The sequence below is a fragment of the Vibrio clamense genome (genome assembly GCF_050337905.1).
Taxonomy (GTDB): domain Bacteria; phylum Pseudomonadota; class Gammaproteobacteria; order Enterobacterales; family Vibrionaceae; genus Vibrio; species Vibrio cortegadensis.
This window is the reverse complement of the sequence record NZ_JAKJTJ010000023.1, coordinates 57,672-115,342: the sequence shown is the minus strand read 5'-3', so window position 1 is coordinate 115,342 and position 57,671 is coordinate 57,672. Positions and strand designations below refer to the sequence as shown.

The 57,671-nt window shown below is 41.7% G+C and carries 46 protein-coding genes and 1 pseudogene (1 of these 47 only partly in view); 23 read left to right on the top strand and 24 right to left on the bottom strand.

Translation table 11 applies throughout. From position 1 onward, the window contains the following. Nucleotides 1-156 precede the first annotated feature (156 nt). Nucleotides 157-1,638 carry a peptide MFS transporter gene (locus L4C39_RS11490; protein WP_017052940.1) on the bottom strand — a complete coding sequence of 494 codons (1,482 nt, stop codon included), beginning with the start codon at nt 1,636-1,638 and terminating at the stop codon, nt 157-159. A gap of 501 nt (nt 1,639-2,139) precedes the next feature. Then, nucleotides 2,140-3,306, bottom strand: a complete 1,167-nt coding sequence (locus L4C39_RS11485) for a helix-turn-helix transcriptional regulator (RefSeq protein WP_429746000.1) — start codon at nt 3,304-3,306, stop codon at nt 2,140-2,142. Between the two features lie 281 nt (nt 3,307-3,587). Between L4C39_RS11485 and L4C39_RS11480 the strand changes: the two genes are divergently transcribed. After that, complete coding sequence (locus L4C39_RS11480; RefSeq protein ID WP_261889920.1) at nt 3,588-5,021, top strand: MSCRAMM family adhesin SdrC; 1,434 nt, start codon at nt 3,588-3,590, stop codon at nt 5,019-5,021. Between the two features lie 20 nt (nt 5,022-5,041). Beyond that, nucleotides 5,042-6,157 (top strand): hypothetical protein, encoded by a 1,116-nt coding sequence (locus tag L4C39_RS11475; RefSeq protein WP_261889919.1) that lies wholly within the window; start codon nt 5,042-5,044, stop codon nt 6,155-6,157. 139 nt (nt 6,158-6,296) lie between these two features. On the opposite strand, the gene L4C39_RS11470 is transcribed toward L4C39_RS11475, so the two are convergent. After that, nucleotides 6,297-7,667, bottom strand: coding sequence for an L-serine ammonia-lyase (locus tag L4C39_RS11470; RefSeq protein ID WP_171755485.1), 1,371 nt, complete (start codon nt 7,665-7,667; stop codon nt 6,297-6,299). Between the two features lie 253 nt (nt 7,668-7,920). Between L4C39_RS11470 and L4C39_RS11465 the strand changes: the two genes are divergently transcribed. Next, entirely contained in the window at nt 7,921-8,802 is an 882-nt protein-coding gene (locus L4C39_RS11465) for a YdcF family protein (protein WP_261889918.1), read from the top strand. On the opposite strand, the gene L4C39_RS11460 is transcribed toward L4C39_RS11465, so the two are convergent. The 5 genes from L4C39_RS11460 to L4C39_RS11440 form a co-directional block, all read right to left on the bottom strand. After that, complete coding sequence (locus tag L4C39_RS11460; protein WP_113798340.1) at nt 8,780-9,478, bottom strand: hypothetical protein; 699 nt, start codon at nt 9,476-9,478, stop codon at nt 8,780-8,782. The genes L4C39_RS11465 and L4C39_RS11460 overlap by 23 nt on opposite strands. 176 nt (nt 9,479-9,654) lie before the next feature. Continuing rightward, nucleotides 9,655-11,166 carry an efflux transporter outer membrane subunit gene (locus L4C39_RS11455; RefSeq protein WP_429745997.1) on the bottom strand — a complete coding sequence of 504 codons (1,512 nt, stop codon included), beginning with the start codon at nt 11,164-11,166 and terminating at the stop codon, nt 9,655-9,657. 1 nt (nt 11,167) lies between these two features. Next, nucleotides 11,168-14,227 (bottom strand): efflux RND transporter permease subunit, encoded by a 3,060-nt coding sequence (locus tag L4C39_RS11450; protein ID WP_429745995.1) that lies wholly within the window; start codon nt 14,225-14,227, stop codon nt 11,168-11,170. A 9-nt stretch (nt 14,228-14,236) separates the two neighbouring features. Continuing rightward, complete coding sequence (locus tag L4C39_RS11445; RefSeq protein ID WP_113798334.1) at nt 14,237-15,364, bottom strand: efflux RND transporter periplasmic adaptor subunit; 1,128 nt, start codon at nt 15,362-15,364, stop codon at nt 14,237-14,239. 93 nt (nt 15,365-15,457) lie between these two features. Beyond that, nucleotides 15,458-16,339 (bottom strand): LysR family transcriptional regulator, encoded by an 882-nt coding sequence (locus L4C39_RS11440; protein WP_113798332.1) that lies wholly within the window; start codon nt 16,337-16,339, stop codon nt 15,458-15,460. Between the two features lie 369 nt (nt 16,340-16,708). On the opposite strand from L4C39_RS11440, the gene L4C39_RS11435 reads away from it, so the two are divergent. Both L4C39_RS11435 and L4C39_RS11430 read left to right on the top strand, forming a co-directional pair. Next, entirely contained in the window at nt 16,709-17,641 is a 933-nt protein-coding gene (locus L4C39_RS11435) for an exopolyphosphatase (protein WP_429745993.1), read from the top strand. Between the two features lie 123 nt (nt 17,642-17,764). Then, nucleotides 17,765-18,283 carry an NUDIX hydrolase gene (locus L4C39_RS11430; protein ID WP_136995131.1) on the top strand — a complete coding sequence of 173 codons (519 nt, stop codon included), beginning with the start codon at nt 17,765-17,767 and terminating at the stop codon, nt 18,281-18,283. A 220-nt stretch (nt 18,284-18,503) separates the two neighbouring features. Here the strand turns inward: L4C39_RS11430 and L4C39_RS11425 are convergent, their stop codons facing one another. Then, complete coding sequence (locus L4C39_RS11425; RefSeq protein WP_429745990.1) at nt 18,504-18,824, bottom strand: heavy metal-binding domain-containing protein; 321 nt, start codon at nt 18,822-18,824, stop codon at nt 18,504-18,506. Nucleotides 18,825-18,984: 160 nt separating this feature from the next. Next, complete coding sequence (locus tag L4C39_RS11420; protein ID WP_113798328.1) at nt 18,985-19,878, bottom strand: LysR substrate-binding domain-containing protein; 894 nt, start codon at nt 19,876-19,878, stop codon at nt 18,985-18,987. Between the two features lie 143 nt (nt 19,879-20,021). On the opposite strand from L4C39_RS11420, the gene L4C39_RS11415 reads away from it, so the two are divergent. Continuing rightward, the gene (locus L4C39_RS11415; protein WP_429745988.1) at nt 20,022-21,053 is read left to right on the top strand and encodes a DMT family transporter; all 1,032 of its coding nucleotides are present in this window, start codon (nt 20,022-20,024) and stop codon (nt 21,051-21,053) included. Here the strand turns inward: L4C39_RS11415 and L4C39_RS11410 are convergent. After that, the gene (locus L4C39_RS11410) at nt 21,042-23,918 is read right to left on the bottom strand and encodes an HD domain-containing phosphohydrolase (protein WP_429745986.1); all 2,877 of its coding nucleotides are present in this window, start codon (nt 23,916-23,918) and stop codon (nt 21,042-21,044) included. The genes L4C39_RS11415 and L4C39_RS11410 overlap by 12 nt on opposite strands. A 240-nt stretch (nt 23,919-24,158) precedes the next feature. On the opposite strand from L4C39_RS11410, the gene L4C39_RS11405 reads away from it, so the two are divergent. From L4C39_RS11405 to L4C39_RS11390, 4 genes are all read left to right on the top strand, one after another. Beyond that, nucleotides 24,159-24,914 carry a phosphatase gene (locus tag L4C39_RS11405; protein WP_017052928.1) on the top strand — a complete coding sequence of 252 codons (756 nt, stop codon included), beginning with the start codon at nt 24,159-24,161 and terminating at the stop codon, nt 24,912-24,914. A 180-nt stretch (nt 24,915-25,094) separates the two neighbouring features. Next, complete coding sequence (locus L4C39_RS11400) at nt 25,095-25,481, top strand: cytochrome b562 (RefSeq protein ID WP_017052927.1); 387 nt, start codon at nt 25,095-25,097, stop codon at nt 25,479-25,481. A 226-nt stretch (nt 25,482-25,707) separates the two neighbouring features. After that, nucleotides 25,708-26,061: a hypothetical protein gene (locus tag L4C39_RS11395; protein ID WP_017052926.1), complete on the top strand. Its 354-nt coding sequence runs from the start codon at nt 25,708-25,710 to the stop codon at nt 26,059-26,061. 139 nt (nt 26,062-26,200) lie between these two features. Beyond that, nucleotides 26,201-27,649: a PepSY-associated TM helix domain-containing protein gene (locus L4C39_RS11390; protein WP_429745983.1), complete on the top strand. Its 1,449-nt coding sequence runs from the start codon at nt 26,201-26,203 to the stop codon at nt 27,647-27,649. 84 nt (nt 27,650-27,733) lie between these two features. On the opposite strand, the gene L4C39_RS11385 is transcribed toward L4C39_RS11390, so the two are convergent. Then, the gene (locus L4C39_RS11385; RefSeq protein WP_429745981.1) at nt 27,734-28,666 is read right to left on the bottom strand and encodes a LysR family transcriptional regulator; all 933 of its coding nucleotides are present in this window, start codon (nt 28,664-28,666) and stop codon (nt 27,734-27,736) included. Between the two features lie 446 nt (nt 28,667-29,112). Here L4C39_RS11385 and L4C39_RS11380 point away from each other — a divergent pair, with 446 nt between their 5' ends. The 4 genes from L4C39_RS11380 (at nt 29,113) to tdh (ending at nt 34,684) form a co-directional block, all read left to right on the top strand. Then, nucleotides 29,113-30,357, top strand: coding sequence for an MDR family MFS transporter (locus L4C39_RS11380; protein WP_113798318.1), 1,245 nt, complete (start codon nt 29,113-29,115; stop codon nt 30,355-30,357). Nucleotides 30,358-30,796: 439 nt separating this feature from the next. Next, nucleotides 30,797-32,044 (top strand): SGNH/GDSL hydrolase family protein, encoded by a 1,248-nt coding sequence (locus L4C39_RS11375; protein WP_429745979.1) that lies wholly within the window; start codon nt 30,797-30,799, stop codon nt 32,042-32,044. Nucleotides 32,045-32,436: 392 nt separating this feature from the next. Continuing rightward, nucleotides 32,437-33,633: a glycine C-acetyltransferase gene (locus L4C39_RS11370; RefSeq protein ID WP_113798314.1), complete on the top strand. Its 1,197-nt coding sequence runs from the start codon at nt 32,437-32,439 to the stop codon at nt 33,631-33,633. 19 nt (nt 33,634-33,652) lie between these two features. Continuing rightward, entirely contained in the window at nt 33,653-34,684 is a 1,032-nt protein-coding gene (gene tdh / locus L4C39_RS11365; protein ID WP_429745977.1) for an L-threonine 3-dehydrogenase, read from the top strand. Nucleotides 34,685-34,951: 267 nt separating this feature from the next. Here tdh and L4C39_RS11360 read toward each other — a convergent pair. Beyond that, nucleotides 34,952-35,238 (bottom strand): annotated as a pseudogene (locus tag L4C39_RS11360) (integrase core domain-containing protein); the annotation flags it as partial. A gap of 298 nt (nt 35,239-35,536) precedes the next feature. On the opposite strand from L4C39_RS11360, the gene L4C39_RS11355 reads away from it, so the two are divergent. Continuing rightward, nucleotides 35,537-36,085 (top strand): carboxymuconolactone decarboxylase family protein, encoded by a 549-nt coding sequence (locus L4C39_RS11355; protein ID WP_113798298.1) that lies wholly within the window; start codon nt 35,537-35,539, stop codon nt 36,083-36,085. A 219-nt stretch (nt 36,086-36,304) separates the two neighbouring features. Here the strand turns inward: L4C39_RS11355 and L4C39_RS11350 are convergent, their stop codons facing one another. After that, nucleotides 36,305-36,895 carry a TetR/AcrR family transcriptional regulator gene (locus L4C39_RS11350; RefSeq protein ID WP_113798296.1) on the bottom strand — a complete coding sequence of 197 codons (591 nt, stop codon included), beginning with the start codon at nt 36,893-36,895 and terminating at the stop codon, nt 36,305-36,307. Nucleotides 36,896-36,960: 65 nt separating this feature from the next. Beyond that, nucleotides 36,961-37,611: a DsbA family oxidoreductase gene (locus tag L4C39_RS11345; RefSeq protein WP_113798294.1), complete on the bottom strand. Its 651-nt coding sequence runs from the start codon at nt 37,609-37,611 to the stop codon at nt 36,961-36,963. Between the two features lie 277 nt (nt 37,612-37,888). On the opposite strand from L4C39_RS11345, the gene L4C39_RS11340 reads away from it, so the two are divergent. The 3 genes from L4C39_RS11340 (at nt 37,889) to L4C39_RS11330 (ending at nt 40,603) form a co-directional block, all read left to right on the top strand. Then, nucleotides 37,889-38,284, top strand: coding sequence for a hypothetical protein (locus L4C39_RS11340; protein ID WP_429745974.1), 396 nt, complete (start codon nt 37,889-37,891; stop codon nt 38,282-38,284). Between the two features lie 17 nt (nt 38,285-38,301). Next, the gene (locus L4C39_RS11335; protein WP_429745972.1) at nt 38,302-38,775 is read left to right on the top strand and encodes a PP2C family protein-serine/threonine phosphatase; all 474 of its coding nucleotides are present in this window, start codon (nt 38,302-38,304) and stop codon (nt 38,773-38,775) included. Nucleotides 38,776-38,974: 199 nt separating this feature from the next. Further along, nucleotides 38,975-40,603, top strand: a complete 1,629-nt coding sequence (locus L4C39_RS11330; RefSeq protein WP_429745970.1) for an NAD(P)/FAD-dependent oxidoreductase — start codon at nt 38,975-38,977, stop codon at nt 40,601-40,603. Between the two features lie 117 nt (nt 40,604-40,720). Here L4C39_RS11330 and L4C39_RS11325 read toward each other — a convergent pair whose 3' ends face one another. The 4 genes from L4C39_RS11325 to arfB form a co-directional block, all read right to left on the bottom strand. After that, complete coding sequence (locus L4C39_RS11325; RefSeq protein WP_429745968.1) at nt 40,721-43,702, bottom strand: ligand-binding sensor domain-containing protein; 2,982 nt, start codon at nt 43,700-43,702, stop codon at nt 40,721-40,723. Between the two features lie 467 nt (nt 43,703-44,169). Next, nucleotides 44,170-44,619, bottom strand: a complete 450-nt coding sequence (locus L4C39_RS11320; RefSeq protein WP_017053469.1) for a dCMP deaminase family protein — start codon at nt 44,617-44,619, stop codon at nt 44,170-44,172. A gap of 162 nt (nt 44,620-44,781) precedes the next feature. Then, nucleotides 44,782-46,548 (bottom strand): methyl-accepting chemotaxis protein, encoded by a 1,767-nt coding sequence (locus L4C39_RS11315; protein ID WP_429746153.1) that lies wholly within the window; start codon nt 46,546-46,548, stop codon nt 44,782-44,784. 165 nt (nt 46,549-46,713) lie between these two features. Beyond that, complete coding sequence (gene arfB, locus L4C39_RS11310) at nt 46,714-47,124, bottom strand: alternative ribosome rescue aminoacyl-tRNA hydrolase ArfB (protein WP_017053467.1); 411 nt, start codon at nt 47,122-47,124, stop codon at nt 46,714-46,716. An 86-nt stretch (nt 47,125-47,210) separates the two neighbouring features. Between arfB and L4C39_RS11305 the strand changes: the two genes are divergently transcribed. The 3 genes from L4C39_RS11305 to L4C39_RS11295 all read left to right on the top strand — a co-directional run bounded on the left by L4C39_RS11305 (nt 47,211) and on the right by L4C39_RS11295 (nt 49,439). Then, nucleotides 47,211-47,822, top strand: a complete 612-nt coding sequence (locus tag L4C39_RS11305) for a beta-phosphoglucomutase family hydrolase (RefSeq protein ID WP_113798280.1) — start codon at nt 47,211-47,213, stop codon at nt 47,820-47,822. Between the two features lie 73 nt (nt 47,823-47,895). Continuing rightward, complete coding sequence (locus tag L4C39_RS11300; protein WP_136995147.1) at nt 47,896-48,771, top strand: DMT family transporter; 876 nt, start codon at nt 47,896-47,898, stop codon at nt 48,769-48,771. Nucleotides 48,772-48,881: 110 nt separating this feature from the next. Further along, the gene (locus L4C39_RS11295) at nt 48,882-49,439 is read left to right on the top strand and encodes an outer membrane beta-barrel protein (RefSeq protein ID WP_429745965.1); all 558 of its coding nucleotides are present in this window, start codon (nt 48,882-48,884) and stop codon (nt 49,437-49,439) included. Nucleotides 49,440-49,565: 126 nt separating this feature from the next. On the opposite strand, the gene L4C39_RS11290 is transcribed toward L4C39_RS11295, so the two are convergent. From L4C39_RS11290 to L4C39_RS11280, 3 genes are read right to left on the bottom strand one after another with little or no spacing between them, the layout of a single operon-like run. Then, entirely contained in the window at nt 49,566-50,954 is a 1,389-nt protein-coding gene (locus L4C39_RS11290; RefSeq protein ID WP_429745963.1) for a vWA domain-containing protein, read from the bottom strand. 11 nt (nt 50,955-50,965) lie between these two features. Continuing rightward, nucleotides 50,966-51,520: a TadE/TadG family type IV pilus assembly protein gene (locus tag L4C39_RS11285; RefSeq protein WP_429745961.1), complete on the bottom strand. Its 555-nt coding sequence runs from the start codon at nt 51,518-51,520 to the stop codon at nt 50,966-50,968. Nucleotides 51,521-51,528: 8 nt separating this feature from the next. Then, complete coding sequence (locus L4C39_RS11280) at nt 51,529-51,972, bottom strand: TadE/TadG family type IV pilus assembly protein (RefSeq protein ID WP_040887258.1); 444 nt, start codon at nt 51,970-51,972, stop codon at nt 51,529-51,531. Nucleotides 51,973-52,704: 732 nt separating this feature from the next. Between L4C39_RS11280 and L4C39_RS11275 the strand changes: the two genes are divergently transcribed. Then, nucleotides 52,705-53,592: a DMT family transporter gene (locus L4C39_RS11275; protein ID WP_429745959.1), complete on the top strand. Its 888-nt coding sequence runs from the start codon at nt 52,705-52,707 to the stop codon at nt 53,590-53,592. A gap of 64 nt (nt 53,593-53,656) precedes the next feature. Here L4C39_RS11275 and L4C39_RS11270 read toward each other — a convergent pair whose 3' ends face one another. Next, entirely contained in the window at nt 53,657-54,022 is a 366-nt protein-coding gene (locus L4C39_RS11270) for a hypothetical protein (protein ID WP_017053460.1), read from the bottom strand. Nucleotides 54,023-54,581: 559 nt separating this feature from the next. On the opposite strand from L4C39_RS11270, the gene L4C39_RS11265 reads away from it, so the two are divergent. Further along, a complete protein-coding gene (locus L4C39_RS11265) occupies nt 54,582-56,567 on the top strand; it encodes a GGDEF domain-containing protein (RefSeq protein WP_429745957.1) in 1,986 nt (661 codons plus the stop codon). Nucleotides 56,568-56,691: 124 nt separating this feature from the next. Here the strand turns inward: L4C39_RS11265 and L4C39_RS11260 are convergent, their stop codons facing one another. After that, nucleotides 56,692-57,671, bottom strand: the 3' portion of a protein-coding gene (locus L4C39_RS11260; RefSeq protein WP_429745955.1) for a DEAD/DEAH box helicase. Its footprint extends 301 nt past the window's final position; the window shows 980 of its 1,281 coding nt (coding positions 302-1,281); its start codon lies beyond the right edge, outside the window — the gene reads right to left on this strand; it ends in the stop codon at nt 56,692-56,694.

The window sequence follows — 57,671 nt, the reverse complement described above, 5'->3', positions numbered from 1 at the left end:
TTCATTGAGGCTTCCATAATGGGAGCTTTTTTATTGGCTGTCGGTGCTAGAGATAATAAAAAGCCCTTATTGATTAACTCAGTAAGGGCTTTGTTTTATCGATGTTTAAAAACTATTGTATTGAACCTTGTTCTAAGCGAAAACTTAGAGTGAGGTTTAAGCTTCAGTTTTTGCTTCAACTAGTTCAGCTTCATCTTCCGCTTTTGCCGCTTCAAGCATCTTACGAACAACAACAGATGCACCAAGTGCAATCACAACCATAACTACCGCTAGGATAGTAAGAAGTTGGAAGTAGTCACCGTAAACTGTTTTAACGATTTCTTGAGTGATCTCTTGCCCTTTCTCTAGCGCGATAGAAGTAGAGAATACTGCACCAACAATACCACTTAGAGCGATAGCAACAGAGAATAGACTTACAGAGAAGTTCTCAATGTGCTTAGGCGCTACTGAAAGGATGAATGCCACTACTAGGCTACCTACGATTACTTCAGCAAATGCTTGGAAGAAGTGGATAGCGAGGAAGATTTCCGGACGGATGATAACGTCTTCGCCAATGTTCATCACTGCTAGAGTAAGGATACCAAATGCGATTGCTGTACAAACGAATGAGAAACCAACTTTAGTTGCAGTAGAGAAGTTAATGCCACGTTTTTCAAGAGAAGAGAACGTCATCGCAATAACAGGACCAGCAACGATACACCATAGTGGGTTCATCGCCATAGATGCTTCAGGAGCAATTGGGATAAGACCGAATAGATCGCCACGCATTGTGTTGATCGTAACCATAGTCATTGAAGTCATCATTTGACCGTAGTAAACGAAGAAACAAGTCGTCAGCAGTGTCATGATAAGGATCGTACCCATTTTTAGAGCGTCAGATTTCTTAGACTTAATCATCAAAGAGATGAAGTATAAGATTGCTGCAGCACCAATTGCGTAAACGATGTTTTGGCCGATATCCATGTTTGAGAACATGAAGAATACTAAGCCAACCATACCTAGAGAAAGCGCGAAGAACGCAGCCCAGTTTTTAGCACTTACTGGCTTCTGGTCAATTTCTGCACCAACAGATAGAAGTGGTTTGTGGAAAATGATCAGTGTAACGAAAGCCAGTGCAGCAAGAGCAGCAGATAGACCGAAACTACCATTGAAGCCGATTGCTAGTACGAACATTGGGAATAGGTATTGACCTAATAGTGCGCCAACGTTGTTCACTGAGTAGTTTACAGGGTAGCCGTTCTCAAAATCTTCTTCAGTAGCAAAAGTACGTTTATATAAACTTGGGTAAGAAGGAGACATTAGACCACGAGCGTAACTTGCTAACGCGATACCAACCAGTGCCATCGGAACGTTAGTTGCAGATGCGCCAAGTACAAGAAGTGCGTAACCCGTTGCAAAAGTGCCGTATGCAATAGTGAGTGAACGGTATGCACCTAAAAATTTGTCTGCAATGAAACCACCAGCAATAGCAAATAGTGGACCAATTGAAGAGAAAGCACCAACAACCATCATAGTGTCAGCTTCGCTATAACCCAGATCTTCTAAGAAGAAACGAGTCAGAATTACCATTACGCCGTAAAATGACAAGCCAAACATCATTTGGCAGAACATCATCGATTTATTCAGTTTATTCCACATTATATTAATCTCATAGTTGTGGGTGAGGTGTAGTTTAAAAACGCGATTATACTATCATTTTTAGATGGACATAAATTGAAACATTTATCGCAAAAATAAATCTTAAAGCAATACATTTTCTAATGTATCGGGATGGTAATTCTAATGGGTATAAAATGTAGCCAATGCAAATGATTGCGTGATTAAATAGTATGCAGTGTTTTTAGTTTGCTAGTTGTGGTCGGCAGTAAATGATGTGGATTCCCAGTGCTCCCAGAGTTTTTGTTAACAAACTAACTACATAGATTACTGGTTTTAGACGTGTTTTTAGAGCTGATGGATGTATAGATAATGAATTGACTGGTATGTAATCGCGTGCATATCTGTTAGAGGTTGCATTAGAAAAAATAACCCTTATTAATGTATTTTTAATCTTAATTGAGCATTTGTGCTGTCAAAATATGCTTATTCATATCAGTACTTTATTTGGATATTTAATAAAAAATTAACATTTAATAAACGCTAGTATTGAGGCATAGTTTGCGTATTGGAGTACGCGGGGCTGGTGATTATTTTTGCAACCAATTCATTCTGGCGACGAGTGTTTGTTTTTTTCATTGCTCGTTTGATATAGGTTCTAACAGTCTCGTACGATAGGTGGTGCATTTTTGCAATCTCTGCGGGGGAGTGTCCGTTGAGCAATTCACGGCATATCACTGCTTCTTTATCAGTCAGTCCAAACGCATGGCAAAGAGCGTTTAAGTTGACTTTGGCGGGCTGATCTAGTGAATAGATAAAAATGGCGACTCCACCTTCGATGCAAGGCCGGCTTGAGGCTGGTTCTTGAATTGAATTTTTACTATCGTAGTAACTATCTGATATTAATGGTGCGATCGTTATCGTATACCCAAAATGGTTTGGTTTTTCCAAAGATATGGTTTCGACAGTACGGTTATTTAAACAATTAGATAATGCTTGGCTGAATAGTAGTTTGTTATACGGAGGGCATAAATGAAGGCTCTGGTTCACTTGTCGAAATATTTTTCCGTTATCAAGCAATGCGAATCCTTGGGTATTTGCATGGCAGACCTGACCTTGCTCATTAATTAAAATGACAGGTAATTGGATTTGATTAAATAATAATTCGGTAAGGTGTGCTTGTTGCTGTTGCTTAAGCTGTTGATGATAAAGTTGCATTGCGTGTTGAATATGCGGGATTAACCGCTTTAGCAGTAGGCATTCTTGTTGATTGAATTCATGTTGATTTCTACTTCGATGAAAGAAAATCAAACTACGCCAGGTGCCGTCTTGGGATAAAACAGCGCCCGTCGCATAGTAGATATCCAGGTCATCATTAAGTTGAGAAAAAAACTCAGGATGCTGCACTCGCATCTTATCTGCATCAACATCCCCCATGGTAATTAGGCTCCCAGAAGGGCTGAGGTTTAATTGTGAGATCAATGGATCACTTTGGCTGTTGAGATCGATAAAAGCAGAGGCATCTTCAATATCGAGCCCGGCAGCCCATACCAAGCGTGACTTTTTGCTAATGTCATTCGTCATGACTACAGCGCCGGATAATAAGTTCAATTGCTTAACTAAAAGGTTTAAAAAAAAACTAAAGCCATCTTTAGACACTAAAGACTCATATAGAGATCGAATTAACGTATCAAGACAGTAATGGCTCATATTATGAAATCTCTTAATTATCTTTATTATTAATAACGGTAGCAGATCTATTTCCTTCTTTACTGTTTGATTTTATTTGGATTGACCTATATCAAATTTATAAAATAATTTCTTTTCATAGTGATTTATAGCTCTCAGTGTTGATATAAATCTTTTTATGCATCAATAAATATAAAATGTCCCCAATTGGGGATAGTTTAATACCTCCTTTTGATTAGTTTATGAAGTAGTAGTGCAAATGTACTAGATGCTCAGAATATGATTAATGAAAGGAGCTGTATATGAAACTTTCCCCTTTGGTAATAGCAATGAGTGCTATTGCCTTACCTTTATCGGGGTGTGGTGGAGACTCTTCAAATACGTCGAGTGATTCGTCGACCTATACGATAAAAGCCATTGATGGCTATCTGCGCGATGCTTTTGTGTGGTTAGACATTAACGGGAACTTCAAACATGACCAAGGAGAACCTTCTGCTATATCACTTAAAAATGGAGTGGCCAATTTAGATGTATCAAGCGTCGCTGATTATCTCGATCATGCGGTTATCGTAAAAGCGATTCCCCACGTAACTATTGATGAAGATACTCAATCGGAATCCAACCCAAATGGCGTTCCTATTCAATATGCATTCATGATGTCTGCCCCTGCAGGCGAAGCTATGGTCACCCCTCTTTCGACACTTGTTCACCTGAAGTTGGATGCTGGAAATATTGAGAAAGATGAAGCGGTTCAACAAGTATCGACTCAGCTTGGGATCGACCCTGAAGATGTACTGGGTGATTACAAGCAAGAGAGTAAAGAAGACATTTTAGCAAAGGCAAATGCGATTGTTGAACTTGAGCTGCTTCCGACAACAGAAGATGAGTTGGCGACGGCTTCTAAAGATACATCGATCTTGGATCAAGGATTAACTGCCTATAAAGATCTGATACAAAACCTGACTCCAGACCAACGAATTACTAAAGATGAATCTGGAGATTTTGTTGCGATAGAAAATGTTGATAAAGACGGTGATGGTGTCATCGATGGGCGAGACTCCTTTCCGGATGATGGAAAGGAGTGGTTGGACTATGACCAAGATGGAACGGGTAATAATGCCGACTTAGATGATGACGATGATGGGGTAGAAGACAGTAATGATGCTTTTCCATTTGATAAATCGGAGTCAGTTGATACCGATGGAGACGGTATTGGAAACGTAGCGGATACCGACGACGATGGGGATGGTTACCTTGATGCACAAGATGGTTTTCCGCTAGATAAAACCCGAGCAGGTGATCACGATAAAGATGGCTACGACAGCCTGAATGATGCCTATCCAAATGACGCAACAAAAGCAGGCGATCATGATGAGGATGGTGTTGATAGCATCGATGACCGATTCCCTAATGATAAAAGCGAATCTGTTGATACCGATAATGATGGGTATGGCGATAACTTAGCCGATAAGTTTCCAAACAATGGGGATGAGTGGGCGGATACCGATGGTGATGGCTACGGAGATAATAAAGCGGACCTTGTTCCAGATGATAAAGACCGTGCTGGAGATCATGATAACGACGGCATCGATACACTGATAGACAACTGCCCACATACGAGCAATGAGAACCAAGCTGATTCTGATAAGGATGGCATTGGTGATGCGTGCGATACCAGCGGTAGCATGAATGCTGTATGGAATACAACTAACTGGAATGACTCAAACTGGCAATAAATTCGCCTAAGGATTAGAACATGAATAAATATAATATGAGCTTACTTGCTAGCCTTATTACCGTTGGACTTACGGCAAATGCAGTCGCAGCAGACAGTTTGGTCGAGTTTACTGCAGGAACTCCGGCGAAGGCGGAAGAAGTTAATGGCAACTTTGCATATTTAGATTCGAAGATTGATGCGATAAAGGCGACCACATCCTTAGATATTGATTGCAGCAGTTCTCCTGAATCTTTGAAGACAACATTAGATGCCGCAACTTATGCAGGCCCGCTCACTTTGAATGTCACAGGGGCTTGTAATGGCCCAATTAATATCAAGAAAAATGATGTCATTATCAGCGGCGGTGAAATTACAGGGACGGAGGTCGATGGTGAATTAGAAGCGATGTTTGTTTCGGGTAGGACGAACATTAAGCTTGTTGATGTGAAGATCAATTCAGGTTCGGTGAGCATAGTAAGAGAATCGTATGTGCGTTTTGAGAACGTGACGTTACCAACGCCAACCCTTGAAGATGCGGATGATGGATGGTACGCCCCGAACGTATCCATGCGTTCATCATCATTGCGCATTAATTCGGGTAGCCTTGATAACTTATCATTGGCGAGTACATTTAACTCTTACGTACGGCTCAACAGCGGCTTAACTGGCAGTCCACAGCAAATCAATATTGATCTTAATTCATCGCTTCATAGTAAAGTAGCAAACCTCAATATAAAAGGTGTGCTATCCCTGTTTGGTAATGGTTCATTTATAGGTAAAAAAGTAAGTGCGGGTAGCTTTGAAATGGGCAATTCATCAGCATTTGAAGCGAGTGAATATACTTCAACAGGCTTTGTTGCATTAAATGAAGGTGCTGTTTTTGCTATTGAAAATAACGATGGCGTAACGACTCCTCTCTCAGTTCTGGCGATGGAATGTCATGCTGCAGATATATACGTTGATGGTGGCGTATCCTTCACTGGTACTCATGAGGAAGCGGGAAACACATCTTTTGAAGCGCATCATGGTTGTCGCGGTGAGATCAGTGGACAAGTTACTTTTCAAGGCACTGTCGACGATTGGACTAAAGCGAACTACAGCCACATAATGCTGTCTTATAAAGATGCAAACAATGAATTCCAATACCGTGATTAAGTATTGCTGATAATAATTCGATGTTAGAAATGAAGGCTAGATAGTTAAAGTGATCGCACTATATGCGATCACTTTTTTATCAGAGATTAGTGACTAGTAATTCGTGTCAGGCCACTCGTTTCAAGCTACTCGTTTCAAGTTATTCGCAAGGTGGTGCCATGTGTATCAGCGCAAGCCCGCCAAGAGAGGTTTCGCGATATTTGCGGTTCATATCTTTGCCGGTTTGATACATGGTATCGATAACCTTATCTAAAGAAATGAGGCATTTGCTGGTTCGTTTGAGCGCCATTCTTGAAGCATTAATTGCTTTCATGGAGCCCATCGCATTTCGCTCAATACAAGGGACTTGAACTAAGCCGCCAATCGGATCACAAGTCATGCCTAAAGAGTGCTCCATCGCAATTTCTGCTGCCATGCAGATCTGCTCGTTACTTCCACCTCGAAGGGCGGTTAAGCCTGCCGCCGCCATGGAGGAGGAGACGCCAACTTCTCCTTGGCAACCTACTTCGGCACCTGAAATGGATGCGTTTGTTTTATATAAAATGCCAATAGCTCCTGAGACAGCTAAAAAGTCTTTTAACTGCTTAGTGTCGAGCTCTTTAATGAAGCGGTGGTAATACATCAGCACTCCTGGAATCACGCCTGCCGCTCCGTTTGTAGGAGAAGTCACCACTTGGCCTCCTGCGGCATTTTCTTCACTCACCGCAAAAGCAAATAGGTTAATCCAATCCATGATCTCCATAGGATCGTTTTCAATGGATGCATTGGCTTCGAGCTTTTTGAGCAAAGCAGGGGCGCGACGAGTCACTTCAAGTCCCCCTTCTAAAATCCCTTCGGTTTCAAAACCTCTTTGCATGCACAGCGACATCACTTTCCAGATTTGGTCCGCTCGGCTATCAATGGTTTCCATCGATTGGAATGCTTGCTCATTTCTGAGGACAAGCCCACCCAAACTGAGGCCATTTTTGTCGGCAAGGTTGAGTAACTCTTCTGCCGATTTAAAAGGAAACTCGACCTGAGTATCGCTCTCGGCAATACCATTCTCTAATTGTGCCGCCGTAGCAATAAAGCCTCCGCCAATAGAGTAGTAGGTTTCAATGACGAGCTGTGTGCCCGTTGCATCAAACGCGGAGATCGTCATGCCATTTTCATGCAGGGGTAAATTGGAGGTGTGGAAAAGCATATCCGTTTCAGTATCGAAGCTAATCTCGTGGCTACCAGATAGGCTTAAACGTTTATCATCCACTGCTTTTTTCATCGCAGCATTAGCGCTGGAGATTTTAATCGTGTCAGGTTTATTGCCAAGCAAGCCTAAAATCGTAGCGCGGTCAGTGTGGTGGCCTTTACCAGTCAAAGATAAAGATCCGTAGAGATCAATCTGTACCCGTGTGACATTCTCTAGGTAGGGGGCGATTATCTGGGTAAAATTGTACCCGGCAATCATAGGTCCATTCGTATGTGAGCTAGAAGGGCCCACTCCAATTTTATATATGTCAAAGATAGACAGCATAGAAACTTCCTGTGAGGCTTTGGCTTGATAAAACAAGCTCTTGTCGTGTAGATCATTTCAGTGTATTGAATGTCATTCCAATTTTAAAATGGATGCTATAAATATAGTTCACACTGTCTCATACGCTTCTCTGCATTTGTGAGCATAAATGCGACGCATGTAGCCAGTGAGGTTTAGTAAAGCTACGGGTAACCGATATGATTGTATACAGAATTCACTATATCCCATTTCAAAAACGAGACTTGAGCAATAAATGAACAATAAACGCGTAGTGATTGTGCTAGGAAAGCGGCTAAATAAAAATACATTGACTGCTGAAGGTAAAAGCCGAGTTGAAGGTTTGGTGGAACATTTGGAGACATCCAGCCGCCAAAACATTGTGGTTACTTTCTGTGGGGGAATCACTTCTGGGCAGACGCGTTCTGAGGCGGAAGCCATGCATGAGTATTTTGCTTCGCTGCAAAGTAATGGGAGCATAGATTTATCAGGGCTAGATATTTTGCTTGAAAAAGAGTCAGTGAATACCATCGAAAATATTCAAAATGTGGCAAAGAAGATGGTTGATGAGAACATTCTATCCTCTGGTGAGTGCATAAAAGTAACGTTTGTTTCCAATGACTACCACTTAAAGCGGATTTTCGAAATTCAACAATTGATGGATGAGCAAGGCTTACTCAGAGTCTTAAAGCGACGCTGTTCTGAATTTGGGGCTGAATTAGATATTTCATATGAGCTTGACGATCATCTTGCGATCCCTTACCCGCACCGTAATATTCGAGGCCAATTGTTTTTGCTCATGGATGAGTTGACGACTTATCGAGTGTACCTAGAAGGGGTAGTCAGTGGTGTTTTTTTGAGAGACTTGAAACAAGTTCGAAAAGAACCCTATCGTATTGCCGCTAGTGCCTTGGTCGAAATTAAGCAGTTATTAGCGATTCAGACGGAAGAGTCATCGGTCAATGTACAATTGGTGAGTGAGCTGTTAGGGGTTTTAGAGTCAAGTGTGCAGAATACGGTCGTTGATTCGAGTGTAGAACAGGTAAGATCGTATTTAGCGTTGCTAGATACCAATCTTACCTTACTTAATCGCTATTTAGACCCAGAGCAAGAGATCACGTTTCGCTGGTGGCGCTAGCGTGTTTCTTCGTGAATCCTGACACCGTTTTAAGAGAAGCGAAGGCTATGAGTGAATAACATAAAAGCTCTGTGCCTTCTTCGGCAATAATTTTCACGTCTCGAATATAATTCTCAGCCATAATATTTTTCCAGAAACTTCCCATTCCATATAAACGTGAGAAAACAATGAGCAGCATGACGCCTGTAATCAATAGATTCATGTGAGGAGAGGATAAGATAGCAGCAAGCTGATCAAGTGTGCGCTTTCCATTATTAATTGCATATAGAAGCACGCTGCTCGCGATGATTATTGCAGGAACCGCCCAAAAACCATGCGTAATATAGTCAAATAAGAAATCCAATTCCCGTATAAATAACACGGAAAAGAAGGCGCTAATTAGCAGTGCTGCATGTTTAAGGCTTGGTTGTTTCTGTGCTAAATGCGCAAAGCTTAGCAAGCTAACTAGAAGTAAAATCTGCTGAAGAGCTTCAGTAACTGAAAACTCAGCCAGCGTGATATTTAATAGTACGAAATCAACCCGTAATGCTAAATTGACGACAATGCTAATAGCAAGCACGATGAGAGCGGTCTGACATTTTTTGAACAGAACGGTTGCCGTGGAATTAGACAGTGTGAATTCTGGTCTTTCGATGGATACCGTGCTTTTTGAGTTATGGTGAGTTGATGTTTTCATACAATGCTGACTTATTTGAAGTTAAGGTTTAGTTCGATGTATACCCTCACAATATGACATTCAAACCCATATTTCATGTCAGGGAAATGCAATAATGAACACTGTTCGATTGAGAGGGGAAGCTTAAAGGCCAACCAAATATCTTTCAATTAACCTTTAAGCTTTCTATTGAACGTTTACTGAGAGATTTCTTCAGAGCGAGAGGTCAAGTCCCAATCTCCACCTAGTGCTTTATATAATCCAACAGTGACTTGTGCCGTTTGTAGCTTGGCTGCTATTTGACGATCTTGCATCAGCTTCTGTTGCCTTTGAGCATCCAGTACAGCTAAATGATTGATGAGCCCCGCTCGATAGAGTGATTTTGCTTTCATGACTGCATTGTCAGTAGAGCGGTTCGCTTCATCAATACGCCGTTGGTTCTCTTGGCTACGACCATAAGTGAATAGCATTGAGTCAACTTCGGCAAAAGCACCATCAACAGTATGCTGGTAGCGCAAAGCTGCGGATTGAAAGCGAGATTCATTGATGTCGACCATCGCTTCTCCACGCCCCCCGTCAAACACATTCCAACTGATGCCTGCACTCCCTACCCAAGAGAAGGAATCACTGCTAAATAGATCACTAAAGTCACCTGCAACGAGACCCGGCGAGCCCGTCAAGAAAAACTTAGGGTAGCGGTTGGCAATGCTTACCCCTAATTCTTGGTTAATGGCCGCCATTTCACGCTCTGCGATACGAATATCAGGGCGACGAGTGAGCAAATCAGAAGGCAATCCGACAGGAATGATGCCTTCAACCTTTGGCAAACCGCCTTCACCTGATAAGCGTATATCCACCTTGGTGAGTGGTTCGCCAAGTAAAATGGCGAGTCGGTGTTTATGGACCTGCTTTGCAATGTCCAGTTGTGGGATGACAGATTCGGTGGCCGCAAGCATCGCTTCTGCTTGGGCAAGATCTAATTCTGAACCATAACCGCTGCTGACCATCTTTTCGACTAAATTTAATGTCTCTCTTTGATCTGCAATGTTGTCGAGGGCTAACTGAGTTCTCTCTTGAGCGCCTCGATATTGAAGGTAGTTATGAATGACATCTGCAGTGATCAGAGTATTCAAACCGCTTTGATAGATCTCAGCTTGAGTTTTGCGAATTTGTGCAGCGTTTGTTTGTTTGTCGATACGTCCAAAAAGATCAACTTCCCACGCTATTGTTGCGCCTAAGAATCCACCGCTTTGTTGCTTGTCGGCGATAGTGACGCTTTGTCCTAACATGGGTTGTGCGCCAACGGGTACTCCGATGGGAGACACTGCAGTGCCAAGGAATGGGTCATTCTGGCTGATCTGATAGTTGAAATAACCAGCCCCAAGATTAACCGTTGGCACTTTGAATGACTCAACCATATCTTGATAAGATTGTGCCATCTTGATTCGTTCAGAAGCGAGTTTTAGCGGTATATTTTGCTTCTGAGCATCATGGACTAATTGATTGAGTGTTTCATCATTCAGTTGAAGCCACCAGTATGGCGTTTGAGTCATGCTGATTTCTGTGTCGTGATCGACGGCATTCAAATAAACATCGGCCATGGCGGTTTGTGGTTCGTTGTAATCTGGGCCAATAGCACAGCCTCCTAGCAGCATCGTGGTAGCTAATACAATTGGAGTGAATGACGTAGATAGATTGAAAACGTTCATTTTAGACACCTTGTTCTGCTAGTGAATGATTTTCGCACTTGCTAATGCCTTTCTCGCGATAGAACAAACGATAGAGTGCTGGCATGACGAATAGAGATAAAACGGTTGCGGCAGCTAACCCGCCAATAATAGTGGCGGCCATTTGGTCAAATAGGAGATCGGTTAGAAGTGGAATCATTCCTAATGCTGTTGTTAGGGCCCCCATAGAAATCGCCATCGTGCGGTTAACGGTTGCTTCTTTTATCGCATCCGATAGCTCGCGACCATTTTTGCGTTCAAGCTCAATTTGATCCATAAGTACAATGCCATTTTTAATGATCATCCCAGTTAAGGTGATCGCACCTATCAGTGCCATGAACCCAAATGGTTTATCGAAAGCCAGCAAGCTGAATGTTGCGCCAGTAGCGGCTAACGGCAGGATAGTGAAAATGATGACTGGCTGTTTAAAGCCGTTGAACATGCCAACTAAAATAATAAGCATCAGTAGCATGGCTTTTGGAAGTTGTTTGAATATATCTGACACGGCTTTATGTTCGTCATAGTATTCACCTCCCCATTCCAAGGAATAACCTGCAGGTAATTGAATGGCTTCAATATCTTGTAGGGTTGCGTTTCTTACTGCTGCTGGAGTGGTATATCGGCCTACGCCTGCTTGCGCTGTGATGGTTTTGACTCGATCGCGTCGCCAGATCATGCTCTCTTCAGATTTGAGATCAAACCCATCTACAACTTGTCCTAGAGGTACGCTATGTGCGCCAAGCAAAGAGCGAACTGAAAGCGTCTCTAATGAAGCCATTGAGCGTTCGGTGCCACGTAATTGAATTGGAATCAGCTCATCATTCAGGTTCATTTGACCTAATGGCATACCTTCTGATGCTCTCTTCATTGCAAAAGCGATGTCTGCGCGGTTAATTCCTGCTTGTCTTGCTTTCTCTTGATTGATCATCGGTACCAGAGCTTTGCTTTGTTGACGCCAATCATCACGTACGTATTTTGTATCAGGGTGATCTTTGAATATGGCTTTTGCTTGGTTTGCTAAATCATGAAGTACTGCTTCATCTGGCCCTGAAAAACGAGCTTCGACGCTGTATTTATCCGATGTTGCGAGTTTCAAAGCTCTGAAACGAGGCTCTGCATTTGGAAACTCTTTTGCTAACCATTCGTCGCCTCGGGCGATAAGTGTCGTTATTGAAGGGTAATCGATAGCGTTAATCAGAATCTGACCATATGCAGGATCAATCGGTTCAGGTTCAACAGTGACAGAAAATCGAGGTGCACTGTTTCCAACGTAAGATGAAATATTCTTCACTTCAGGCTGTTTGAGTAGCCAAGCCTCAATTTTCTTCATATCTTGCGAGGTTTGCTCGATGGCCGCCCCATTTGGTAGCCAGTAATCTAGGAAGAAAATAGGTCTATCCGCTTGTGGGATAAAGTTAATCGCGACTTTAGGTACGGCAAACGAGGTCGCCAAAATTAATGGGATCAAACACAAAAGCGCTTTGATTGGATTGTCCACCGTCCAACAAACTGCTTTCTTGTATAATGAAATTTTTTCTTCGGCTTTTGTTTTGTTTGGTTTAATGAATAACCAGCACATCAATGCGGTTAACGTTACGGCAACTAACCAAGATAAAAGCAGGGATGCCGCGATAATTAAAAATACAGAGCTGGCAAATTCAGCCGCATCTGTTTTTGAGAAGATAACCGGACTTGCCCCCATAATGGCAATGACCGTCGCTCCAAATAAAGGTAACCCCGTCTCTTTTACGGATTCGATTGCGGCTTGTGTTCGTTCAACGCCTTTATTGAGTTTTACGATCATCATATCGGTAATAACAATGGCGTTATCGACTAGCATTCCTAATGCGAGAATAAAGGTGCCTAGAGACACACGGTGCAAATCAATGTCTGCAATATTCATGTAAATTAGCGTAAGAAGAATCGTAATGAGAAGGCTGCTGCCAACAATGCTGGCACTTTTAAAGCCCATAAACACAAGAAGCACGACGAATACGATAGCCACACTTTCTAAAAGGTTACTAACGAAGTTATCAATCGATTTTTGAACTTCTTCAGGTTGATAAGCAACAGTGGATACCTTGACGCCTAAAGGTAGCGAAGCTTCAAACTCGTCAATAACTCGACGAATGTCATCCCCTAAGGAAACAACATTAATACCACTGACTGGGCTAACAGCAAGAGTGACTGCTGGAATGCCGTTATAGCGATTTTCTGACATTGAAGGCTGTTGGTAGCCCATCGTCACATCGGCAATATCCCCTAATCGAATCAAACTGGTTCCAAACTTACTGATGCCACCTTTAATGACTAAATTTTTAATGTCATCCAAAGATTGAAGAGCACTGCTCTGCTCTACTCGAATGCGCTCTTGACCTGCAACGAATTTTCCTGCTTCAAAAGTCGTATTTTGAGTGGTGAGTTGATTCCAAACTTGGGCTACAGAAAGGCCATATTGAGCGAGCCTTTCATCTGGCATATCAATATAAACAGTGCGATGTTGCACTCCGTGTAGCTCGATTTTCTTAATACCATCAACGGTTTTTATTCTTCTTTGTAACTCTTCTGCATATTGCTTTAATTCAACAGGTTGGGCATCTTGGCTATGGATTGAAAATAGCATGCCATAGACCTCAGAGAATTCATCTTGAACGATACTGATTTGAGCCGTGCTTGGGAGCAGTAGCTTCATATCATCCACTTTTCGGCGTACTAGATCCCACTCTTGCGGCAATGCTTTTGAATTCAACGACTCTTTAAGATCAACGAATACCATGGATAAGCCGGGTTTTGAGAGTGAGCGTAAGCGGTTAAGTGAAGCCATCTCTTGCAACTTTGTTTCGACGGTATCTGTCACTTGTTTTTCCACTTCTTCAGCTGAAGCTCCGGGGTATAACGTAACGACAACTGCCGTTTTTACGGTGAAACTCGGGTCTTCTAGTTTGCCTAGATCAAAGTAAGAGACTAAGCCCGCAATGATGCTAATTATCGTAAAAAAGATAATGAAGGTACGTTGGCGTATGGCAAATTCAGCTAGATTCATTTTTAGGCCCTATAACGCTTTTACTTGAATTGAAGTGACGATGTCACCTTTTGTTAGATATGCGGCTCCACTGATAACAATCTGATCACCGGTATTCAAATCTCCAGAAACGCAGGCTTGTTCTGCATCCACTGAAATGAGCTCAACGGGAATCGTTGTGATCTGTTGAGTGTTTACTTTTAGAATATGTTGTGTCTCTTTTATCCCGACAAGAGAAGAATATGGAACACAATATTCTTGTTTTTTATCTGAAGAGTGGGTCGTTACTGTGACGGTTTTCCCCGGCAGCAACTGCTCATCGAAGCCATTGAGATAAAACGTTACGCTATAGGTCTGTTTTATGAGGTGAGGAACTGAGCTGATTTCTGATGCTTCTGCCGAGATGGCTTCATGAGAGCCATACCATTTTACTTGTGCTTTTTGTCCAATCTTAAACTCATGGATGAGATTTTCAGGGACATCAATTGTGACTTCCAATTGATCGGGTTTATGCAGGGTCACCACAGGGATTCCGGGCAATACTTGCTCATATTGGTCGATTTTAGTCGCGCCAATAACGCCATCAAAAGGAGCGACTAGCTTTGTATAACGTAGTGAGTCTTGTGAGCGTTGAATATTTTTCTCAACCACTTTTACCATAGCGGCACTGCGCTCATAGCCGCTAATTGCTCTATCTAAATTAACATCGGCGATTGCGTTGTCTTTCGTCGCTTGGGTTATACGTTTTAATTCTGATTGTGCAAGTTTATGTGCTGATTGAGCTTCAAGCAGTCGGGCCTCTAGCTCTTGGAGAGCCACTTGGTAATCGTGAGGATCAAGCTCTGCAATAACTTGTCCTTTCTTCACTAGTTCCCCCGTTTTTACAAGGATCGCATCAATGGTTCCAGGGACTCGGAAGGCTATCTCTGCCGTTTCTACCGATTGTAATTCGCCGGTGAAATGCTTAGCATTGATAGACTGATTTGGGCTTAATTCAATCACCTGAATAGGACGAGTGTGCTTTACAGGTCTTGATTCAAATGTGAATGGTGAAGATGCAGTTTGGTCATCTTCTGCGCTGTTGGTGTCTGTCTGGTTACAGCCGACTAGTAGAAAAATGCAGCTAGCAAGTAAAGATAATTTGAATGTGTCTTTCATAGAATACTCCTTTGATATGCGAGTATTCTACAATCGAACAGTGTTCAAATAATCAGGCGTTGTCGAAACACTTTGTCACGATAAACATGACAATCAAACAAGTTTTGGCATTTCATCTAGAAGAAAATCGATCAATAGATGAGTGGCGTGACTGATGGTTTTTCGCTGAGGGTAAAGTAACCAAACGTCTTCAGTCTCTGATTTATAACCCGGTAAAATCTTCATCAGTGAGCCATCTTCAAGTTCTTTAGATATTAGAATTGTTGGAAGAAAACCAATGCCACGTCCTAAAATAACGGAGCGTTTAACAAAACCAATGTTGTTGCTGCTGAGTTTTGATTTAACGACCAGTTCATGCTCAGCGATCTGCCATCGATTATCAAGCTCACCACCAGGCCAACGAAAGCAGATCGTTTGGTGGTTCATCACATCAGGAAGATCAGTGGGTGAGCCATATTTAGTAAGATATTCAGGGCTCGCTACAAGATGTCGTTCTAATTCCAGAACTTTACGAGCGACAATATTGGCATCGTGAATTTTACCGCCGTGTATGGCGACATCCAAACCTTGCTGCTGAAGATCAATGAAGCCATTGTTGATACTTCTGATATCCAACTCAATATCTTGATATTTATCTTGGAATGAAAGCAGCAACGGCTGAAGGGTTTCATCGGATTCAGGCAATAAACCAATTTTGATGACACCCTTTGGAGATACAGTGGAATCAATGGCAATTTGGTTGGCTTTTTCAAGTGCTTCAAGTGCTTTCAACAGTTCGGAGTAGTATGCCTCGCCATGTTGTGTGAGGGAAATTTTGCGTGTGGTACGAAAGAAAAGTTGTACGTTAAGCGTGGATTCTAATTCACTGATCCTGCGGCTAACATTCGCTCTAGGGAGTTCAAGTGCATTGGCGGCAGCGGTAAAGCTCCCGAGTTCAACGATGCGAATAAACAATTTTAGATCATCAATTTTCATAAAAGCTAGCTTGGAATTAGGTGGAAAAATGAGTATATCAAGTTAGCTGCATGTAGCTTCAGATAAATGTAAAAAAGAAGATAAGTTTCAATATCAGGCGGGTTCAATATCGTGGATAAATAGAGGGTTGATTGGGGGCTGTAAACGTACAAGTTATCAGTGTGAGTTTAGGTTACGTTTAAGTGTGAGGCTGGTTCAAAAGTTTAAATAGGGCTTCTATTATTAAAACCGAACTATAATTATCACTAAATAAGCAACCGAGCTCAAAATTATTCTTTAAGACTATGCACTTGAGCGAGATAATTGGTATTTTGTACCAATATAAAATCTCGATATTGTAGATAGCACGCAGTAGCAAAAGGAAGACAGATGTCAGAACAAAAATTTAGATTAGTAACTCGAAGTGATTTTGATGGGCTGGTGTGTGCTGTATTGCTAAAACAGCAAGACCTCATTGATGATATTAAATTTGTGCACCCTAAAGATATGCAAGATGGCAAAGTAGCGATCACTAGCAATGACATCGTGACTAACCTTCCTTATGTGAAAGATTCTCACCTCACTTTCGATCACCACTTATCAGAAACCATCCGTAATACAGGTGAAAAGCCTAATCACATTATCGATCCTGATGCGCCTTCAGCCGCTCGTGTTGTATGGGACTATTATGGCGGTCTAGAGACGTTCCCAGCCGATTGGCTAGAAATGATGGAAGCGGTAGATAAAGGCGATTCGGCGCAGTTTAATCGTGATGAAGTGTTGGACTCTCAAGATTGGAACCTACTGAATTTCTTGATGGATGCTCGAACAGGGCTAGGTCGTTTTCGTGAGTTCCGAATCTCCAACTATGCACTGATGATGGACCTTATCGACTACTGTAAAAATCATACGATAACTGAGATCTTGGCTCTGCCTGATGTACAGGAACGAATCGATTTGTACCGTGAGCATGAGACGATGTTCAAAGAACAAATTCAACGCTGTGCAACCGTACACCAAAATCTTGTGGTGCTTGATTTAACCAATGAAGAGACCATTTACGCGGGTAACCGATTCATTATTTACGCGCTATTTCCACAATGTAATATTTCGATTCATAAAATGTGGGGCTTCCAGAAGCAAAATATTGTGTTTGCAACTGGTAAGTCTATTTTTGATCGTGCATCAAAAACCAATGTGGGTGAGCTAATGCTTAAGTATGGCGGTGGTGGTCATATCGCAGCAGGCACGTGTCAGATAGATGTTGATAAAGCGGAATCTGTTCAACAAGAACTGATTAATGCGATCACTGCTGATGGTTAATTTCTCATTAGCCGTCGTGATGGTTAACAATTAAGATTCAGAAGCCTCGCCGTTGCGGGGCTTTTTAGTATTTACATCAAGGTGTGGTATATTCGCGCCAAATTCCTTAGTTCCAAGATCATTATGAGACACTTAAAAACGACAACGCATCCTGATATCGATCATCTGGATGGGAAAGTCATCTATCAGCGCAATGCTGCGCGTGCCATTGTTATTGATGGTGAAAATATCCTAATGCTTTATACCGCTCGTTATCATGATTACACCATTCCTGGTGGCGGTTTAGATGAAGGTGAAGATGTTATTGCAGGAATGGTTCGTGAGTTAGAAGAAGAGACAGGCGCACAGAATATTCACAGCATTAAGCCATTTGGCATTTTTGAAGAGTTCCGCCCTTGGTATAAAGATGATGCGGACATCATGCATATGATCTCTTACTGCTATACCTGTAAAATTGATCGAGAATTGGGGGAGACCTCATTTGAAGATTACGAAATCAAGAATGGAATGAAGCCGGTGTGGATCAACATCCATGACGCGATTGCCCACAATGAGAAGACCATGGCTGAGAGCTCGAAGAAGGGCATGAGTATTGAGCGGGAAACATTTTTGCTGCACTTAGTGGCGAAAGAGATGTTGTGATTTTTTCGTAATGATGCATTAAAAAATAGAAAGCTTAACTCAAGGTTGAGCTTTCTATTTCATTACAGTTAGGGGAATTAAACCTCCGAAACACAGTGAGAGTTAAATCCACAACTTCTTTTCGATATGAGCCAACTAGGCATTAAGCACTAATTATTAAGTACTCACTATCAAGCACTAGCTATTAAGTATTAGTTATTAAGTAACTAGTGATTAGGCGTTAAGCGACGACAACCGCAGTACCACTGGCTGATACCATCAACATGCCATTGTTTTGCCCTAACACTTCATAATCAATATCAACACCGACGACGGCATTTGCGCCTAAATCACGGGCTTTCTGCTCTAATTCTTGAAATGCGATAGTACGCGCTTTTTCAAGCTCACGTTCGTAAGTGCCTGAACGACCGCCGACTAAATCTCGAATACCAGCAAACATATCCTTAAAGAGGTTCGCGCCCAAAATCGCTTCGCCAGCAATTACGCCTTTGTAATCAACGATTCGTTTTCCTTCAACACTTTGAGTGGTGGTGATTATCATTGCACTGTCCTATTTTTACATTTCAAACGTTAGCTTTAGTTATAAGTCGTCGCGGTGCTTGCTTCAATCATTTATTTGTATGAACGAGCAATCTGTGAGCCACATTTTGATAAATGAATTACCGCTGCTGGTCATTGCCTAAAATAGGTCCGCTGAACCATTAGCGGGTGAACTCTTCACGTAGCCAAGTTCTAAGAGTTAATACACTCTCATGCTTAAGTTTTTCTGGCGAGCAAGTGAAATAGAAGTCTTGCTTTGGATTTGGAACCGGTTTTTCTATTTCAGTCAGTAAGCCGTGTTTAATGTCATCTCGGACAAATAGACGATGCGTCACAAGCACTCCAAGTTTACGAATAGTGGCGTGTACGGCTTGAACAGAGGCATTAAACGTTAAGTTATTGCGGTAGGTCGGCAGTTTATTATCTGTTGCATCGCACCATATGTGCCAATCCTCTTTTCGTCTTTCATTGGCAACAAGAATTGCAGGATATTTGGCCATTAGTTGAGCAGGGGTTGCGTTAGGGATGGACTTGATCAGCTCAGGGCTACAGACCATAACCAGTTCATCATCTGAGAGTTTTTCACAGTAATAGTCTTGCCATTCATCTGTTTTTCCGTGGATCAGAGCCACATCAACGCCTTCTTGGTTGAGGTTGAAACTGCCAACGCGATTGGAGATCCGAACATCCAGTTGTGGCGCAAAATCTTGCAAGCTTTGCACTCTTGGGATCCACCAATGCAAAGCAAGCGAATTCACCATATTTAAAGTGATTCGGTTATCTTGAGGTTGGCTAATCATTGACTCGGTGGCCTCGACAATTAACTCCAGCGCCGGAGCCACTTGTTTATAATATTTCTTACCCGCTGAGTTGAGTTCAACTCTGCGACCAACACGGTGAAACAGGGGAGTGTTGATTAATGACTCAAGAGATTTCACCGATTGGCTGATTGCAGAGTGGCTGACATTTAGCATTCGCGCAGCGTCTGTCATGCTTCCGGTTTCTGCTACCGCGACAAACGCGTAAATGGATTTAAGTGGGACAAGTTTGCGCATAATCAATATCGCCTGAGTTATTAATTAAAAACCATACAATCAGCTAAAGTATTGGTAAGTTTTTCTTACAAGACTGGTTAATAATACTCGTTATTTCTTTGCTTGTCAGATCGCTAAACTAGCGGCAGGTAGAGGAGAGTAGTATGCCGAATCAATTTAAGCCCGTAATATTTATGTTGTTGTCCACATTTAGCTTATCTATTACAGGGTTATTAGCTAAGCACTTATCTGAACAAATTAGCCCAGCAGTGCTCAGTTTTTTACGTTTTTCCATTCCATGTATCTTGCTGTTTATATTTGTCATAGTGACGAATTTTGTGGGTCGGAATGCACTAGATCAACACTCAAAAGAGCATCAACGATCAGGCTCTAAACAGTGGCTTCCTCCCAAATCGATGCACTTTCCTATCGTGATTCGAGCGCTGTGTATTGCAGCGTGTCAGATCTGTTTTCTTATCTCATTACAGTCTCTGTCACTCGTTGAGAGTGTGGTGTTATTTAGCACGGGTCCCTTGTTTATTCCTTTGTTAGAAAAGTTAATATTTGGTGTAAAAGTTTCGATCGTAACTGTTTTTGGCTTAACGATCACATTTAGTGGCGTGTTGCTGTTGGCAGGAGATGTGTCGGGTATTCACTTTAAACCAGAGCTTTTGCTTGGGCTTATGGCTGGTGTGTTTAACTCTGGTTCACAGCTAAGTCTGTATCGAGCGACAAAAGGTAACATGACACCAATCGAGTTAAACGCTTGGACATTCTTGATTGCGAGCCTTTGTTTGATTCCAGCAATGATGATGCAAGGGCAAGGGGTGTTAGCTCAGGATGTTCTGTCATTGACGAGTGCCGATACTCATGTATTTCATTGGCTGGTGATTGTTTGTTTGGCTCTGCTTGTGATTAATACCCAAGTGTTTAGAGCAAAAGCTTACAAGCTGGTTGACTCCGGCTCGCAATTGGCACCATTGATCTTCACTAATTTACTTTTCACTTCTGTTTGGCAGTGGCAATTTTTGGAACACACATTTAGCACTCACCAATTGCAAGGTATTGGACTCATTATCACCGCAAGTATTATCAACACATTTATGCCTAGAGTGCAGGCTCATTACATTCGTTATAAGGCAGCTAAGGTTGTGAGCTTGTCACCAGAAGGTGGCTCACCGCTTTTAAAACTGTGAGCGAATGTACTCTTTGACCAATTTTAAATGGTGTTCTCTGTCTACCTTAGAGTGCTGTTTCGGGTCAAGGAAGTCGTCGGCATATTGCTGATCAATTTCTTGCTCTAGAAAGATGACATACAATTTAGGGTCGATATGCCCGGAGGTTGCCATCTCCGTCATGATGGATAAGGAATCCGACAGTGTTTTTGATTTCTTATAAGGTCGGTCACTAGACGTTAAGGCTTCAAACACATCGGCGATTGCCATCACTCGTGCTTGGAGCGGAAGTTGCTCTTCGTTTAAGCCTCTCGGATAGCCTTTACCATCCATTCTTTCGTGGTGTCCGCTGGCGATATCAGGAATATTTTTTAGATTATCAGGGTATGGCAATCGCTTAAGCATCGAGAGTGTTTGCACAATATGGTCATTGATCATGAAGCGTTCTTCATCTGTCAGAGTGCCGCGACGAATGGTTAAATTATGCAGTTCACCACGATCATAACGTAGCTCTGGCGGCTCAAGAACGAAGTCTTCTTGCCAAATGTCTTGTGGGCGATTGCCGTCTTGCCATGGGATTTTGTGGGTAACCTTATCGTCGAGTAAGTTCTCCATGGTTGGAAGAGGCGCGCTATTTCCACATCGCTCTCTTTCGATCCACGAAATACCGACTTGATCGTCAAGCGTTCGCTTCCATTGGCGTTGAGCTATCTTATGCAGACGCTCAATACTGCTGTCTTCCATAAACTCACCGCCTACATTGCACTCGGCAACAAAGAGGAATTCATCATCAAGTTCTCTATGCTTCTGATGCAATTTTAACTTGAGTTGGTCAGCATTCTCACCGCGACTTATGCCTTGCCAATACTCAATTTCAGCCTGCATTTTGATCAGCTCGAAACGCATGCGCACTTCATGTATTCGGTCGTAAATGGTCTCAAGTTTTGTCGCTTTATCAACAATGTATTCTGGGGTCGTGACTTTGCCGCAGTCATGTAGCCATGCGGCAAGGTTCAGCTCTTCCCACTCTTTGGCATCCATCGAAAAATGAGGGAAATATTGGTTATCTTTTTCGGCAGCTTCCGTTAACCATTTAGTTAGCTCAGGCACTCTTTGGCAGTGCCCGCCAGTATAAGGGGACTTAGTATCAATCGCAGAGGCAATGAGTTCGATAAACGCATTTAGCATATCCTTTTGCTGCTGCATTTGGTCGATATTGTCTTTGGCTATTTCAGCAAAACTCAGCAACTCGCGTAGAAACGCGTGTTTATCTGTCTGACTGGTGGTGATTGAACGTTCGTAACCAAGAACAAGAATGCCAACAAGTTGCTTTTCACGATTCAATAATGGGAAAAGATAAAGGTCACTATTGAATATGGTGTCTTGGTGTTGTTTCAGAGCGTTGTCCTCACGATTGATATGGATGATTTCCCCCTCTTTGAGTTTTGCATGTAGCCATGGTGTCTCCTTAATAAATTCGTTGATATCCGCTTTAAAAGGAATAATGGCATGGTTCGCAGCGGTTAAAAATTGATCTTCTTCATCCGATTGAATAAATAGAACGATCGTTTCTGCTTTGGTGACTAAGTAACTTTGGTGAGCGATGGTTTTTGCGAGCAGACCAAAATCTTGATTACTGGCAGTATCACGTAACAAGTTCAGGAGATCATGCAGGGTATGCTCCATGAGTTCGATTGAGTGAGTGAGGTTGGCGACCTCTTTGATCATACTTTTCGGGTAACGGGTTTTCTTAAAATTAAAACGGGCAATGTTATCGGTGAGTAATACCAAGTTCTGCAATGGACGCGCCAGACGGTTGGCAACTAACCAGACAATGCAAAAACAGACGATGAGCATTGAAATGGCAACGGTGACCTGTTTGTCTCGCATTGAGAGCAGATCAGCTAAGAGATCGTCTTGCGGTGTCGCTTCGGCAAGCAGTAAAGTGACATGATCGGTTAGTTTTACTGGGGTGACGGTTAAAGACCATTTATTAACATTGTAAGTGACGGTTTTAATGATAGATGCCTCTGTAGGCTCTCCTAATATTGACGAGAAAACACTACGACTTAAGCTTTGCTGCTGATTGGTCATACCCGTCTCGTGATCAATATTCAGTTGATGGCTAGCAAGTAGGTTAAATTGATCATCAAATAGTGCCAATTTGGAATTATCAGAATAGGCCAAATCACTTATCTGTTCGGAGATAGAGTCTAAAGTGAAATCAGCACCAACGACATTTACACCATTTGATGAGCGTCTAGAAAGTGTGATGCCATTCGTTTTTAAGAAATAAAAAGAGTAGGGCTGTGAGAGTCTGATTTCTCCATCGATATGAGCATTGGTAAACCAAGGTCTTATCCGAGGGTCAAAGGTATTGTCTTCGGTGTTGCTGTAACCAATCTGATTATGGTTCCCGTCTAGATAAATAAATTCATTTTTACCTGAAAGTGAGGCGTTATTAATTAACATGGTTGCTTTTGCAGGCGCGTTGAATTGGGTACGAATTTTATGGGTAGGCAAAGGGCGAAAGAGGGTGAAATCGCCATTCTCATGGGTATAAAACAGAGCCACTAGCCCTTTATTTTGTTTGAATACTAGATCAATCGACTCCAACCACGGTTTTTGTTCTTCAGTATCATCTTGATGGCTTATAAACGAAGTCAGTGCCATAAAATTCATAGTGGTGAGCACTGGGGCGATATTCTGTTTGAATATCGAACGTAGTTTTTGACTATGCTCTTGGCTCACATCATGAGCGGTACCTGACAAAAGTTCTTGAGAGTGTCGGTAACTCATTGATATTAAGACTATGCCTACAATAGTCGTCAGCACCAAAAACAGACTAGTAATATGGATGCTCAAAGGGTAGCGATGTTTTTTCATAAGAAATCCGTATCTAATGACAATTTTAATTATTGACCAATATACGAATGATGCAAAAAAAGCTTCCAATTTAGAGTCTTGAAAATGGATTATTGTGAGGCGCTGACGTTTTTAAAGCCTGAAAAACTATTCTGCACTTGTGACAAAAAGGTGAAAGCTAAGTTTGAATACTGTCAATTTATGGCTTCGCTGTTAAACTAGTTTTAACTATCACTTCTACTTACTTAGAACGGCAGGGCAATGATCTTACAAGTTGACACTCACACTCATACCTATGCAAGCGGTCATGCATACAGCACACTGATTGAAAACGCGAAATCGGCAAGTGAACATGGGCTTAAGATGTTTTGCACCACTGACCATTCAGAATCGATGCCTGGAGCACCACACTATTGGTTTTTCAGCAATCAGAGAGTATTGCCACGCTTTATTGAAGACGTTGCTATTATTCGTGGTGTAGAGTCGAACATTATGAACACTCAGGGCGAGATCGATGTTCATCCCTCAGTTGATTCGAATTTAGATTGGGCGATAGCCAGTTTTCATGAACCAGTATTTCGACCAGCAGATAAAGCGACGCATACCGAAGCCTTGCTCAATGTCATCAAGGGCGGCAGAGTCGATGCTTTAGGCCACTTAGGAAATCCTAATTTTGATTTTGACTTTGAAGCCGTCATCCAATGTGCCAAAGAGTACAATGTGGCGATAGAAATCAATAACACCACGCTGAAAGGTAATAGCCGTGTTGGCAGTGTGGATCGCTGCTTTGACATTGCGACAGTGGCGAAAGATGTCGGTGCTTATATTACCAGCGGAAGTGATGCGCATTTCTGTCAAGACGTAGGGCGGTTAGATTTAGTCAGCGAGCTTTTGGATAGAGTCGGTGTGGATAGCCGAAAAGTGATCACTCATACGCCTCAGCAATTCCTTTCATTTTTAGCATTACGTGGTCGCAGCCAGATTGAAGAGTACGCCTCTTTGGCGAGTTTTGATTAGAGATTGAAAGCCAACAGAACCACAGTGGAAAGAGGTCAACGAATAGGTTGGCCTCTTTTTTATTTTGAGAGGTCGACATAAATTGTCACGGATAAAGAGTGTCTATTTAGGCTCAAATTGCTATACACTCGCGGCACAGAAATGAATTTGAAATTGTCTATTAATGAATCGGAGATAAAAATGAAGCAATTGTCTTTGCTATTGGCTTGCTTATTGTTTGCGGGAAATGTTGCGGCAGAAAGTATCGATCTAACCGCCACAATGAAAAAGATGCGTCTAGCGTTTAATCAAGCAGCAGAAGCGGAAAGCATTGAAGAGATGAAAGCGCCCCTTGCAAGGTTAGATGAGTTGGTTCAAATCTCCCAAAATGGCAGTTATCCAAAAGAGAAAGAGGCGCTCTATATGAGTGGCTTCAATAAACTGTCTTCCGTGGTGAGTGATGTGGAGTTACAAGTCGAGCAAGGTCAGTTTGAAGAAGCTAAAAAAACGCTACGCCAGATTGATGAGTTAAGAATTGAATATCATGATAAGCGAAACCCAAGCATTTGGAGTCGATTGTTTGGTTAAATTGAGCTAGGGGTAATTGAGTAAGCAAGTAAGCAATGTACCGCTTTACTCACCTCTCGATATCCTAAGCCTTTGCCTATTTAAAGCACTCTGCTTCTACAGCAGAGTGTTTTTGTATGTGGTTCACAAAGATACAACTTCGTGAACTGGGTTAAAATAGTGTTATGATTTTTTGATAAGTTTTGTTTAATTGTATACTCTTGCCCTGAAACTATAGAGTGAACCAATGAAACGCTTATCCATCTTTAATCGATCAATGTTGCTAGCGACTGCCCTGAGTTGGGTTTTAGTTGCGCTGATGCCTGTTATCAATGCTCACGGTAATAGTGCTGGCGTGTGGGCAACATTGTGTACACTCAATGGTTTTGAGTTAGTACAAATTGAAGAGGGAACCGCGGACACTCACAACGGCAAACCATGCCCATTTAGTCATTTTTCCCCTTTCCATCAAATTGATCTTTCAACCACACCTTTACTCCAACGATTGAGTTTCGCTATTGAAAGTCGATACACTTTTTTGGCTCTAAGTGTTCGTTATCAATGGCAAGTTCCTCGCGCCCCTCCGACGATACTTTCTTAGAAAATTTGTTGAACACTATAAAAATAATGAACCAATCAAGCCTTATGTTTGAATTGGTATGAAGTAAAGTCAAAGTAAGCAAGGAATGAACTCGCCATTGATGTGGACGGGTTTCTTTGCTTGGAAGAAAGGAAAAACAATGCAAAGCGATAAAGCTTCGGCTGCGCCCATGGATGCATCACGTGCGAAAAATGATTCAAAATCCCGTTACTTTTTAACTTGGCGTTGGCATTTTTACGCTGGCCTTTTTGTGATCCCATTTATGTTGATTTTGAGCCTGACTGGCTTAGTCATGCTTTTTGATGATGAAATAGAATTTAATCGTTATCAAACACAACTTGAAGTGACACCGCAAGAGGCAAGATTGAAGGTATCGACCCAGTTAGACAAGGTGGTTTCGGCCTATCCAGAGGCCGTCGTCACGCAATTTATTCCCGCCCCAACGCCTGATCTCGCTAACCGTTTCTCTATTAAATTGGATTCAGGAGAGACACGATTTATTACGGTTGATCCATTCAATGGGCAACTTTTAGGAAGTATAGATCGAAGTGATAGCTGGTATCAGCTTGCCAATGATATTCATGGCACCTTATTAATAGGAGATTGGGGAGATTACTTGATCGAAATTGCTGCGAGTTTGAGTGTGGTTCTACTTGTCAGTGGTATTTATCTTTGGTTACCACGAGATGCCGCGAGCAAAGCCGGATTTCTGACCTTAAGGTGGGCAAGTGGTACTCGTATTTTTATGCGTGATCTTCATGCGAACCTTGGTGGTGTCTTGTCCATTGTGATGTTGCTTTTTCTAACTTCGGGATTAGCTTGGGCGGGCGTGTGGGGAAGTAAATTTGTTCAGCCATGGAGCAGTTTTCCTGCACAGAAGTGGGATGATGTACCACTGTCAACGTTAACTCATGCTTCCATGAATCATGGTAGTGAAGAGGAGGTGCCATGGAATTTGGAACAGACATTGTTGCCTGAATCTCACGATCACAGTGCGATGTTAGCCCAGAATGACAGTAATGAATTGGGCTCGCATGCGGAATTACAAGCAGTGAATATCGATCAACTGTTGAGCCAAGCCAAAGCGTTAGGTTTTACGCAGTTTAAATTGAATTTCCCGCGCTCAGAAACCGGAGTTTACACCTTAACAGCAAACACCATGAGCGGAGATGTTACTGATCCAAGGCTCGATAGAACGACTCATATCGATCAATATTCAGGAAAAATCTTAGCGGATGTGACTTGGGATGATTACAGCGTAGTCGCGAAATTAATGGCGGCAGGTATTGCACTTCATCAAGGTGACATCAGTATATTGAATAAAATTTTGAATGTGGTTTTCTGCTTAGCTTTTATTGTCATTGCTGTTACGGGTGGTGTCATGTGGTGGATCCGTCGACCGACAGGACAAATGAGAATCGGTGCGCCACCTCGTTTTGAGAGTGATGGCTTATGGAAGGCAGGTATTGTGACCATCATTATTTTGGGGTTGGTAATGCCAATGGCGGGCGGAACGATTGCTGTTGTGCTCATTATTGACTGGCTTATCTTTCAGCGTGTAAGCCCGTTAAAGTCGGCACTTAACTAGCGGATTCGATTAAATCTAAGGCATCAAACCTGAGTTTACCGCTGCAAAGTGAACTCAGGTTTTTATCATAATTCGAACGAGAGATTACTGTTGGTCGATGTAAAGCTTGTGAGTTAAGTTATTGATTGCGTAGTCAATGAAGACTCGCAAACGAGCAGGCATATATTTAGTTTGAGCATATTGCATTGCGATCGCACCGTGGTAGTTACTCTTAATCGTCCAGTCATCAAGAACCTGAACCACGCTCCGTTCTGAAATCGCATCTTTAATGACAAAATCATGGAAAATACCGATCCCTAAACCATTCTTGACACCATTTAAGCGCATTTGAGAGTGATTCACCGCGTAACGGCCAGTGACTGATACTGTGTGGAATTCATCATCTTTTAAAAAGTCCCAAATATGATCTTTGTCAGTTTCAGCAAGATACAGGCAGTCATGAGTTGCAAGTTCTGTTGGGTGATTCGGAATCCCTTTTTGAGATAAGTAATCCGGGCTGGCACAGAGTACTAGATTCGTCTTTCCGATCTCTTTTAATACCAAATTTTCATCAGGTTTATCTGTCAATTTGAACGCTACATCGACATTGTGCTTAAACAGATCAATGTTGCCATCAGCGGCTCGTAGCTTGAGTTGGATTTCCGGGTACTGTTTGAGAAAAGGCACAACGAAAGGTTGGAGAACTGAATTGAGAAAGGCTTCCGGGGCTGCAACCGTGAGTGAACCTGCGGGCTCAGCATGATCTTCCGTTGAAAGTTCAACCGCTTGCTGAGCGGCATTAACCATCAATACACTTTGGTCATACACCTTCTGCCCTGCTTGCGTAATGATCAACTTTCGAGTGGTGCGCTCAAATAATTTAACGGATAACGCATTTTCTAAGCGTGTAATCAGCTTACTAAGTGCGGAAGGGGTTGCTCCGAGTTTTTTGGCCGCGGCAGTAAAACTACCTTCATTCACTACCAATATAAATGAAGCAAGATCGGGTAATAAAGAAATCAGTTTGGGGTTAATCATAATTTATCATTTTGGTTGTTGAATTCAGTGGTTTACGCATATCACTTTCATGTGAAAACATAAGTGTATTGCTACTTGCGGCTCTATGTATAACAAAATACAGGCATTTAATTCTTCTCGCTAGGATAAAGCGTGGTCAGCTGTCGAGTTTTAAATAAATTGATAATAACGCATGCTTGATGCCGTGCTGTAAATTAGTTTGGCAAAATTGATAATTTTCTCATGCATAAGTACCAGATAAAGTATCGAACTGATGGTAATCGCTATTAAATAAATGAAATAAAAACAAGGGCTTTATTTATGATATTAATGATTAATACTGTTTTGATAGCATGAGTAAATTTATCCTTTATTTTTAACGTTACTTTTCTATACTGGCTAAATAGCATGCAAATGTGATGCATGTTGCACAATGCGGAATGGTTAGGTCGTTAAAGGGAGATTCTATGAGCAAAAGTGAGGACAGTTTATTTCAGCTTGAAAGAGTACAAAGGTTTAATTTTTCAGTGTGGACGGTATTGGTCGGGACATTAATCGCACGCACCAGCTTTTTTATGGCATGGCCATTTTTGATTGTCTTCTTATATAAAGATTATGGGGCAACCGCAGTTGAAGTGGGTGGAATGTTGGCATCATCTGCCGTTGTAGGGGCGGTGACAGGGCTTTATTCAGGCTATATTTCTGACAAGTTTGGTCGGAAGTGGGTCATGGTGTGCGGAAGTTGGATCGCAGCCGTCGCTTATAGCGGAATTGGCTTGGCCAGTGAGGTTTGGCAATTTTATGTATTGATCATCATTACGGGACTGATGCGCCCAATGATTGAAGCGCCAGCCAAAGCCGTCATCGGTGATAATTTAGATAATGTAAAAGACCGAGAGTTGGCGTTGAACGTTCGGTATTTTTTGTTAAATCTGGGTGGTGCGATTGGGCCGCTGATCGGTATTACCATTGGGCTGAGCCAGCCGCAAAATTTATTCTTTATTGCTGGGGCGACTTACGTTGTATACGGGTTTTGGCTTCTGTTCGGGATAGAGAGGCGAGGAGTGCATACAAAACCTGATTCATCGATGTTGCCCAATTTCTCCGCGACGCTCAAGGTTATCCGCAAAGACAATATTTTCGTTAAATTGATGCTAGCGAACTTCATTATGATGTTTGTTTATGCTCAAGTTGAATCATCAATTCCTCAGGTTATTGTACGAGCATCGACATCGGATGCTGCGCAAATCATTGCAGGCTTAGTACTCGTTAATACGCTTACGATTATTATTTTCCAATTCCCGATGTTGAAATGGTTAGAACACATTCCACTGTTTGTTCGAACTCGAATAGGTATGGCTCTGATGGCTGCAGCTCAAATCGGCTTTCTAATGACACCTGCGGATTGGCCAATTGGATGGGGAATTGCCTGTTTTGTGTTGAGCATGGGGGAGGTGATTGCATTCCCGACGCTAAATGTTCAGATCGACCGTTTGGCTCCTGCACATTTAAGGGGTTCCTACTTTGGAGCTGCCGCCTTGTATTCCCTTGGCTTTGCCATTGCACCTCTTGTCGGTGGGGTAGTGATTGAATCACTTAGTTCGAACTGGCTGTTTGGGGTCTGCTTCTTCCTCTGTTTAGTGATGATCTGGCTATATTGGCTAGCAGAACACAGTGAAGATAACGTAGAGAGAGAACCCATTACAACCTAGTACAGCTTATGGTTAGCAAGAAATATTATGTAGAGCCACGATTACGGATAGTGATTGTGGCTTTATTATATTATTGGCATGTTAGAGGATTTCTAAAATATAAATTGATGAATTTTAAATCATGATTCGTGTAAAGATTCACGGCTTAAACGAATTAAGTTAACGTAGAACGGAATAATGAAGTAGTTAATAAATTACTTATAAAGCAAGTGCTTATATATGGTATCGACATTTTTGCTCTTGAGTGTAGGTGTTCTTGTTTGTTTTATAAATGCCAAGAGTACAGGTTATGATTGATAAATTGATCTTGATACCAGAACCAGATCAATTGCATACGTTTTGTATTGACTCACTAGAGTGATTGCTCAAAATTGAATCGTTACAAATATAAGGTTGTCTTATATTTGGTTTGTCATTTAATCATAAGAAGAAAGATACGATGAAAAAATTGACTATTCTACTTAGCGCAATATTGCCTTTTACTGTTACGGCGGCAACAGAAACCGTCGTTGTTCCTGAATCGATTACTGCGGCACAAGTCAGTGGCGTTCAAGGTAAAGAAACCTATACCTATGTGCGTTGTTGGTACCGCACCAGTAATTCACATGACGACTCTGCTTCTGATTGGGAGTGGGCGAAGAATTCCGAAGGTAACTACCTAAAAGTTGATGGATATTGGTGGTCGTCGACCTCTTTTAAAAACCTGTTTTATACCGATACACCTCAAGAACTAATTAAGCAACGCTGTAGCGAAACGTTAGGCATGGACAGAGAAAATGTCGATATGACCTATTTTGCGGCAGATAATCGTTTTTCATATAACCATTCGATATGGACCAATGATGCGGTGATGCAACCAAATCAGATTAATCGCATGGTTGCTTTTGGAGATAGCCTCTCTGATACCGGTAATATCTTTAATGCTGCCCAGTGGCGTTTCCCCAATCCGAACTCGTGGTTCTTGGGCCATTTCTCTAATGGTTTTGTATGGACGGAATACATTGCGAACGCAAAAAACTTGCCCCTCTACAATTGGGCGGTAGGTGGTGCTGCAGGGACCAATCAGTATGTTGCTTTGACTGGTGTTTATGATCAAGTGACGTCATACCTTACTTATATGAAGATGGCAAAGAACTATAACCCAGAAAATACTCTATTTACTTTAGAGTTTGGCCTCAATGACTTTATGAATTACAACCGTGAGGTTGGAGACGTAAAAGCGGATTATAGCAGCGCACTTGTTCGCTTGACCGATGCTGGGGCAAAAAATATTTTATTGATGACTCTGCCTGATGCAACAAAAGCACCGCAATTTAAGTATTCAACGACAGAAGAGATTACTAAAGTTCGTGCAAAAATAATCGCTTTTAATAGTTTCATTCAAGAGCAAGCGGCTTACTATATTCTGCAAGGGTATAATGTGACGCTGTATGATACATACACACTGTTTGAAGAGTTAACGGGTAATCCGACTCAGCATGGCTTTGCAAATGCTAGTGATGCCTGTTTGAATATTAATCGAAGCTCTTCTGTTGATTATTTACTGAGTCATAGCCTAACGAATGATTGTGCGGCAAATGGTTCTGATAAATATGTATTTTGGGGGGTTACGCACCCAACTACGGCAGCGCATAGATACATAGCTGATCAAATGCTAGAGAAGGGATTAGATCGATTTAATTTCTAATCTTTACTCTATTGCCAGTATCGCAGTTTAGATTTTGACTTCTTTTCTAGTGATTATGGATGTAAGCGATCTAGTTTTTAAATTAGGTCGCTTTTTTATTGGGTCTAGCCGGACATTATCTTCTCTATAGTCCACAATAAAATACGTCAGTAATGGTAAGAGGGAATGACCGTTATATTTGTGCTTTGAATTCACTAATGCTTTTCCACCTTGAGGGATAATCGAAATCAAATGGATGAACTACAATGATGACAACGGTTTTAGAGCAAAAGTGATTCAGCTCACACTATGGTTTTTTAGTAAATGTAAGCCATATAGCGAATGATTTTTGTCCCCCTACGAAAAAGTGACTCTAAAGTTACTATTCATAATAACTAGGAAGGAATTGGATAATGTCTTCAGCATTTTACCAACAGATTCAAAATCAAATTGAAGAAGTGAAAAATGATGGTTTATACAAATCAGAACGTATCATCACTTCAGCACAAAAAGCGTCAGTTTCTATCTCAACAGGCCAAGAAGTACTGAACTTTTGTGCTAATAACTACCTTGGTTTAGCTAACCACCCAGCCCTCATCGAAGCAGCAAAAGGCGGCATGGATGAGCACGGTTTCGGTATGGCGTCTGTTCGCTTTATCTGTGGTACTCAAGACTCACATAAAGTGCTAGAAGAAAAACTGTCTACTTTCCTAGGCAAAGAAGACACGATCTTATACACATCTTGTTTTGATGCTAACGCGGGTCTATTTGAGACTATTTTAGGCAAAGAAGATGCAATCATCTCAGATGCACTAAACCACGCTTCTATCATTGATGGCGTTCGTCTTTGTAAAGCGATGCGTTTCCGTTACGCGAACAACAACATGGAAGAACTTGAAGCGCAATTAATTGCAGCAAAAGAAGCGGGTGCTCGCCATACACTTATCGTAACTGATGGTGTGTTCTCTATGGACGGTGTGGTTGCGAACCTTCCAGCTATCTGTGACCTAGCGGATAAATACGAAGCACTTGTGATGGTAGATGACTCTCACGCAGTTGGCTTCATGGGCGAAAATGGCGCGGGTACTCACGAACACCACGACGTTATCGACCGTATCGATATTATTACTGGTACGCTAGGAAAAGCAATGGGTGGCGCATCAGGCGGTTACACATCAGGTAAGAAAGAGGTGATCGACTGGTTACGTCAGCGTTCTCGTCCGTACCTATTCTCAAACTCTGTTGCTCCTGCAATTGTTTCTGCTTCAATTCGTGTGCTTGATCTGCTTGCTGAATCTGGCGACCTACGCACTCAACTGTGGGAAAATTCTGCACACTTCCGTACTCGTATGGAAGCTGCTGGTTTCACTATGGGCGGTGCTGATCACGCTATCATTCCAATCATGTTAGGCGACGCAAAATTAGCAGCTGAATTCGCAGAGCGTGCGTTAGAAAAAGATATCTACGTTGTCGCGTTCTCTTTCCCTGTTGTGCCAAAAGGCCAAGCTCGTATTCGTACACAAATGTCGGCTGCTCATACTCGTGAACAGTTAGATCGTGCCATTGATGCCTTTATCCAAGTAGGTAAAGACATGGAGATCATCGCTTAATCAGGCGAGAGGAATAATTATGAAGATTAAAGCACTATCAAAACTAAAGCCTGAAGAAGGCATTTGGATGACCGAGGTTGAGAAACCTGAAATGGGTCATAATGATATTCTTATCCGTATTAAGAAAACGGCAATTTGTGGTACAGACGTACATATTTACAACTGGGATGAATGGTCACAGAAGACGATTCCTGTACCTATGGTTGTGGGTCATGAATACGTAGGTGAAGTGGTCGGCATTGGCCAAGAAGTTCGCGGTTTCGAAATTGGTGATCGTGTATCTGGCGAAGGTCATATTACATGTGGTCACTGTCGTAACTGCCGTGGCGGTCGTACTCACCTTTGTCGTAATACTACGGGTGTTGGTGTGAACCGTACTGGTGCGTTCTCTGAATTCCTTGTGATCCCTGCATTCAATGCATTTAAGATCCCGGCTGAAATTTCAGATGATCTAGCGTCTATTTTTGACCCGTTTGGTAACGCAGTACACACTGCATTGTCATTCGATTTGGTTGGTGAAGATGTGCTGATCACCGGCGCTGGCCCAATTGGTATCATGGCAGCTGCGGTTGCGAAACACGCAGGTGCTCGCCATGTGGTGATCACAGATGTGAACGAATACCGCTTAGAGTTGGCTCAAAAAATGGGTGTCACTCGCGCAGTAAACGTTATGAACGAAAAACTTGAAGATGTGATGGCTGATCTAGGCATGACGGAAGGTTTTGATGTTGGTATGGAAATGTCAGGTAACCCATCTGCATTTAACAGCATGCTGACGAACATGAATCACGGCGGTAAGATTGCGTTGCTAGGTATTCCACCATCAGATATGTGCATCGATTGGAACCAAGTGATTTTCAAAGGCTTGGTGATCAAAGGCATTTACGGTCGTGAAATGTTCGAAACGTGGTACAAAATGGCTTCTTTGATTCAATCTGGCCTAGATCTAACACCAATCATCACGCACCACTTCAAGATTGATGACTTCCAAAAAGGCTTTGACGCTATGCGTAGCGGGCTTTCAGGCAAAGTTATCCTTGATTGGGAATAGATGATTTCCAGCTTTAAATAGTAAAAGGCGACAGGTAAAACTGTCGCCTTTTTTGCGTTTTAACCGAGGAAAACTGACTGAAAATGATAAGTGCCGCCACTTTGTCGTCACTAATTTTCAAGAGGGTTAAGGTGAACCGCTTGTATTAAATGTTTCAGGACCACTTACAGTAATGTCTAAAACCTCTTGATGTAAAGCAGAGGAAATAGGCACACTTCGATTTTTCTTACCTTTTGTCTCCGCGTAGATCAGTTTGAATTGTAGTGATCAACTGAAATTGGCCACGTGCTTAGAGTTTAACCAGAACAATCGTTCTGACTCGTTGGGTGTCAGCCCTCCATTATATTTATGGGGTCTGACCTGACAGTAATACTGAATTACGTAGCGAGTCATTTCTTGTTGAGCTTCATAAAGCCATTTTGTCTTCAAACTTCTAAAGAAACGCTCCATTAGTGCATATCCCCGCAATTTCCTCGTCGAAATAAGCTTTGCTTCATCTGGAAACACCACAGTAATTGGCGGCATTTTCTGTCTGTATCGTGAGTTGCAGGATCAAAGTAGGGGAGGAACGCTAAGCTAACTCATTTTAGAACGGTTGTTCATAAATTGAGTGGAAATAGTGTTTTGGTAAAGATTAACAGTATAAAACATGAAAAATAATATTCATTAAAATCAAATGGATAGTATTTGTACGTACCAATCTTGAACGAATGTTCAAATAAGTTATTGAACGATCGTTCTTTATTGTTTATAGTTCATTCCATCAATGAGGGCGCAGTGCTCCTCAGCAGAGTTCTTCTCTAATGGAGATGAGCCTTACTTTTTAAATAGTTAATCTTCGGAGTTATAATAATGAGTGATTTTAAATTTCACACAGTCGAAACAGCACCAGAAAAAAGTAAATCAATGTTAGAAGGTGCGGTTAAGCAAATGGGCTCAATTCCCGGTTTATACGCAGTGATGGCTGAATCCCCGGAGACTCTGAAGGCATACCAGCAACTTCATCAGCAGTTCACTAACACTTCATTTGATGCAGAAGAGTTAACGGTTGTGTGGCAAACCATCAATGTAGAACATGAATGTAAGTTTTGTGTTCCGGCGCATACTGCTATCGCACACTCAATGAAAGTTGATCCGGCATTGACAGAAGCGCTACGTAATCAAGAAGCAATGCCAACTGAAAAACTGCAAGCGCTGCATGATTTTACACTGTCTGTAGTTCGTGAGCGCGGTAATGTCTCGGATGAAGAGATGAACGCATTCTTTGCTGCTGGTTACGGTCAGCAACAAGTGCTTGAAGTGATCCTTGGTTTATCTCAAAAAGTGATCAGCAATTACGTGAACCACGTAGCGAAAACACCGGTAGACCCAATGTTTGAGCAATTTGCTTGGACTAAATAAGGTAATAACACTAGGGCTTGTTGACTTTTCGTAGGGTAAATCACTAGGCGTTGATATGGCGTTTGGTTTTAGTTGATGGGTTCATTGGAATAATGATAAGACGGAATGCAGGTAGACTGTGTTCCGTTTTTTTATTGCGTTTTAGTAAGATAAATCAACGATAAAAACAATAGAGCCCAACATGAAGGCCAGGCTAATATTATGTAAGTAAAATCGGCTTTATTTAAAAGGACCACTGACAAAAATGTCATCAATGAACCGTTCAACAACGTCGAACTCATTGGTCGCACGAGCAAAGGTTCTTAGGCCGATAATTTGTACCTGAATATAACAAGCAAGTTCAACAGGATCTTTATCCGAATGGATTTCGCCATTGTGGATAGCCGTTTTCATACTTTCTACCAAGGTTGTTTGAATACGACCGAGTAATTCAGTTACCACCGCGAATAGTTCTGGGTTATCCGCTTCAGTCAATTCTGACACGGACTTTACTAACATACACATCCCACTTGGTGCGGAATCGCGGTTGCTAAGAATAATTTTGCGGATAAACGTTTTCAAGCCATCAATTTGAGAATCGCTGTTCGCCATACTTTCTGCGAGTGTTTTACCATCATCTTGCGCATAGCGTTGGATCGCCTCAATGAAGAGGTTATCTTTACTTCCGAATGCGGCGTAAATACTGCCAGAGCGCATGTCGAGTGCTTCTTGAAGCGTGCGCATGGATGTGCCGTGATACCCTTTCGCCCAATAGAGATCTTTTGCCTTTGTGATTACATCGTCACGATCAAATTGTGCTTTTCTACTCATGGTGCTGCCTCATGGATTCGTTGATGCTTGCTGATTTGCGCAAACCAGTAAGCTCGCGCTAATTGTTAATCAAGTTGATTGACTAATTCACTTAAGAATTGTTTGTAGTTCTCAACTGGGTGTGCACCTGTGACGGCCGACTCACGATTAAAAACAACCGTAGGAACGCCAGATACACCATTTTGTTGCCAAATTGCTTCTTGCGTGCGTATTTCTTCTTTAAGCTCTGGTTTAGTTAGCCAAGTCATTCCCTCTTCAGCATCTAAACCGACAGCAATCAACTCTGCTCTTAAGACTGAGTGATCAGATACGTCTTTTTGTTCACTGAAAAACGCATGAAATAGTCGCAGTTTGAGTTCCGTTTGTTTGCCTTTGGTTTTTGCATAGTCGAGTAATACATGGGCTTCTAATGTATTGACCATTTTCATGTCATCAAAATAATTAAATTCGAAACCGTGTTCTGCTCCCGCCTGTGCAATACGAGTGCGCGCTTGAGTGCTCTCTTCTGGGCTCGATCCGTATTTTCTTTTTACGTGATCGCGCAAGTTTTCACCTTCTGCGGGCATATCAGGATTGAGTTCAAAGGGAAGCCATTCAATATCGACTTTATCCGCAATATTTAACTCTTGGATAGCCGCTTGTAGGTTGTTGTAGCCAATGATACACCAAGGGCAAACCACGTCAGAGATAATGTCTAGTTTAATTTTATTGTTCATAACACATCACTTATTCTTTACAATTCAAATGTGAACGATCGTTCAATTTTGGGGTTATCATGTCACTTTTTAATCCAAAAGAGAAGTAATAATGTAACCGAAAGATTAGCTGCGCTTAATGCTGCGTCTTCTGATTTCGGGCTTAAGTAGGATAAGCAATAATGCCATTTTAAACTATGCGCTTGATGCATAGTATTATCCTAAATATATCATTAGTACCCTATTCCTATCCTCTTTAGACTGCGCGCTCTATTTTTAGCAAAGATTGGGCAGCCCCTTGTTAACACAACACTTTATAAAGAAGAGCTTAACGTCACAGGCTCTTTTCGCTCAATTGGCCCGTATGGTTATGGTGCTTGCTATTATTCTAGTCGCCGTTCATCAATGCCAACCGTTAATGGACGTATTGGTTGATCAAGCCGTTAATGCGGGATGTCACCAAGGCGTAATAGAAAGTGAGCACCATAACCATGATCATAGCCGACTTATTCAATCAAACAAATTGAGCAGAACCAGCCAAAGCACGCAGAACGGTGAACAAAACTCGAACTTACCACATAACGGATTGGTGACAACGTTCAGTTCTATTGTGTTCAAGTCGAATACCGCGCATATATTCCATGTCGGGGATAGCCGAATTTATAGGTTCAGGGGAGGAGACTCACACTATTAACTGGTGATCACCAACGTATGAGCTGCGGAACTTCGGGGTATCTAACGCGTGCGTTGGGCATCGATAATAGGCTTGACGTGGATTACCAATCCCTCAGCTTAGAGGCCGGTGATTTTTTCCTTCTGACTACTGATGGTGTGCATGACTACCTACCTCAAGATCAAATAGCAGCACGGCTTGAAAAAGGAGATCACAACCCAGAAAAAACGGCTCAAACCTTATGCCAAGAAGCGCTCAATTCAAATAGCCAAGATAATGCGATGAGTCTGATTGTCAGCGTAACTGAACTCCCAATGAAGTCGGCTATCGATATACATAAAAAGACGCTTGATTGTGCGATTCCCTCAGCGCTGAAAGTGAATAACACCATCGATGGTTTCAAGGTGGTCAATATTTTGAATGAGAGCAGTCGAAGCTATGTGTACGAGGTCATCGAGAAGGGAACTGGTGATCGGTTGTGGAATGGCTATTACTCGTTGGATAATTTTTGATATGGATATGAACTTGGTACGGAGAGTGCGGGGGATAAATGACTAATCTGGTCGATCTTTTCGATGGGTAATTAGAGATAAATATACGGAAAACCTTAAGCAGTCATCCCATTAGTTTTAACGTGACAATGTTATTACATTTTTGAGATAGATCACGTAAACTACGCGCTTATTTTTTCGTCCAATTATCAGGTGAATTATGATTCGTCTCAACCAAGTAAAATTACCGCTGGATCACAGTGAAAATGCACTACAAGGTTATGTATTAAAAGCATTATCTTTAACTGAACAACAACTGGTTGATATCCATGTATTCAAACGTGGTTATGATGCACGAAAAAAGAACCAAATTACGCTGATCTACACGCTAGATGTTACTTTGCAAAATGTGGATGAAGACAAACTGTTAGAAGGGTTTGCTGAAGATCCAAATGTACGTGTCTCTCCAGATACAGAATACAAATACGTTGCGAATGCACCAGCGAACTTGACTGAGCGTCCAATCGTGATTGGTATGGGACCATGTGGATTATTTGTGGCACTAATTTTAGCGCAAATGGGTTTCAAACCGATTGTATTAGAACGCGGAAAATCAGTACATGAACGCGCAAAAGATACATTCCGTTTTTGGCGTACTAGCAAACTGAATACAGAGTCTAACGTTCAGTTTGGTGAAGGCGGTGCGGGTACATTCTCTGACGGTAAGTTATACAGCCAAGTGAAAGATCCAGGCTTTTTAGGCTTAAAAGTGAAGCAAGAGTTTGTACTTGCGGGTGCTCCTTCTGAAATTATCTATGTAAGCAAACCACATATTGGTACTTACAAGTTAGTGACTATGGTTGAGAAAATGCGCCGTAAAATCATCGAACTTGGTGGTGAAATCCGTTTTGAAACTCGTGTGGAAGAGATCAACATCGAAGGTTCGGGCGATGCAAGAAAAGTAACAGGCGTGACTTTAAACGGTGGCGAAGTGATAAGCAGTAACCATGTCGTGGCTGCCATCGGGCACAGTGCTCGTGATACTTTCCAAATGCTGCACGACAAAGAAGTTCACTTAGAAGCGCAATCTTTCTCGATCGGTTTCCGTATTGAACATAAGCAAGAGATGATCGACCAAGCTCGCTTTGGTAAAAACGCAGGTCACCCACTGTTAGGCGCGGCAGACTATAAACTTGTTCACCACTGTAAAAATGGTCGTTCAGTATATAGCTTCTGTATGTGTCCGGGCGGTGTAGTTGTTGCTGCGACCTCTGAAGAGCATGCGGTTGTAACTAATGGCATGAGCCAATATTCACGTAGTGAACGTAATGCGAACAGTGCGATTGTGGTGGGTGTTTCTCCTGAAGATTTTGATAACGATCCACTACAAGGCGTTGCACTGCAGCGTAAACTTGAGCGAAATGCTTACATCATGGGTGGCAGCAACTACGATGCACCTGCACAAATGGTGGGTGATTTCTTAGCTGCGGGTAAAGGTAAACCTTTTGAAGCGGTGGAGCCATCTTACAAGCCAAACGTGAAAATGACCGATCTAACGGATTCATTACCAGATTTTGCAATTGAAGCTATTCGTGAAGCATTGCCTGCATTCGCTAAGAAAATTCGTGGGTTCGACAGTAAAGACGCAATGCTGACTGGAGTAGAAACACGTACTTCATCTCCAGTGCAGATCAAACGAGGCAAAGATTTCCAAAGTATTAATACTCAAGGTCTTTACCCTGGTGGTGAAGGTGCTGGTTACGCTGGTGGTATTTTATCCGCTGGCATTGACGGTATTAAGATTGCAGAAGCTGTGGCTCTAGATATGTTGAAAGGTGTAGAAGCTTAAGACCTTAATAGAGGCTTAAGATAACAATCGAAGCCAAAAAGCAGCCGATAATATCAATGATGATAGTATCGACCTTCATCAAAGGGATCCTTGTCTAGGATCCCTTTTTAATGAATTTTAAACATGACTGGTGATTTGCTCTTGTGGTTCTTCACACACGTATATCCCGTCGCGACCTGAGTGTTTTACCTGAAACAGAGCGTCGTCTGCGATACGTAGTAAATCTTCAAAATCGTGACTGGTCGAGGCGTTTACAATGCCAATACTGATGGTCGTAGAGAGTTTATCTGCTACTGTTGAGTAGTCTAAATGCTTAATTAACTGGTTGAGTTGTTGGCAAAAATCGTAAACCTCTGAAGGTTTCCAACCAATCGTGCCAATGACAAACTCTTCGCCGCCCCAACGAGCAATGAAACAATCTTCCTGTATATATGGTTTGAGAGATTGACCAATTTTTCTTAACACTTCATCGCCTATGATGTGGCCGAAGTTGTCATTAATCCTTTTAAAGTGATCGATATCGAGCATCACGATAGAGAAGTTCTTTTCGATGCTATTAGTTTCGATGCTATTAGTTTTGATGTTATTAGCTTTGGTGCTAGGTGATTCGATACCACTTGGGTCGATTGTATTTCGAATCCAGTCATCAAATGCACGGCGATTAGGTAAGGTCGTTAGTTGATCCTCTTCTGCCTGTTTCTTAAATGCAGTCGCTTGCACTTGTAGCGCTTTTGTTTTTTGCTCTATTTCATAGGTGAGTCTCATTTCAGATTTCTGTAATAGGCTAACACGCCATTGGAATGAGAGAGCAATCATAAGAATAAACCCGGCAAAAATAGATAATTGAATACTCGCTCTTTGCCACCAGTGAGGCAGGATAGTAAATGAATAACTGGCTTCGTTTAGCATACTTTGGTGGTAGGAATAGTAGGCGTTGACAACAAACCTGTACTCGCCCGGAGCTAAGTTTGTATACTCAGATATTCCTTGGGAGCCACGTTCTATCCAATCAGAATCGAGCCCTTCGAGTTTTGTTTTGTAGCGAATATGCTGAGATGATTGAAAACCTAGTCCAACAAAGTTAAAGACGACTCTCTGTGTACCTGCTGGCAAGATAGAGGCTTTTTCATCTGATAGATCAAGTTCATGTTGATCACTGATGACGCTTTCGATAACCGTTGGAAACGTAGGCGTAACTAACTGCTTGAATCGTTGTGGGTGAGTCACTGTCACGCCAAGCGCAGAAGCAAACCAAAGTTGACCAGAAGAGTCGATCGTAGCTGCTGGGTTTGAGCCACCATTGAGCTGCGCACTTGCCATACCATCTAGTTCGTTGTAATGCTCAAATGTCAGTGTCTCAGCCGTTCCATCCGCGATTGCGTTGGCATCATGTTGGGATATTCGCCAAATTCCTCGATTTGACGTTAACCAAAAATAATCGTTGGAGTCAGCGAGAACTTGGAAGAGTTTATCGATGGGCAGTCCATGTCTTTTGCCGACTAAGCTTAAATCTTTATCAGAGAATCGATAGCGAATTAAACCACGATCTGTTGTCATCCACATTTGGTTTTCTTCTGCATAGAAACCGAAAACGTATTGCGCTTTATCAAGAGGGTCGAGGTCTAAAGTTGCGACGATGTTATTCTCGATAATGGCGACTCCAACCCCAGTACCAACCCATACTCGCCCAAGAGTATCGGTGGATAATGCCATGATATAGTTGTCAGGTAGACCATCTTGAGTAGTAAATAGTTTATAGCTTCCATCAGGTGAGTATTTAACTAGCCCTGCTGTAGTTCCTACCCATAGTTCGTCTTCTGAAGTTTCCAGAACGGAACGGATCTGTTTCGTCGGTAAAGAAGGTAAGAAGTGAGGTTGTAATATTCCTTGATCAAAGAGATATAGACCTTTTGAGTAAGTCCCTACCCAAGCTCCACCTGCTGATCTTGACGCTAGGCTCAGTACTGATAGTTGTTTTTGAGCCATTTGGCTGCTTGAATTAGGACTGTATTTGGTAACTTTGTCACCTTCAATCACGCTGAGGCCATTGCTCGTTCCCGCAATGATTTTACCAGAACCGTTTGCGAGTACGGTACGAACGTAATTGCCAGATAACCCCTTGGACTGATCCCAAGTGTTAAATGGAGCTTTCCGTAAACGAGTTAACCCACCGTTTGTCCCAATCCAAATGGACTTCTCACGATCCTGATAAAGTGAAAGAACATGGTTATGGGATAAACCTTGTTGTTCAGAAAAAGATGATATTTGCTGGTTGAAGTAGTGAAAAACGCCCTGGCTGCGAGTACCAAACCACAGCTCTTTTTGCTCGTCGATCATGACTTTAGTTACGATCGAACGATTCAATGCTTCATGTATTCGGGAAAGACGGCCATCTTTATATTGCCATGCGCCATTTTTTCCGCCCAAGATAATAGTACCTTGATCATCTTCAACCGCTGAGTAAACGGTGGTATTACCGAGCCCACTAGACTCACTGACATTTTCGACGGCCTTGCCAGAGATGATATACAACCCGCGACTTGTTGAGGCTAGCAGATCCCCATTTTTACGAAAGGACAGTTGGTAAACGGTGAGGTTAGGAAGGATGAGTTGATTATCAGCATTAGCCTCTGCTCTGAAAATAAGTCCTTCAGAACTAAGACCAATCCATATTCCACCGTCGGGTTGTTTAATGACGGCGTTGATTAGATTTTTAATAGTTGGTAGTGAAGACCAGTGATAAGCCTCTCGATAGACGAGCCCTCCACGAGCGCCTCCTGCCAATAATCCTCCAGACGTATCTGAATATAATGCTCGTACGCCAGAATCGACTAATCCACTTTCAGAACCGCGGGTGAAATGTTTGAACTCTTGTCCGTTAAATCGAGCGATGCCTTCCCATGTGGCAAACCATAAATAGCCATCATCAGTCTGAGTGATTGCGTTGATACTGTTATGGGGTAATCCATCTCGACTTGTCCAATTTTCGTATTGGTACTCATCAAGAATCATCGCGGATGAAGAAAACACACTGCCGAGAGAAAACACGACAAACATCATCATCGAAAGAGTGCGAGCAGTCAGTAAACGAATAAGCATATAATCTATCAATGTATTAATTCTCTAATCCCACAGAATAGAGTAATGCTTATAGTCACTCAATTATTGGTGCTCTTTTTTTTTATAAAATAGTAATAAGGTGAAGTAGCACACTGTTTTGGTGTGTTACTGATGAGTAGTCTCATTTATAAGAAAGTCAATAAACGTTATGCTGTCCAATGTGTGACTCTGGTTCAATCCTTGGTTGTAACATCGCAGTTTTCTAATGAGCTAATGAGCTAATGAGCTAATGGGTTATTGAGTGTGAGTGATTAATGTTAATGATGCAAATTATTCGTCAATAAAGAAGTTCGTCTTTGAAATGCTTAAAAGGTCGCGCGGTCAGCCATACATAGGGTGAATAAATACCGGAAAGTAATTAGACAAAAATAAAGCCTGCCAAATAGGCAGGCTCTAAAAAATAGGGTTAAATCTCAGTGTATGCGGTCACCGTTTTAATTGTTCGGTTACTCTTCGCTTAGTTCACTGATGGGTAGCCAAATAACTTTCACTCCGGACTGTAAAAACATATCTTGGCTAATCTTGATTTTATCACCCCAGCGAGATAGAAAGTCTTCTGACTGCTCAGGACAATAAACTGCAGTAATGCCTGTTTGAATGATTTTCGCCGCGCAGTTTGGGCATGGAAAGTGCGTTACCCATATATCACACATGTCTAAATCACGTTTAGCAAAAAGGATGGCATTCTCTTCTGCGTGTAGTGTTTTCAGCAATTTCATTTCACGATCGTCTGTTTCAGCACTGTCTGAAATGCCATGAGGGTATCCATTAAAGCCGACAGAGACGATACGATTGTGTTTTGTGATCACAGCGCCCACTTGTGTTGATGGATCTTTACTCCATGAACCAACGAGTTCAGCCATCTGAAAAAAACGTTTTGCCCATTTCGATATCATTGTGTTTGCCTTTATTGTTGCGTGAATACGCTTCTAACTTATTGAATCATCATACATCAAAGTTAGACTATTCTCAGCTTTGACCCAAATAATTCTGTCACATGATATTGAATGAGTTGGGCAAAGTTCAATTTTGGCTGATTAATATAAATAGGCCTTCGATCACTTATGTGTTTTGAAGACCGCGACGGCATTATCCATCTCCGTTGCTTGAGATGACACCGTGTTTACCTCGGTGAGACACTGCTGGGCAGAGTGCATGTTGTTATCTGAGATAGTGTTGAGCTCTGTAATGGATTCGCTCACTTGATTCATCACAATCCCTTGCTCTTCAATCGCAGAGGCAATACGTTCAGAGTTGGCTTGTATCGAGCCCATATCATTGATGATTTGTTGCAAACTATTGTCTAATTGCTCTGACGCGGCGAGGGTTTCGTGCCCTTGGGTATTGCATTGTTCGATATCGGCAACAACTGTCGACATCTGACTCTGAATTGCAGAGACCACATTGGTTATCTCTTCCGTTGATTGATGAGTTCGGCTGGCCAACGCTCGCACTTCATCAGCTACCACAGCAAATCCACGCCCTTGTTCGCCCGCTCGTGCGGCTTCAATAGCGGCATTTAAGGCTAATAGGTTAGTTTGCTCTGCAATTTCTTGGATGATGTGAACCGCTCCACCGATTTTATCGACATGACTATTGAGTGAACCGATGGATTGTTGACTGCTCGATAGTGTTGAAGAGAGTTGCCCAATGTTCGTAACGGTTGATTCAACCACTACACGTCCATTTTCGGCATTACCTGCTGCCTGTTGTACCCCTTCAACGGCGATCGTTGTACTTTCTGAAATCTCATTGATGGTTGCGACCATCTCTTGCACTGCCGTTGCCATGGTTGTGGTGTGATCGGCTTGAACATTGAATTGCTCAATGACCTCTTCTAATTGGCCTTGCATGTTATTCGTGCTGCTGGTCAATTGGTGAGATTTTTCTTGAGAGCCAGAGACCAGGTCCTCGATCTTGTCGAGTAGGGTATTGAAGTGAAGTCCGACTGAAACCAATTCATCTTTTCCTTTTAAATCGGCTCTCATTCCAATGTCGTTGGTTTCAGATATACGTCGAATAACCAATAGTAACCGTTGAACCTGGGTATTAATCGAGCGAGATATTTGCCAGATAAATAGGATGATAATGAGTAAGACTGAACCGCTAATGATATTTTTTATGGTGTTAAGAGAGTTGGTTTGAGAGTTAGATTCAGTCGTTAACGCTTTCGAAAACGCTTTAAATTGCTCCTCAACAGCATGTGAGAGTGCACGAGTGTCTCCAAGTAAACCTGTATTGTATTTTAGGCCGACCACTATTTTTTGAGCGATTAATTGTTGTGCGTTTTTACGTAGCTGCGCTGAGTTAATACCAACTAGGAAAGAGCCATCGAACTCTCCGTGCAGTACCTTAGTATTAAAATGGATCAGATTTAGCAATTGCTCTCCAGTTGCTTGGCTCTCTACGCTTTCTAGTTCTTGTGAAAATTGACCAAGTAGGCCCGTATCTTCCTGTAATCCAAGAACTGTTTGTGCATGGACTAACTTTTCAAATCCTGCTTGGTATTTGAGAATATCTTGGCGTAATTGACTACTCGAAGGGAGGTTTTGCTGAGTTAAAATTGAGGTGAGATCGTCTTCCAAACTCAGGAATGTATTAATATTCTTTGAAAACTTATCGAGGTATTTGAGATCGTGTCGAAGTAAAAAATCTTTTTCATTTCGCCTTAAGTTGAGTAAGCGAATTTCTAGCTTATCAACAAGCTTAGCGGCTTGGGTTAACTCATTGGAAGTCCGAACGAAACTGTTGGTTGCAAAAAGTAAGGAAAGAACGCCTAAAATAGCGATAACACCTAACAGGTATAGCTTTTGCTTTATGCTCATCATACTTCCTTGCTCTTATAAATTCATATTTAATGCATCGCACTCATAGGTCTCACCATATAGTAAGATTAATTGAGTTTATTATTATTAATGTTACAAATTTATGACAAACAAACGTCACAATAATGACAGTTGTAACTAACAGTATGATAGATAAGAATAAAACTAGATTAACTTTCCTCTTAATTTTTTTGTTGCGCCTTTTTGTGCTTTTTTATCGAGTCGCTTCCGTTGTGAAGATCGAGTTGGTTTGGTTTCTCGTCGGTTTTTTTGAACTGTGGTTGCAGAGATGACTAATGCTTTTAAGCGAGCTAGGGCATCGTCACGATTTTGTTCTTGTGTTCTATATTGCTGCGCTTTAATGATGATGACACCTTCTTTAGTGATGCGTTGATCTTTTAAAGCTAACAACCTCTGTTTGTAAAAATCAGGAAGCGTTGAATGGTGGATATCAAACCTAAGATGGATGGCGCTCGACACTTTATTGACATTTTGTCCGCCAGCACCTTGGGCTCGTATCGCTGTGAGTTGGATTTCCCAGCTTTGAATTGTGACGGCGTTAGATATTTGAAGCATAGATAGAGAGGGCCTTAGTAAAAATCCCATACATTCTACTTAATCTTCGCTAAGGTAGTACAACTTTGTTTTTAATAGGTGTAAATATGAGTATTGATCTTAGTAGTTATCAAGGTTTGATCTTTGATATGGATGGCACACTCATTGATACTATGCCTGCGCACCTTGATGCGTGGGAGAAAACAGCCAATCAGTTTGAATTTCCATTTGATATGGATTGGTTGCATAGCCTAGGAGGAATGCCCAGCTTTAAAATTATCGGACAAGTGAACCAAAAGTATGGTCTGAATTTAGATGCTAAGCAGGTTTCTAAATTTAAAATGCAGAGTTTTGCCGCCTTGGAGCATCATGGTGAAGTGATTGAATGTACATACCAGATATTGTTAGACAATCTTGGTAAGAAAAAGCTAGCGGTAGGAACGGGAAGTCAAAGAGAAAGCGCGACTCGTTTACTCAAAAAAGCACAGCTGTTAGATAGGTTAGACGCCATGGTTTCCGCTACTGATGTCGACAATCATAAGCCCGCGCCTGATACTTTCTTGCAAGCAGCAAAAGAGTTAGCGCTAGAATCGACACAATGCGTGGTCTTTGAGGATACTCATCTTGGCAAAATGGCAGCGCATGCCGCAGGAATGGATTGTTACTTAGTGGTGGATGGACGCTTAGAGTTTCATCCGGTTTCACAAGCGACAGACTAAGTTATTAGGGAATTTTCGACTCAAATCGGCACAATTCATAGATAAGGGTGAATTGTGTTTACTAAGGATTATCGTGACCTGGATCTTTTTTACGTTATTAGCCGCATTTAGCCAGTCTTGGCGCAATGCCTTTCAAAGTCAGCTCAGTAAAGAGATGAATGTGATTGGTGTGACGCTATCGCGATTCTTGTGGGCAAGCCCGCTTGCCGCTTTTTATTTAGTGTGCCTATATTGGTTTGAGCCGGTTGCATTGCCCTACCTTAATATCCGCTCGTATCTATTTATCTTTGGTGCATCAGTGATGCAAATTTTAGCGACTGCGCTAATGGTGGTTCTATTCAAACAGAAGAATTTTGCCATTGGCGCTGGTCTTGCAAAAAGTGAAGCGCCAGTTGCGGCAATTTTAGGCGTATTATTTTTTGGGACGTCTCTTTCGATGTTTGGTTGGGCGGGTGTTATCGTTGGGGGCATAGCCGTGTTTATGCTTAGTTGCTCGAATGGTATACGTACTATTTCATTGAAAACGGCACTTATAGGCTTAGCATGCAGTACCTCTTTTGCGTTGACCTCTTTATGGATTAGAGAGGCAAGCCTCACTCTTGATTTGCCTTTTCCTCATCGTGCTGCTTGGGTCCTATTCTTCGTTATCTCCTTTCAAACTCTTATCTTATTAGCTTATATGTTGTTAAAAGATAGACGGACCCTAAGTTTAATGTTCATTAAGTCTAAACTCGTCATCATGACCAGTGTTGCTAGCTTTGTTGGCTCATTAGGGTGGTTTAGCGCAATGTCACTTCAAACGGTTCCATTAGTGAAAACATTGGGGCAGGTTGAAGTCTTTTTCACCATGCTGATTTCATTCTTCTGGCTGAAAGAGGGCATTCGCAGAAAAGACATGCTCGCACTTATTTTAATCGCTATTGCCGCTATTTTGGTTATGTGGCAGTAGCTTACGTGAAAGTAATATTGTAAATGGGTGTTATCCACTTACTTGCTAGTATATACTCCTTGCCTTTGTTGCATATGTAAGATTATGTATTACTTACTGGAAAAAATAAAATGAATAAATGTCTTCCACTATTGCTTTTAGCGGGTATGAGCTGTGCTGTACAAGCACAAGATTCTACAGAAACTGAACATAAAATTGGTATTAAATACAGCCGTTTGGACCAAACTGCCAGTGCAAGTGGGATCTCGGGTAGCGCGGATGATAAAGGTAACGTATATGGTATTGAGTACACAGCTCTTCGCCCAATATCTGATGAAGAAGCGAATAAAGTTAAGTTTGGTGTGAACGTTGCCTTTGATATTACCACGCTTGACTATGATACTAGCATGGAGGCGGATCTTAGTATGATCACGCTAGCACCTGTTATTTCATATTCGCTAATCGATGAAATCGACATTTATGCAAAAGGTGGTTTTGTGTCTTGGGATGCTGATCTTCCAGGTGCAACTTCTTTGAGTGGTATTGATTTTATCTACGGATTGGGCATTACTTACCAGTCACCTAATGGTGCTTATTCCGGTCTCGAACTAACGCAGTTTGAAGGCCAAGATGATGGTATTACACTAGAAAATACAATGGCATCAATTAAAGTCGGCTTTAAGTTTTAAGCCTCAGCTTTAAGATCAACGTATGACTATTGAATGAAGTTGATTCGTATTGAAATTGAATCGACTTTATTCAATATTGCTTAGGCATTGTCGATGATCACGCCCACCGGATCATTAACAGATGACCTACATAGTTAGCCTAATAATCACATCCAGCATTTCATCAAAGCATGGCCCTAGAGCTCCTTCATCGACCGCATGACAATAAACACCTTGTAACTGATCAGAGTGAAAATCGCTACTTAAATCCGGATCATTTAAGAGTGCAGGAGAGTTTGCCATTCGCAATAATAGATCTTCCCCGAATTCACTATCTGGCCCTGATGAAGATGTGAGTGACGACCCTAAACCGAGTGTAAATACATAAATGTCTTCATTTCGAGCTGCGGTTGCCATGTCTTCAACTAGATTCCTAGCAACACGATTTACTCGTTGATACAGATTATTCGCAGAGTGAGCATAGCGGTTGTATTGGCTTACAGGTCGTACTGGATGATCCGGGTTTAGGATGTTGAATTCAGTTGCGGTTGAATCATGGGCGGTATAGTAATCAGGTAGTTCAACCAAGTGGTCATCAATATTACTCCCTTCGTAGCCATTTCCAGATAGCTTAGTTGCAATCGAATCGTGTTTCCACAAGCCCCTAGGAGTCCCTCTCGACCCATCACTAGAGCGAATCGATCCTATGTAGTCATTTCCATCGGTAAGAGAAAATTGCGAGGAAAAAGTATTAGGCGCACCATCGGTGAAGAAGACAATGACTTTAAGGTTTGCAGGATTGGAAACATTACGTAGTTCATTCAGTGCTGCATAGAATCCCTCGGATGCGTTGGTGTATTGTGCATTAGAACTACTGCCAAAATTAAACGCATCAATTTGGTTTTGTATGCTTGTACGGTTATGACCACGAGCGGCAGTAAAAGGCACAGGGACTTCAGCACCAAAAGCAAATTTTACCAGCGAAATTCGATCAAAAGACTCATGAAAATTTTCCACAAATGATTTGGAGCGGTCGACAACATCTTGGGTGACATCTCCGATGCTGCCGAGCCTCAATGATGTTGTGTTATCAATAACAAGCACTAAATCGACTGGACGACGAATAACCTGTGCTTCAGCCGTCGGCGTAAAAGAGTCGAACCCGATGAAAGATAAGAAAGCATTTGATATCTCTGATGAAGCGTCAACATCAATGGATATATTGCCAAAGGTGTCATAGGCATAACTTACCCCATCAAAACTGGATGTCGCACCATAAAAATCAGATGGCATGTTAGCGGTAAAGTACTTGTTTGCTGCGGTTGTTCCTGCTTGCTCCCCATTTGCGACGGCCCTAGCTGCGGCAATACTGGCAGCATCGACAGCCGCGAGCAGTTTTGACCTCACCACATAGGCTTTACCTGTATCGATCGCCAGACCGACGATAAGCAATATAAAAGGTAAAGAAATGACGGTTAAAATAGCGACAAGTCCTTTGTTATAGCGCTTATTAGTTGTTTTTTTTCGGTTAATCATCGCACCAAGCCCTACATATAAGTGACATCACTAAGTGTGAAATTAGCATCTAATACCAGATTAAAGAGAGGGGTATAATCGTAGAACACCTCCACCACATAAACCGATTCACCATCGTCCAAATTTAACGAAAAGTTATTAAGCGTAGGAGGATTGGCTTGAGAAATATCACACCCGCCATCTGCTTCCCAATCGCCGCAATTACTCCAAATATCACTACTTTTATTAAAACCAGCTTGATTCCATTTATACTGACTGCTGACATAGGGTAATTCATTCTGCTTGCCTGTTACTGATGTTATATAAATTGCTCCATCACTACTTAAATCTAATGGACCAGCGGTGATGGCAATGGTATCCATTATTTTTTGAGGTGTTTCGGTACTACTTCTAGATACGATGTTGCCACCTTCACGACTGATACTGATGATAATGTGATCGGCTTGGATTATTTGAGTGAGTTCGACCGCTCCTGCAATTAATAAAATAAACACAGGTGTCACTAGAGTCATTTCAATGGCTGCAAATCCAGTTTGTTTTTGTGGATACTTTGGTAATGTCATCATATATACACCTAAAATGCTTCATTTTTCATAGCGGCGCTAACGGTGAATTTGTATTTTCCGTCATCGAGGAAAGGATAGATATAGGGACTGGTTGTAGGCCACTCACAATCCAAATGAATGGCAATAATCTCTCCGGAACTTCCAAACCCAGTGACTGCATTGCCAGAAGTATCTTCGACTCTAATATCATCCACATTCATTACTTTCGATAAGAGGCCATCGGATGATGTGGATATTTTTTGCAAGATAGCCGCTTCTCGATTACCTAGAAGATCAGGGTCTAGATTGGATTGCCCTGTCACGGCATATCTCGCCCCTTCCCTTACAGAATGTTGCATGGTGAGCTTTACGTAGCCATAGATACCTAAATCAATCACTGTAAAAATAAGTAAGAAGAAAAAGCTAGCAACAATTGAGAATTCAACGATGGCAAGTCCACGGCTTCTTTTCATTGCTCGATAGGTACCGCCTTTCCCGAAGTGATGATTCACTTGTGCAGTACCTCTTATTTGTGTTTCTTTAGGTCTATTTAAATTGTATTTAACCATGATGTAAGCGCTTCTTATTGTATTTGTAATGATGAGGTTGCTTTATTTATGACATTGCCCTGACATTATTTAATAATGGTATAGGTGATATAGAAACCCATATCAATATTTCAGATTCTAAGTATGAATTAAATATAACTTGAAGTTTATGAGGAGGTTTTGCAATTTATGTATCTATCCTTATGTATTTAAATGTAAAAAATAAATATATCAATATTGAACTTTAATACTAGGGTTTAAATTTACGGTAAACTTTAGTTTTAGAAAGTAACGTTATTTGCTTTTATGCTTGAATGAATTTTTCTGTAAGAGATTGTTTATAATAACGATTAATCTAGAGCCACTGTTTTAAACAGGTTCTCATTATTTGTTTCTGTTTTAATGTGTTATTTAATAGCTATAATGTACAAAGTCTCAAAATCGAGACGATTTTAGAGCACCGAAATCATGGTCAATAGATAGGTTTTTGAGTTTATTTATGATGTTTTTATTCGTTAGCTCAGCATTAAAAGTAGCCACATGATGATTTGATTCTTAGTTAAGTGCATGGTGAGCCCAGATAAGTATTGTATTCGTTGCTCATTAATACTAACTTACAATATCTTAACAAATACATGTTTTATGGTATCTGAACTTATGAATCTCTCTAATATGTTTCGCCTAATAACGCTCGCTGCTATTTGGGGGGCGTCTTTTCTCTTTATGCGTATTGCTGCTCCATCAATGGGAGCGGCTGTTTTGATTGAGGTTCGAGTTGCGCTCGCGGCGATATGTCTATTCTTGATTTCGCTGTATCTGAAGCGAAAGTTAGAGTTCAGAAAGTACTATAAGCACTTTTTCATTATTGGTTTATTCAATACAGCGGCTCCTTTTCTGTTATTTGCTTATGCTGCTCAAACGCTGAACGCTTCAACACTCTCTATTTTGAATTCAACAGCAGCGATCTGGGGAGCCATCATTGGTGTGTTATGGAGAAAAGATGCATTAACCAGAAATAAGTCAATGGGTTTAGTTATGGGGATTGTAGGTTGTGCAATTTTAGTTGGCTGGGATGCGATGAAAATTGGTGAAGGCGCGATGCTTCCTATCGCTGCGGGCGTAATGGCAGCGTGTTGCTATGGTATCGCAACAAACTACGCTAAGAATGCACCTTCCGTTCCGGCTTTTAACAATGCGCATGGAAGCATGTGGGCAGCGGTCATCATTGTTCTGCCGCTACTCCCATTTTTCCCAACACAAGCGCCACTGACCACTGATACATTAATTGCCGTTACTATGCTGGGTGTTATGTGTACTGGGCTTGCTTATTTGCTCTATTTTCGATTGATTACCGAGGTTGGGCCTGCTTCCGCATTATCGGTGACCTTTATTATTCCAGTGTTTGGTATTTTATGGGGGAACTTATTCTTAGGCGAAACAATAGGCTTCAATACCATTATTGGAACCGTTTTTGTTGTTGGAGGAACAATGTTGGTAACTGGTTTTTCACTCTCTAACTTGAAGGCTTCAAGAGCGAAGGTTTAGTGCATTGAAGGTTTAGCGCATTATAGACGTATGCACTAAACCCAATGAATTCTAGATTTGAGAGTTATTTCATTTCTGAAATGACGGAAGGATCATTGAGCAAGTTAAATAGCATACTTTTTGCCGCTGATCGTTGCGCATCGGATAGCGCTTTTGTTGGGTTTTCTCTCGATTGTGTGAGCAGCTTTTTAATGAACGAACTATTTGTGCCAGATAACTCATATACAAATCGTAGCGTGTCTAATAGTTCATCTTGAACCAAGCTATATACTGCCATCTCGCAGCTAAGGTTATCCATTGCAAGTAGGTTGTTCACGACGACTTTACGTTCTGCGTTAAACTTTTCTTTTGCTTCGAAAGCATCAATCAACGTTTGTATTCTGTCGACGATTGCTACAGGTACTTCCATTGTTTTAGTTTCATGAATCATAGTTGATTTTCCTGTTTTAGCTGGAATTTTATCTCTAAGGTAAGTTTACGCTTTAACGGATATTTCAGCATTAACTTTAGCGTTAAAGCTATTGTGTTAAAACCATCGTGTCAAAAGCCATCGCGTCATAAACCATTGCGTCATAAACCATAGCCCCAAGCCTCGGAATGGGCTTGATGTGAGTTAAATTTCCATTTTTAACGTTGAGCAATAAATGATAAGGAGATCTGGTCGTCGGGTCACCCTATATTTTCATTTCTTTGCTGAATACTGTGAGGTTAGTGTTATATAGGAAGCATCTACTCGTACTCACTTGTACACAACGACATTGCAGTATTAGGTGATACGTATCTCATGGCTAATTCGGTGTATGAATAGTTGAGAGCTGAACACATACATCTTGTATTGTTAAATGTTGATATTTTTATCTCTAAGTGAAAAAAATTGTACAGTGCCTTAGTTTGTTTACAAAAGACTCAAGATAAATTGAGACAAAGGATTGACTAAAAATTGATAAGCAATCAAGATCTTATGTAAATTACCTCCAAAAAAATAATTTATGCCCAAACCTCGAAAATTTAAAACACTCGCTTTTTACTTGATCTCGTCACTTTTGCTCTCCGTGTCCTTGTACGCGCAAGCCAATGAACCATTACCTATTCCTCTCTTTTTTGCGGATAAAATTACCGCACAAAATGAAGCCATATTTTCCATTTATCAGTTAGCCGATAGCGAACCAGAAGTCGCCCGAAAAATGCTGTCCCAAATTTCATTAGCGAGCATTGAGGAAAAAGATAACCTTAAGCAAGCTCTATATTATTTGACTCTATTTCGTTTGGAAGGCGCGCTTGGTTCTACCGATATGTGGCAAGAGGATAAATATTCAGGGGACCATGTCGCCAGGCTAGACTCTTTAGGTGAGCGATTAGATCAAGCATGGATGCAGGGTGAGGCTGAATTGGAGAGGATCATTGAATTCATTGAGATCGGATATTATGACGAAGCATTACGACGAGTAGAAACCGTCATCGAGATTGCCAAACAAGCAGAATATTGGCATTTGTTGGCAAGAGCAACGAAATGGCGAGCAAATCTATATGTTGAGTTATCTGACTATCCAAAAGCGATGGAGGATTACCGAACTGCGCTGGATATTTTTACTCAACAGAAAGACATACTTCAACAGGCTAGAGTACTGTCCAATATTTCCACCGTTTACTTTCGCTTAGAGGAGTGGGGGCAAGCGGATAAATACAGTCGTCGGGCCTTTTCGTTGGTTGAACACTCGCATTTTAATAACCCTAGCGTCAAAGTGTTGCTGCATATCAATGCCGGGATTATTGCTAAAAATTTGGATAATAAGGCGTTGGAGTCCGAGCATTTTCGCGCTGCGGTTAAGTTATCGACAGAAAAAGGCTCTCGTTACTCCCAAATTTATGCGCTTGCTAACTTGGTAACGTTACTGATTCAGGAAAATCAAATAGATGAAGCGATAGTAAGTGCTCAGCGATGTTTGGCTCTAGCAGAGGAAGTATCAGATAGAGCGGGGCTAATGTATTGCAATGAAGCGGTAGCAGAAACGTATTTGAAGCAGAAAAGATTTGATGAAGCCTTAACGCTAGCGGAAAAAGTGTTCGCACAATTTGACGCCGCCAATAATCGCATAAAAGCAATATCAATGAAGGCATTTATTGCCAAAATTCATGAAGATAAGTCTGATTATAAAGAGGCTTTAGTGTTGTATAAGGAGTATGCGAATGAACGGAATGACTATCTATTCGACGAACGACGCAAAGAGTTATTTGCTCTTCAAGAAAACTATGAGGCTAAGTATAAAGAAAACGAAATAGAGTTATTAAAGTATGAAAATGCACTAAATTCAGCTCGCCTGTCACAGCAGAAAATGCTCGATAAATTGTGGGTGTCAGTGTTACTTATATTCTGTTTGGTGATTTATATTCTTTTCCGTCGTTATATCTCCGTGTCCAAAACAAATTTCCGTCTTCGTCGATCTAATGAAACACTGACTTCTCAATCATTAGAAGATCCTTTAACTGGCCTGCATAACCGTCGATATTTGGAGCAATGGTTGGAAAAGGCTGAACAAAATAACCAGCTAGCGGCTTATGATCTTGTTGTGTTAGTGGCCGATGTGGATCATTTTAAGAAAGTGAATGATATTTACGGTCATGATGTTGGCGATGTTGTGTTGACAGAAGTGGCTCGTCGCTTAAATGAAAATGCGCGTAGTGATAATGACTTGCTTGTTAGATGGGGTGGTGAGGAGTTCGTTCTGGTGTTAGCGGTATCTCCAGAGTCTGATGTTGAGTTGGTACTCAATCGCCTGCGTGAATCGATTTCAGTCACTCCTATCATATGTGCGAATCATGAGTTAACAGTAACCATTTCGATTGGTGCATTTGGAAAGATTAAATATGGTGAAATACATAAACGGTGGAATGAGATACTCTCAAAATCTGATGAGGCGTTGTACGACGCGAAATTATCGGGTCGTAACCGTGTCAAATTAGTTGCGGATAATTAATGTTCAACGTTGCAGGTTATTTAGGGTAGGGCATTTAAGGTTAGATGGGGTTAGTGCTAACCACCTAACCTTAAACGACGGTTTCTATCTAAAACCGTCGTTTACTGTGTACTAGTATTAATAATTATAGCCAGTAGTCTGAGTTTCCAGCTGCATTTTTCTTGCGTTTCTTTTTGCCAGTGCCTGCTGGTTTTGCCATTGGCTTACTGGCCGCTAGATAGGCTTCAGCCGCTGCTTCATCGACTTCAAATCCTTCAACTTGTTCACGGTCAAGTCTGATTTTGTTCTTCTTCTCGATGATCTTGAAGTGATGGTAATCTTCATAATCGATAAGTGAGAGCGCCAAACCTACTTCACCAGCACGACCGCTTCGGCCAATACGGTGCATATAGTCTGATGGGCTTCTTGGTAAGTCAAAATTGATGACAACAGGTAGTTTTTCAATATCAAGACCACGAGCGGCGATATCTGTTGCGATTAATACGTCAATCTCGCCGGCTTTAAACGCTTCAAGTACTCGGGTTCGAGCGCCTTGGCCTTTATCTCCATGGAACACTTCCGCAATAATGCCACGCTTATGAAGCTTATCCGCTAAGTGCTCACAACTGTTTTTTGCGTTAACAAAAATCAACGCTTGTCGCCATTGATGTTGATGAATTAAATGAGCAAGTAGAGCCGTTTTCTCACCTTTGTTCACAGTAAATACGCGTTGTACTAACGTGCTGGCATCGGTACTTTGTAACTGTACTTCTACTGGGTCGATCAATAACTCTTGAGTCAGTGTTTGAACTTGTTCAGGGAACGTTGCAGAGAAAAGTAGCGTCTGTTTCTGTTCCGGTAGTAAACCTAACAGTGCAGATAACTCTTCCGTAAAGCCGAGGCTCAACATGCGGTCGGCTTCATCTAACACTAAGGTTTTTACTTTATCGAGCTTAATGGCATTGCTTGAGATTAAATCGAGCAATCGACCAGGGGTTGCAACGAGAATATCGGTGCCACCACGCAGTGCGAGCATTTGTGTATTTGCTGATACGCCACCGAATACCGCAACCGTCTTAACCGCGCCGTTGAAGTGCGTAGCATAAGACTTGATGCTGTCTGAAA

Bases quoted from the DNA above. Each gene is read 5' to 3' on its own strand.
- L4C39_RS11460 (WP_113798340.1), bottom strand. From the start codon at position 9,478: ATGAAAACATCAACTCACCATAACTCAAAAAGCACGGTATCCATCGAA.
- L4C39_RS11435 (WP_429745993.1), top strand. From the start codon at position 16,709: ATGTCAGAACAAAAATTTAGATTAGTAACTCGAAGTGATTTTGATGGG.
- L4C39_RS11325 (WP_429745968.1), bottom strand. From the start codon at position 43,702: ATGCTTATTCGTTTACTGACTGCTCGCACTCTTTCGATGATGATGTTT.
- L4C39_RS11410 (WP_429745986.1), bottom strand. From the start codon at position 23,918: ATGAAAAAACATCGCTACCCTTTGAGCATCCATATTACTAGTCTGTTT.
- arfB (WP_017053467.1), bottom strand. From the start codon at position 47,124: ATGCTTCAAATATCTAACGCCGTCACAATTCAAAGCTGGGAAATCCAA.
- L4C39_RS11455 (WP_429745997.1), bottom strand. From the start codon at position 11,166: ATGAACGTTTTCAATCTATCTACGTCATTCACTCCAATTGTATTAGCT.
- L4C39_RS11315 (WP_429746153.1), bottom strand. From the start codon at position 46,548: ATGAGCATAAAGCAAAAGCTATACCTGTTAGGTGTTATCGCTATTTTA.
- L4C39_RS11370 (WP_113798314.1), top strand. From the start codon at position 32,437: ATGTCTTCAGCATTTTACCAACAGATTCAAAATCAAATTGAAGAAGTG.
- L4C39_RS11395 (WP_017052926.1), top strand. From the start codon at position 25,708: ATGAAACGCTTATCCATCTTTAATCGATCAATGTTGCTAGCGACTGCC.
- L4C39_RS11480 (WP_261889920.1), top strand. From the start codon at position 3,588: ATGAAACTTTCCCCTTTGGTAATAGCAATGAGTGCTATTGCCTTACCT.
- tdh (WP_429745977.1), top strand. From the start codon at position 33,653: ATGAAGATTAAAGCACTATCAAAACTAAAGCCTGAAGAAGGCATTTGG.
- L4C39_RS11425 (WP_429745990.1), bottom strand. From the start codon at position 18,824: ATGATAATCACCACCACTCAAAGTGTTGAAGGAAAACGAATCGTTGAT.
- L4C39_RS11475 (WP_261889919.1), top strand. From the start codon at position 5,042: ATGAATAAATATAATATGAGCTTACTTGCTAGCCTTATTACCGTTGGA.
- L4C39_RS11400 (WP_017052927.1), top strand. From the start codon at position 25,095: ATGAAGCAATTGTCTTTGCTATTGGCTTGCTTATTGTTTGCGGGAAAT.
- L4C39_RS11335 (WP_429745972.1), top strand. From the start codon at position 38,302: ATGAGCTGCGGAACTTCGGGGTATCTAACGCGTGCGTTGGGCATCGAT.
- L4C39_RS11385 (WP_429745981.1), bottom strand. From the start codon at position 28,666: ATGATTAACCCCAAACTGATTTCTTTATTACCCGATCTTGCTTCATTT.
- L4C39_RS11285 (WP_429745961.1), bottom strand. From the start codon at position 51,520: ATGATGACATTACCAAAGTATCCACAAAAACAAACTGGATTTGCAGCC.
- L4C39_RS11465 (WP_261889918.1), top strand. From the start codon at position 7,921: ATGAACAATAAACGCGTAGTGATTGTGCTAGGAAAGCGGCTAAATAAA.
- L4C39_RS11345 (WP_113798294.1), bottom strand. From the start codon at position 37,611: ATGAACAATAAAATTAAACTAGACATTATCTCTGACGTGGTTTGCCCT.
- L4C39_RS11390 (WP_429745983.1), top strand. From the start codon at position 26,201: ATGCAAAGCGATAAAGCTTCGGCTGCGCCCATGGATGCATCACGTGCG.
- L4C39_RS11265 (WP_429745957.1), top strand. From the start codon at position 54,582: ATGCCCAAACCTCGAAAATTTAAAACACTCGCTTTTTACTTGATCTCG.
- L4C39_RS11330 (WP_429745970.1), top strand. From the start codon at position 38,975: ATGATTCGTCTCAACCAAGTAAAATTACCGCTGGATCACAGTGAAAAT.
- L4C39_RS11450 (WP_429745995.1), bottom strand. From the start codon at position 14,227: ATGAATCTAGCTGAATTTGCCATACGCCAACGTACCTTCATTATCTTT.
- L4C39_RS11490 (WP_017052940.1), bottom strand. From the start codon at position 1,638: ATGTGGAATAAACTGAATAAATCGATGATGTTCTGCCAAATGATGTTT.
- L4C39_RS11430 (WP_136995131.1), top strand. From the start codon at position 17,765: ATGAGACACTTAAAAACGACAACGCATCCTGATATCGATCATCTGGAT.
- L4C39_RS11470 (WP_171755485.1), bottom strand. From the start codon at position 7,667: ATGCTGTCTATCTTTGACATATATAAAATTGGAGTGGGCCCTTCTAGC.
- L4C39_RS11375 (WP_429745979.1), top strand. From the start codon at position 30,797: ATGAAAAAATTGACTATTCTACTTAGCGCAATATTGCCTTTTACTGTT.
- L4C39_RS11280 (WP_040887258.1), bottom strand. From the start codon at position 51,972: ATGAAAAGAAGCCGTGGACTTGCCATCGTTGAATTCTCAATTGTTGCT.
- L4C39_RS11485 (WP_429746000.1), bottom strand. From the start codon at position 3,306: ATGAGCCATTACTGTCTTGATACGTTAATTCGATCTCTATATGAGTCT.
- L4C39_RS11445 (WP_113798334.1), bottom strand. From the start codon at position 15,364: ATGAAAGACACATTCAAATTATCTTTACTTGCTAGCTGCATTTTTCTA.
- L4C39_RS11295 (WP_429745965.1), top strand. From the start codon at position 48,882: ATGAATAAATGTCTTCCACTATTGCTTTTAGCGGGTATGAGCTGTGCT.
- L4C39_RS11270 (WP_017053460.1), bottom strand. From the start codon at position 54,022: ATGATTCATGAAACTAAAACAATGGAAGTACCTGTAGCAATCGTCGAC.
- L4C39_RS11440 (WP_113798332.1), bottom strand. From the start codon at position 16,339: ATGAAAATTGATGATCTAAAATTGTTTATTCGCATCGTTGAACTCGGG.
- L4C39_RS11290 (WP_429745963.1), bottom strand. From the start codon at position 50,954: ATGATTAACCGAAAAAAAACAACTAATAAGCGCTATAACAAAGGACTT.
- L4C39_RS11305 (WP_113798280.1), top strand. From the start codon at position 47,211: ATGAGTATTGATCTTAGTAGTTATCAAGGTTTGATCTTTGATATGGAT.
- L4C39_RS11350 (WP_113798296.1), bottom strand. From the start codon at position 36,895: ATGAGTAGAAAAGCACAATTTGATCGTGACGATGTAATCACAAAGGCA.
- L4C39_RS11380 (WP_113798318.1), top strand. From the start codon at position 29,113: ATGAGCAAAAGTGAGGACAGTTTATTTCAGCTTGAAAGAGTACAAAGG.
- L4C39_RS11420 (WP_113798328.1), bottom strand. From the start codon at position 19,878: ATGCGCAAACTTGTCCCACTTAAATCCATTTACGCGTTTGTCGCGGTA.
- L4C39_RS11415 (WP_429745988.1), top strand. From the start codon at position 20,022: ATGCCGAATCAATTTAAGCCCGTAATATTTATGTTGTTGTCCACATTT.
- L4C39_RS11405 (WP_017052928.1), top strand. From the start codon at position 24,159: ATGATCTTACAAGTTGACACTCACACTCATACCTATGCAAGCGGTCAT.
- L4C39_RS11355 (WP_113798298.1), top strand. From the start codon at position 35,537: ATGAGTGATTTTAAATTTCACACAGTCGAAACAGCACCAGAAAAAAGT.
- L4C39_RS11275 (WP_429745959.1), top strand. From the start codon at position 52,705: ATGAATCTCTCTAATATGTTTCGCCTAATAACGCTCGCTGCTATTTGG.
- L4C39_RS11320 (WP_017053469.1), bottom strand. From the start codon at position 44,619: ATGATATCGAAATGGGCAAAACGTTTTTTTCAGATGGCTGAACTCGTT.